We start from the raw sequence: 56,555 nt of genomic DNA on the forward strand, positions 1-56,555 counted from the left end.
CTCCACAGCTACAACAACTACCTGTCGCCAATAGCCATGGAGCAGCAGGCGGCTTGATCACCGTAATCGGTGTCCGGAAAAACTTGACCAGAACAAGCCCACTCCTACAGGGTACGCTCTGTGGGAGCGAGCTTGCCCCGCGATGGAGCCACAATCAGTCACGGCTATAGGCAATTACCTTGGTCCCAGCCTCGCAGGTACCCACCACCTTGTCGGCAGGATCACCCTTGGGGGCGATCGTAAGCTTGTAACCCTTCACCCCCTTGGCATCCAGCTTCGCCGCAATCTCCGCCTTGAGCTCCTCGCACGGCTTGCCCGCCGCCAGCGCACCACCGGCCAACGCCATCAGCCCCACGGCCAGAATCAACTTCTTCATCGATCGCTTTCCTTGTACAGATCCAAGACGAAAAGGGCGCGAAGCTCGCGCCCTGCAACCTTATTACCCGATCAGGCCGGGCAAGCCTAGCCCGGCTTCGTTTCAGCTGTTGGCGATGCGGAAGCCCACCTTCAGCGTCACCTGGAAGTGCGCGGCCTTGTTGTCGCGGATATGCCCGCGGGTATCGACCACCTCGAACCATTCCAGGTGCTTGATGCTCTTGCCGGCCTCGGCCAGGGCATTGTTGATCGCTTCTTCGATGCTGGTGGGGGAGGATCCGACCAGCTCGATCTTCTTGTAGGTGTGATGATCCGACATGAGTGCTCTCCTTGGTTGGGTAGTCCGTTGAGCCTAGCAGCGCAGGCCCGGTTTACCTGCGAGCGATCGGCGCAGGAGAAAGTTCGACTGCACTTTCCCAGCGCCGCGCAGTCGCACTCCTAACAGCCCATACCGCAAAGGAGAGTCAACATGCCACGCAATTCCCTGCGCCAAACCTCCCTGGAAAGCATGGAAGCCGAGATCGAAAGCCTGCTCAAGACACTGGAACACCTCAAGCACGATGCCTCGGAGGAGTCCCACAAGACCATGAAGGCGCTGCGCGGCAATGCCGAGAACGCCCTCAAGCATTCGCGCAGCCTGCTCAGCGATGCCTACGAGGAAGTGAAGACCCGCACCCGCCAGACCGGCGTCGCCACCCGCGACTATGCCCAGGAACATCCCTGGACCACTGCGGGTGTGGCAGTTGGCGCCCTCGGCCTGCTGGCCGCCTACCTGATGTGCCGGCGTAATAACTAGCCGACCTGCTGCTGCAGCTCCCGGCGCAACCATTGCGCCAGCTGCTCGGCGCGCCCGTCCGCGGCGCGCCGGGGCACCCACAGGGCCAACGCGGCGCGGGTCGGTGAGAAGCCCCATGGCGCAGCCAACCGCCCGGCCTTCAGGTCATCCGCCACCAGCGGCTGTGGCGCGATGGCCACGCCAAGGCCGGCCACCGCCGCTTCCAGCAGGTAATACAAATGCTCGAATGCCTGGCCGTGACTCAAAGCGCCAGGCTCGATGCCATGCTGCTGCGCCCAGGTCGGCCAGGCCTGTGGCCGCGAAGTCGTGTGGAGCACGGACTCTCGTTGCAACGCCACGGCTGGCGCGGCTTTCAAACGATCGAATCCTTCGAAGTGCGGACTCATCACCGGACCGATCCACTCTTCGGCGAGCACATGCACCTGCATGTCCGCCGGCCATGGCGGCTCGGCATAGACCAGCAACGCATCCAGCCCCGGGCGGCGCGGATCGAGATCGCCTTCACCGGCGGACAGGTGCAGGCGCAACTCCGGCAGGTCGGCCTTCAGGCGCCCCAGCCGCGGAATGAACCAGCGCGCCAGCAGGCTGCCAGAACAGCCGAGCACGAAGGGTGCTTCGTCGGCATCGCGGGAAAGCTCGGCGCATACACCGCGCAGCCGGTCGAAGGCCTCGAAGCTGGCATCACGCAGGCGCACCCCGGCATCTGTGAGTTTGACGCCACGCCCATCCTTGGCGAACAGAGCCACGCCCAGATGCTCCTCGAGCACCTTGATCTGCCGGCTGACAGCGCCGTGGGTCACATGCAGCGCCTCGGCAGCCTGGCTGACACTGTTCAGCCGCGCGGTTGCCTCGAAAGCCCGCAGGGCGTTGAGGGGGGGAAGGTCCTGGGTCATTTGACTTGTGAGTTTTCCTGACAGGTTTGCGCAATCTTATCGGTTTTCAGCCGGCCGCGTCGTGGTTAGAGTAAAGCCCATCACTCATCCATTACGCCCTGGAGCGCCCCATGACCCAGACCCAATACCGCGCCGGCCCCGATGCCAACGGCCTGTTCGGCTCGTTCGGCGGCCGCTACGTGGCCGAAACCCTGATGCCCTTGGTGCTTGACCTGGCCCGCGAATACGAAGCAGCCAAGGCCGACCCCAAGTTCCTCGAAGAACTGGCCTACTTCCAGCGCGACTACATCGGCCGCCCCAACCCGCTGTACTTCGCCGAGCGCCTGACCGAGCATTGCGGCGGCGCGAAGATCTTCTTCAAGCGTGAAGAGCTCAACCACACCGGCGCGCACAAGGTGAACAACTGCATCGGCCAGGTGCTGCTGGCCAAGCGCATGGGCAAGAAGCGCCTGATCGCCGAGACCGGCGCCGGCATGCACGGCGTGGCCACCGCCACCGTCGCCGCGCGCTTCGGCCTGCCCTGCGTGATCTACATGGGCGCCACCGACATCGAGCGCCAGCAGGCCAACGTGTTCCGCATGAAGCTGCTGGGTGCCGAGATCGTCCCGGTGACCGCCGGCACCGGCACCCTGAAGGACGCCATGAACGAGGCCCTGCGCGACTGGGTCACCAACGTCGAGGACACCTTCTACCTGATCGGCACCGTGGCAGGCCCGCACCCGTACCCGGCGATGGTCCGCGACTTCCAGTCGATCATCGGCAAGGAAACCCGCGCCCAGCTGCAGGAGAAGGAAGGGCGCCTGCCCGACAGCCTGATCGCCTGCGTCGGCGGCGGCTCCAACGCCATGGGCCTGTTCCACGACTTCCTCGATGACGCCAGCGTGCAGATCATCGGCGTCGAAGCCGGCGGCCACGGCGTGCACACCGACAAGCACGCGGCCAGCCTCAACGGCGGCGTGCCGGGTGTGCTGCACGGCAACCGCACCTACCTGCTGCAGGACGACGACGGCCAGATCACCGACGCCCACTCGATCTCCGCAGGCCTGGACTACCCCGGCATCGGCCCGGAGCACGCCTACCTGCACGAAGTGAAGCGCGTGGAGTACGTCAGCATCACCGACGACGAGGCCCTCGACGCCTTCCACGCCACCTGCCGCCTGGAGGGCATCATCCCGGCGCTGGAAAGCTCCCACGCCCTGGCCGAGGCGATCAAGCGCGCGCCGAAGCTGCCCAAGGACCACCTGATGGTGATCTGCCTGTCCGGTCGCGGCGACAAGGACATGCAAACCGTGATGAACCACATGGCCGCCCAGGAGAAACAGGCATGAGCCGTCTCGAACAACGCTTCGCCGAACTGAAGGCCGAAGGCCGTTCCGCCCTGGTCACCTTCGTCACCGCTGGCGACCCGGGCTACGACGCCTCGCTGGAGATCCTCAAGGGCCTGCCGGCCGCTGGCGCCGATGTGATCGAACTGGGCATGCCGTTCACCGACCCGATGGCCGACGGCGTGGCCATCCAGCTCGCCACCCTGCGCGCCCTGGAAGCCGGCCAGACCCTGGCCAAGACCCTGCAGATGGTTCGCGAATTCCGTCTGGATAACCAGACCACGCCCATCGTGCTGATGGGTTACTACAACCCGATCCACCGCTTCGGCGTGGAGCAGTTCGTCGCCGAGGCAAAAGAAGCGGGCGTCGATGGCCTGATCATCGTCGACCTGCCACCGGAACACGACGCCGAACTGGCCACCCCGGCCCAGGCCGCAGGCATCGACTTCATCCGCCTGACCACCCCGACCACCGACGATGCGCGCCTGCCGCGCGTGCTGGAGCGCAGCTCCGGGTTCGTCTACTACGTGTCGGTGGCAGGTGTGACCGGTGCGGGTTCGGCAACCACCGAGCATGTGACCGAGGCCATTGCCCGCCTGCGTCGGCATACCGATCTGCCGATCAGCGTCGGTTTCGGCATCCGCACGCCGGAGCAGGCTGCTGCCATTGCCCGCCTGGCCGATGGCGTGGTGGTCGGTTCGGCGCTGGTCGACAAGATCGCCCAGGCCAAGGATGCCGGTCAGGCAGTGAACGATGTGCTGAGCCTGTGCTCGGCGCTGGCCGAAGGCGTGCGCGCCGCCCGCAATTGATGTTGTGGTAGCGGGCTTGCCCCGCGATGGCGGCAGTGAAGCCATCGCGGGCAAAGCCCGCTCCCACGTTGCATCAAGCACCAAATATCGACAGATCCAACGGCCTGATCGCCCCCATCCAGATCGCATGATCGCGGTGATCCGCCAGTTCATCGCCGGTTTCCGGATGTAAAAACACCACCAGCCCCTTGCGATACAGCGCCAGCCACGGCAACACCACACCCACCACCTCCGGCCCGAAGGCCAGCTGACAGCTCCAGTCAGGGTGCGGCCCGACCGGTTTCTGGTGCATGCGGCCCATGGTCACGGGAAACAGCCGCGTTGCTTCCTCGCACAGCTCACGGGCCTGTTCCATGGTCGATGCGTCGTAGTACACGTGGGCGTGATAGCCCTTGATCCTTTGCACGATGGCTCCTGATTGCAGTAATGCGAACAGCTTGAAGTCTACGCCATCTCATTACAGGCGCTCCTGCTCCAGCCAATCCACAAACCGCTCGATCAACGCCCCACGCCGCTTGCGTGGCGGCAGCACCACGTAATACCCCCGCTTCGAGCGCAAGCTGCCATCCAGCGGCCGGCACAGCAGCCCCTGCCCGACCAGCCCGTCCACCAGATGCGCCCAGCCGATCGCCACGCCCTGGCCAGCAATCGCCGCCTGAATCAGCAGGGTGTAGTTGTCGAACCGCAGTTGACCGGACGGAGGAGGGCTGTCCACACCAAGACCACGGAAAACCCCGGCCCAATCGAACCAGCGACTGGCCTGCTCGCCCTTCAGGTGCAACAACGGCAATCGTTGCAAAGCCTCGGCTGACAAGGGTTTGCCATGAGTCAGCCGTGGGCTGCAGACCGGGAAGACCTCCTCGTCGAACAACCAGCGACTCTCGCCCTGATGGAAACGCCCATCACCAAACAGCACCGCCACATCGATATCCGGGCGCAACATCCCCTGGCTGCGCTCGCCGGTCACCAGGCTCACGTCCACCTGTGGATAAGCGTCGTGGAAACGCTGCAAGCGCGGCATCAGCCAGAACGCCGCAAAGGCGAAGTCCGTAGCCACCTGCAGCACCTCGCGCTGGCCGCGCCCACTGGCTTGGGCAGCGCCATCGTCCATCGCCTGCAAGCCCTGGTGCACCTGTTCGAACAATAGCAACCCCGCCTCGGTCAACTCGATGCCCCGGTAGATCCGGTCGAACAACCGCGTGCCCAACTGCGCCTCCAGGCGCTTCATCTGCTGGCTGACCGCCGGCTGGGTGGTGCCCAGCTCCACGGCCGCAGCCGTGAAGCTACGCAAGCGCGCGGCGGACTCGAACACGCGCAATGCGTCCAGAGACAGGTCGGCAAGATGTTCAAACATAAGCGTGACTAATCCCAGTCATTGCCCGACGTGGGCTTTACCCACCTTATCCACAGCCCCATGCTGGATTGCAAGCGTTCACCATAACTCTCGACGATGGAAGGGCACCATGAAGCAACCCAATATCCTGTTCATCATGGCCGACCAGATGGCCGCGCCGCTGTTGCCGATCTACAGCCCGTCGCCGATCAAGATGCCCAACCTGGCGCGCCTCGCCGAGCAGGCCGTGGTGTTCGACTCCGCCTACTGCAACAGCCCGCTGTGTGCGCCCTCGCGCTTCACCCTGGTCAGCGGCCAGTTGCCCAGCCGCATCGGCGCCTACGACAACGCCGCCGACTTTCCCGCCGACATTCCGACCTACGCCCACTACCTGCGCCGCATCGGCTACCGCACCGCACTGTCGGGCAAGATGCATTTCTGCGGCCCGGACCAGTTGCATGGCTACGAAGAGCGCCTGACCAGCGACATCTACCCGGCCGACTATGGCTGGGCGGTGAACTGGGACGCGCCTGACGAGCGCCCGAGCTGGTACCACAACATGTCCTCGGTGCTGCAGGCCGGACCGTGCGTGCGCACCAACCAGCTGGATTTCGACGAGGAGGTGGTGTTCAAGGCACGCCAGTACCTCTATGACCACGTGCGAGAAGACGATGGCCGGCCCTTCTGCCTGACCGTGTCGATGACCCACCCGCACGATCCGTACACCATCCCCAAACGCTACTGGGATCTCTACGAGGCTGTGGATATCCCGCTACCCCGCGACGTGATCGCCCAGAGCCTGCAAGACCTGCACTCGCAACGCCTGCTCAAGGTCTATGACCTGTGGGACAAGCCGCTGCCCGTGGACAAGATCCGCGATGCCCGCCGCGCCTATTTCGGCGCCTGCAGCTATATCGACGACAATATCGGCCTGCTTGTGCAGACGCTGAAAGACTGCGGCCTGGCCGACGACACCCTGATCGTCTTCTCCGGCGACCACGGCGACATGCTTGGCGAGCGGGGGCTTTGGTACAAGATGCACTGGTTCGAGATGTCGGCGCGAGTACCGCTGCTGATCCACGCGCCCAAGCACTTCAAACCTGCGCGCATCAGCGCCAGCGTTTCCACCTGCGACCTGCTGCCGACGCTTGTCGAACTGGCCGGCGGCGCTGTGGATAAAAGCCTGCACCTGGACGGCCGCTCGCTGCTCGGCCACCTGCAAGGGCAGGGCGGGCATGACGAGGTGATCGGCGAATACATGGCCGAAGGCACGGTCGGCCCGCTGATGATGATCCGCCGCGGCGCGTACAAGTTCGTGTACAGCGAGGACGACCCCTGTTTACTCTACGACCTGAGCCGCGACCCGCACGAGCGGGAGAACCTCACCGGCAGCCCCGACCACCAGGCGCTGCTGCAGGCATTTGTCGATGAAGCGAAGCTGCGCTGGGATATCCCCAGCCTGCGCCAGCAGGTGCTGGCCAGCCAACGCCGCCGCCGTCTGGTGGCCGAGGCGCTGGCCATCGGCACGCTGAAAAGCTGGGACCACCAACCGCTGGTGGACGCCAGCCAACAGTACATGCGCAACCACATCGATCTCGACGACCTCGAGCGCAAGGCACGTTATCCACAGCCCGCACCCCTGGATTGAGAAGAGAGGCCGCCATGCAGAAGTTCTCCACCGCCGTGCTCGCCCTGGCCCTGAGCCTGGGCACGGCCCACGCCGCCGACGGCGACGCGCAATGCAGCACCGTGAAACTGGCAGACCCCGGCTGGAGCGATATCGCCAGCACCAACGCCGTCGCCCGCCTGCTCCTGGAAAGCCTGGGTTACCAGGTGAAGATCGATAGCCTGGCCGTGCCGATCATCTACGGCGGCCTGAAGGATGGCCGGGTGGATGCCTTCCTCGGCAACTGGATGCCGGCGCAGCAAGGTTTCCATGACAAGTTCATCGCCAATGGCGACGTGCAGCAGCTGGCGCGCAACCTGGAGGGCACCGAGTTCACCCTGGCGGTGCCCGATTATGTGTGGGAGGCCGGCGTGAAGGACTTCGCCGACCTGCACAAGTACGCCGACAGGTTCGACAAGAAGCTCTACGGCATCGGCTCCGGCGCACCGGCCAACCTGTCGCTGAAGGCGATCATCGACAAGAACGACTTCGCGCTTGGGCACTGGAAGCTGGTCGAATCCAGCGAACAGGCGATGCTGGCCCAGGTGGATCGGGCGGTGAAGAAGCAGCAGTTCATCACCTTCCTCGGCTGGACACCGCACCCAATGAACGTGAAGTTGAAGATGCATTACCTCACGGGTGGCGAAAAATGGTTTGGCAGCAAAGGCGATGTGTACACGCTGACTCGCAAGGGATATCCACAGGCGTGCCCGAATGCGGCGAAGCTGCTGGGCAACCTGACGTTCACGCTGGACATGGAGAACAGCATCATGGCCGAGGTTGTGGACAAGAAGGTGAGCTTTGATGAAGCTGCCAGGGGGTGGGTGAAGGCTCATCCACAGGTGCTGGATGCCTGGCTTGCAGGGGTGACCACCAAAGCTGGCGGGGATGCAGCAGAAACGGTCAAAGCCAAACTCTGATTTTTGTCTGTTAGGCTGCCGGGGCCGCTTTGCGGCCCTTTCGCGACGCAAGGCCTCTCCCACAGGGATTCGCGCTCTTCTGTGGGGGCGGCCTTGTGTCGCGAAACGAGGGCAAGGCCCTCGCCAGCGATACTGAACAGGAATGACGCATGCCTCGTCTCCACCACCTGCTGCCCTTCCTCACCTGGCTCCCCCGCCAATCGGGCCGCAGCCTGCGCCAGGACCTGCTGGTAGGCCTGAGCGGCGCCATCCTTGCCCTGCCGCAATCCATAGCCTACGCCCTGATCGCCGGCCTGCCCGCCGAATACGGCCTGTACGCCGCCATCGTTCCGGTACTGGTGGCCTGCCTGTGGGGCTCGTCCTGGCACCTGATCTGCGGCCCCACCGCCGCCATCTCCATCGTTCTCTACGCCAGCATCAGCCCACTGGCCGTGGCCGGCAGCGCCGACTACGTGACCCTGGTGCTGCTGCTGACCTTCCTCGGCGGCGTCTTCCAGCTCTTGCTCGGGCTGCTGCGCTTCGGCGCGCTGGTCAACTTCGTCTCCCATTCGGTGGTGCTGGGCTTCACCCTCGGTGCCGCCGTCGTCATCGCGCTGGGGCAACTGCCCAACCTGCTGGGCCTGGACCTGCCAAGCCAGGCCACGGCTCTGAAGACCGTGCAGGAATTGGCCGGTCATATTGGCGAGATGGACATGCCATCGCTGGTTCTGGGGCTGAGCACCCTGGCGATTGGCGTGGTGTTGAAACTGTGGCGGCCACGCTGGCCGAGCCTGTTGATAAGTCTGCTGCTGGTCAGCCTGGCGGCCTGGCTGTTGCCCGGCGTGTTCGGCCATGTGCCGCGTGTGCCCGCCTTCGTCGGCCAGTTGCCACCGCTCAGCCCACTGCCGTTACTCGATGTGGAGCTGATCCTGCGCCTGCTGCCCAGTGCCGTGGCTGTCGGTATGCTCGGCCTGGTCACCAGCCTGTCCATCGCCCGTTCCCTGTCCGCACGTTCCGAGCAACTGATCGACGCCAACCAGGAGATCCGCGCCCAGGGCTTGTCGAACATCATCGGGGCATTGTTCTCCGGCTACCTGTCCTCCGCCTCCTTTACCCGTTCCGGGCTCAGCTACGACGCAGGGGCCCGCTCGCCGTTGGCCGGAGTGTTCTCGGCGCTGTGGGTGGCGCTGTTCGCGGTGGCGGGGGCCGGGCTGATCGCCCATCTGCCGATCCCGGCGATGGCGGGCAGCATCTTGCTGATTTGCTGGGGGCTGGTGGACCATCGCGGCATCCGCGCGCTGTTCCGGGTCAGCCGTTCGGAGTTCCTAGTAATGGCGCTGACCGCCGCCGCGACCCTGCTGCTCGAGCTGCAGACGGCGATCTACGCCGGGGTGCTGGCGTCGCTGTTCTTCTACCTCAAACGCACCTCGCGACCGCGGGTGCAGCAGAGCCGGGAGGGAGAGGCGGATGTGCTGCGGGTAGGGGGATCGATTTTCTTCGGCGCGGCGCATTACCTGCAGGTGCGTTTGCAGCGTTGCCAGGGGCCGCATGTGGTGATCGATGCGCGGCAGGTGAACTTCATCGATTATTCGGGTGTGGATATGTTGCACCGCGAAGCGCGGCGGTTAATGAGAGTTGGCGGAAGCCTGACGCTGCAGCGGGCGCGGCCGCAGGTGATCGAGGAGCTACAGAGGCTGGAGGGAGTGGAGCAGTGTCCGATCCGGTTCGAGGATTGACCTTTTAGATCCTGGGGCTGCTTTGCAGCCCCGGCAATCTCAAGCCCGAGCGAGTTGTCGGCGCAGTTCATCCAAGACCGGCCCAGTCTCCGGCCGAACCCCTCGCCAGATGAAGAACGCCTCGGCCGCCTGCTCGGCCAGCATCCCCAGCCCATCCAGCACCTTGGCCGCCCCCAGCTTGCTGGCCCACTGGCAGAACGGCGTCGGCTCCTTGCCATACATCATGTCGTAGCAAACGGTACGCCCCGCCTCGACCAGGCTGTCGGCAATCGGCGGCAGTTCGCCGGACAGACTCGCCGAAGTGGCGTTGATGATCACGTCCACCGGCTCCTGCAACCAGCTGAACCCACTGGCCACCACAGGCCCCAGCTCATCGAACTCCCGCGCCAGTTGTTCGGCTTTCTCGACGGTACGGTTGGCAATCACCAGCGATTGCGGGTTGTGCGCCAGGATCGGCTCCAGCACACCCCGAACAGCACCGCCAGCGCCAAGGATAAGGATGCGCTTGCCTGCCAGCGTCACCCCGGCATTCACCGTCAGGTCACGTACCAACCCGGCGCCGTCCGTGTTGTCGCCTTGCAAGCTACCGTCGGCCAGCCTGGTCAGGGTATTTACCGCGCCAGCACGTTGCGCACGCGGGGTGAGGCTGTCGCACAGGCGATAGGCCTCTTCCTTGAATGGCACGGTGACGTTGGCGCCGCTGCCTTGCTTGAAGAAGCCTGTGGCGCAGTCGCTGAACTCGTCCAACGGCGCCAGCAGGGTGGCGTACTCCAGGTCCTGGCCGGTCTGGTCAGCGAACAGGCGGTGGATCAGCGGCGACTTGCTGTGGCCGATGGGGTTGCCGAATACGACGTACTGGTCCATGGGAGCTCCTCGGTTATCCACAGGTTTACTGGGCGAGCCAGTCGCGGTCCTGCAGGAAATAGTCGGTCAGGCGCGCTTCCTCGCTGCCAGGCTCCGCTTTCCAATCGTAGCCCCAGCGTACCTGCGGCGGCAGCGACATCAGGATCGACTCGGTGCGACCGCCCGACTGCAAGCCGAACAGCGTGCCACGGTCGTAGACCAGGTTGAACTCGACGTAGCGGCCACGGCGGTATTCCTGGAATTCACGCTGCTTGGCAGTGTACGGCGTGTCTTTGCGGCGCTGGATGATCGGCAGGTAGGCATCGACGTAGGCGTCGCCGATGGCGCGCATGAAGGCGAAGCAGGTGTCGAAGTCCCACTCGTTCAGGTCGTCGAAGAACAGGCCGCCAATGCCGCGTGGCTCGCCGCGGTGCTTGAGGTGGAAGTAGCGGTCGCACCACGCCTTGTAGCGCGGGTAGACGTTGGCGCCGAATGGCGCACAGGCCTGCTCGGCGACGCGGTGCCAGTGCACGCAATCTTCATCAAAGCCGTAGTACGGGGTCAGGTCGAAGCCGCCGCCGAACCACCATACCGCCTCTTCACCTTCCTTCTCGGCGATGAAAAAGCGCACGTTGGCGTGGGAAGTCGGCACATGCGGATTGTGCGGGTGGATCACCAGCGACACGCCCAGGGCCTCGAAACCACGGCCCGCCAGCTCCGGACGGTGGGCACTGGCCGACGGCGGCAGGCCGGCACCGAACACGTGGGAGAAGTTCACCCCGCCTTTCTCGATCACCTTGCCCTCGCCGATCACCCGTGTGCGACCGCCGCCGCCGGCATCGCGCACCCAGGCATCCTCGACGAAGCGGGCGCCGCCGTCTTCGGTTTCGAGGGCAGAGCAGATGCGGTCTTGCAGGTCGAGCAGGTAGGCTTTTACGGCCTCGGTGCGGCTGGTCATCGGGTCACCTGGAAGGAGCGGGAAAATTCGCCGCGTAGCATACCACCGGCCGACGCCGCGTCGCAGTTGACGGCGGTCAAGCAAAGGCGTCCGATAGAAGGCCTTTGCGACCCTCGACGACAGGAGTGTGTGATGGCCAAGCGTATCCAGTTCAGCCAGCATGGCGGCCCGGAAGTCCTGCAACTGGTGGAGTTCGACCCGGCACCGCCCGGCCCGCAGCAGGTGCGGGTGCGCAACCATGCGATCGGCTTGAATTTCATCGACACCTATTTCCGCAGCGGGCTGTATGCACCGCCTGCGCTGCCTTCCGGGCTGGGCACCGAAGCGGCCGGCGTGGTCGAGGCGGTGGGCGAGGGCATCAGCCGGATCAAGGTCGGCGACCGCGTGGCCTATGCCGGTGGGCCGCTGGGGGCCTACAGCGAGGTGCATACGCTGCCGGAGGCCAACCTGGTGAAGCTGCCGGAGGCGATCAGCTTCGAACAGGCGGCGGCGGTGATGCTCAAGGGGCTGACCACGCAGTATTTGCTCAAGCAGACCTATGCCGTGCAGCCGGGGGACTTCGTGCTGTTCCATGCCGCCGCCGGTGGCGTGGGGTCGCTGGCTTGCCAGTGGGCCAAGGCGCTGGGCGCGAAGCTGATCGGCACCGTCAGCTCTGCTGAGAAAGCCGAACGGGCCAAGGCCCTCGGCGCCTGGGCGACCATCGACTACAGCCATGAAGACGTGGCCAAGCGCGTGGCGGAGCTGACAGACGGTCAGAAGTGCGCGGTGGTGTATGACGGTGTGGGGGCGGATACCTGGCTGACCTCGCTGGATTGTCTGCGGCCGCGGGGGTTGATGGTGAGCTTCGGCAATGCCTCCGGTGCGGTAACCGGGGTCAACTTGGGGATCCTGTCGCAGAAGGGATCGTTGTATGTCACCCGGCCGACGCTGGGGAGCTACGCCAACAATGCCGAGAACACCCAGGCCATGGCTGACGACCTGTTCGCGATGATCGCCAGTGGCAAGCTGGTTGTGGATATCCAGCAGCGGTATCCGTTGAGCGAAGCGGCCAAGGCGCAGGCGGAGTTGTCGGCGCGGCGGACTGTCGGCTCGACTGTGCTTCTGCCTTGAGACCCTGGGGCCGCTTTGCGGCCCTTCGCGGGTAAACCCGCGAATGCGTCAGCTCAGCCAGCGGGCCTCTTGATCACAGGTGCTGACTCGATGCCATCGAGCATCGCCTCCACCAACCCCTCCGCCATTTCCAGTGAATGCAGGCTCGACCAGTACATGCCACGCCCCTCGTCGCGCAGGTGGTCGAGGGCCTTGATGCCGGTGTCGTAGGCGCAGCGCAGGTAGAGCGCTACGTGTACAAGGGCGTCGTGGGCTTCGATGTTGGGGTTTACGGTGAAGAGCGGTGGGTGGCCGGCGTCGCAGCGGCCGAAGGGGTGGGTTGTGGTGTTAGGAAGTGGTGGATCGGGGACAATCTTCTTGTTCATGGCAACCTCTACCAGAGTAGGGCTGACACCTCGTCCGTTACCACACGAATGGGTGGCAGCTGTACACGGGGTGGTAAACCGGGGAGGTACCAGACCCGGCAGACTCGAAAGCCTCCCGCGCACAGCCGCCATAGACGACTCTGATACCTTCCTGTTACCGGGTTACCACACCCGATCGCCAAGTTATTCGGCGACGGTTTGGAGCCTAGAGGCAGGCGTTCCCAATGAGAAGGTAATGGCAGTCGACAGACTGCGTAGGATATTTCTCTGAATGCGAGATGGGCAGCCTTGGGAGGAAAAATCAGAAAGTCCTGAGGGTGCAGAGAATCCCTGTGGGAGTGACACGCGAGGGGTAGGGCCTCGCTTGACCATGCCGGCTCTGAGGCGTAGCCTTTCTCCCTGAGGTTGTGCTGGTGCGCCGGTTGAGTTTCAAGTTATCCGGGCGAGCGCATCCTTACCCTTTGGCCGCTTAAGCGGCCATTATTTTTTGGGCTTGTTTCTATCCCCTTTTGGCACGATGGAATAGAGCTCCGCCTTGGGCTTGCGGGCCGTCAGTTCAAAAATCGCCTCATCATAGATTTCATTGCCATAGCCATCATTTCGGCCAATCGTGCTGCGAAGAGTAGTCATGTGCGTGGCACTCTTCCAGACCGATGTCGCTGCCAGCGCTGCCTTGATTTGCAGAACCATGTCATCAATGGTGTATCCGTCGCGTATCACCCGGCTTCTGTAGGCATGACTGCCAATGAAGACGATGCCCGGATCCTCAAGCTGGGGTAAATCCTGCCCAGCTTTCTGCCTGTTGATCGCCTCGAACTGAACTGCGGTAAATCTGCCTATTTCCACCGCCCTGACCCGATGGTTGGACGCTAGCTGCTGCAGATTCGCCCTTATCAGGTACTCGGCATTTTCGAATAGCGGCATTGTTCCAGATGCTCCCGCCGATTTGTGACGCACGGCGAGCAAGCTAGAGGCAGGGGTTCCTGTAGTGAAGGTTGTGGCTTAGGACGGGGGTAGTAGGACGTTTCCCAATTGGATTACTGGGGCCGCTTTGCGGCCCTTTCGCGGCACAAGGCCGCTCCTACAGGCAATCGCGATCCCCTGTAGGAGCGGCCTTGTGCCGCGAAACGAGGGCGCAGCCCTCGCCAGCGGTATCAGCCCGGGCGCACAACCTCGCCGGTCGCCAGGTCGCGAATCAGGCTCGGGTTCTTCCGCCCACCCAACGCCCCACCCAGCACCATGTCCAGCTGCTTGTGGAAATACTGCTCCACCCGCAACCGGCTCTTGGCCGCCGGGCGCCCAGCCGGGTTGCAAGAGGTGGAAATCAGCGGCCCCACCAGCGCGCACAGCTCGCGCACCTGTGGATGATCGCTGACTCGCAACGCCACGGTGTCGTGCTGGCCGGTCACCCACTCGGGCAGCAGGTCCTGGTGTGGCACCAGCCAGGTATTCGGCCCCGGCCAGGTAGCGCCCATGCGGTCGATCCAATCCTGGGGGAAATCCTCGAACAGAAAGTCGAACTGGCGAATGTTGTCGGCGACCAGTATCAGCCCTTTATCCACAGGCCGCGACTTGAGCGCCAGCAGGCGATACACCGCGTCCTCGTTCCACGGGTCGCAGCCCAGGCCCCAGACCGCTTCCGTCGGATAGGCGATCACCGCACCCGCCTTCACCTCACGCGCGGCTTGTTGCACACGCCAACTGCTCACCATTTTCCGTCTCTCCGCATAAACGCCGTGCGCGCAGTGTACTTAGCCCGCACGGGCAAACCAACGCCCCGCTTCATTGCTCACCCGGCCTTCGAGCTCCAGTTCGGTCAGGCTGGCCAGTACCTGGGCCAGTGGCAGGCCGCTGCTGCGGGCCAGGCCCTCGGTGGTCTGGGGTGCCGCGTGGAGCAGGCCGATCAATGGATGGCCAGGTTTATCCACAACCGCAGGCGGCAGGTTCTGCCAACCGCGCAGGCTGTCGAGGATCTGCTCCACGCTTTCCACCAGCAGGGCGCCATCGCGGATCAGCTGGTGGCAGCCCTTGGCGCCGGGGTGATGAATGGACCCAGGAATCGCGTACACCTCCCGCCCCTGTTCGGCGGCAAGCCGTGCGGTGATCAACGAGCCACTGGCCAGGCTGGCCTCGACCACCAGCACACCCAGCGACAAGCCGCTGATGATCCGGTTGCGCCGTGGGAAGTTGCCGGCCAGTGGCCCGGCGTCCAGCGGATACTCGGAAACCAGCGCGCTGCCGCTGTCGAGCATTGCCCGTGCCAGGTCACGGTGGCGCTGTGGATAAAGTTTTTGCAACCCCGTGCCGAGCACCCCGATGGTGTGCCCGCCGGCCTTCAAAGCGGCCCGATGAGCGGCACCGTCGACGCCCAGCGCCAGCCCGCTGGTGATGGTGAAACCGGCCTGGGTAAGGCATCGGGAAAACGCGCCTGCGGTATCCAGCGCCGGAGGTGAAGCACGTCTGCTACCCACGATCGCCAGTTGCGGCTGTTCGAGCAAAGCGGGGTCGCCAGCAACGAACAGCAGCGGCGGCGGATCGTCTATCTCGGCCAGCAGCGCTGGGTAGCCAGGCCCGTCCCACATCAGTAAATGCTGGCCCGGACGCTCTATCCAGCGCATTGCAGCCAATGCGCCATCGCGCACTTGCGGGCTGCGCCGGGCGTCTATACTGGCAACCTTCAGTCCCAACGCCTGCCAGGCACTGGCCGGCGCGCTGAGTGCCGACGAGGCACTGCCGAACGCTTCGATGAGGGTATGGAAACGACGCAAGCCAATCTCCGGAAGGCTATGAAGACGCAGCCGCGCCTCCAGTTCCGCAGGCGGACAAGGCGACGAACGGGATGGATTCATGGTGGATCATCCTTGATCGACAGGGGGCCAGATACGTGGCACAACCTGTGGATAACTTTGTGAGTAACACTTTGAAAAGCTGTCCATGAAATGGCAGCTATCAAGCCCATAGAGACCCTAGCCAAGCTTCACAGGTGCCGAACGCCCCATTTCCCTTTATTATGTGTGCTCAGTTTTCAACCGACCGCACAGTGACTGCCTGACCGCCATGGCTATTTTGAACATTCTCGAATTCCCCGATCCGCGCCTGCGCACCATCGCCAAACCGGTGACGGAGTTCGACGACGCCTTGAGCCAGCTGATCGACGACATGTTCGAGACCATGTACGAGGCGCCCGGCATCGGCCTGGCCGCGACCCAGGTCAACGTGCACAAGCAGGTCGTGGTGATGGACCTGAGCGAAGACCGTAGCGAGCCGCGCGTTTTCATCAACCCCACGGTCGAGGAGCTGACCCACGACATGGGCCAGTACCAGGAAGGCTGCCTGTCGGTGCCCGGCTTCTACGAGAACGTCGATCGCCCGCTGCGCGTGCGGGTAAAGGCCCAGGACCGCGACGGCAAGCCCTACGAACTGGAATGCGAAGGCCTGCTGGCCGTGTGTGTGCAGCACGAGTTCGATCACCTCAACGGCAAGCTGTTCGTCGACTACCTGTCCCAGCTCAAACGCGATCGGATCAAGAAGAAGCTGGAAAAGCAGCACCGCCAGCAAGCCTGATCCCCACCTTCCAGAAGGCTTGCTCCGGCAAGCCTTTTTCTTTTTGAAGAAGCGAGAACTCCATGCGCATCGTCTTCGCAGGCACTCCAGAGTTTGCCGCCGAACACCTCAAGGCCCTGCTCGACAGCCCGTACGAGATCGTGGCTGTCTACACCCAGCCCGACCGCCCGGCCGGCCGTGGCCAGAAGCTCATGCCGAGCGCAGTCAAGGCGCTGGCCGTGGCCCACGACATCCCGGTGTACCAGCCGCAGACCCTGCGCAACGCCGAGGCGCAAGCCGAACTCGCCGCGCTCAAGCCGGACCTGATGGTCGTGGTCGCCTACGGCCTGATCCTGCCGCAGGTGGTGCTGGATATCCCGCGTCTGGGCTGCATCAACAGCCACGCATCGCTGCTGCCACGCTGGCGCGGTGCGGCGCCGATCCAGCGCGCCGTGGAAGCCGGCGACGCCGAGAGCGGTGTGACCGTGATGCGCATGGAAGCGAGCCTGGATACCGGTCCGATGCTGCTCAAGGTGGTTACCCCGATCAGCGCCGAGGACACCGGCGGCACCCTGCACGACCGCCTCGCCATCATGGGCCCGGGCGCCGTGGTTCAGGCAATCGCCGGCCTGGCCGACGGTTCGCTGCAAGGTGAAGTCCAGGACGATGCCCTGGCCACCTATGCCCACAAGCTGAACAAGGATGAGGCCCGCATCGACTGGAGCCGCCCGGCCGTGGAGCTGGAGCGCCTTATCCGCGCCTTCAATCCCTGGCCGGTGTGCCACAGCACCCTCGACGGCGAAAGCGTGAAGGTACTGGCCGCCAACTTGTCCACAGGCAAGGGCGCCCCCGGCGAAATCCTCTCCGCCAGCAAGGACGGCCTGGTCGTCGCCTGCGGTGACGGTGCGCTGAGCCTGACCCGCCTGCAACTGCCCGGCGGCAAGGCCCTGGCCTTCAGCGACCTGTTCAACAGTCGCCGCGAGAAATTCGCCGGTGGCAAGGTGCTCGGCCAATGAATCCACGCCTGGCTGCCGCCCGCGCCCTTGCCGCCGTGCTTAGCGGCAAGGCCTCGCTGAACAGCTCGCTGCCGGCGCAACTGGACAAGGTCGAGGAGCGCGACCGCGGCCTGACCCAAGACCTGGCCTTCGGCACCGCCCGCTGGCAGCCGCGCCTGGACCTGCTGGCCGCGCAACTGCTGCAGAAGCCGTTCAAGGCCGCCGACGCCGATGTGCAGGCACTGCTGCTGGTCGGCCTGTACCAGTTGTTCTACACGCGCATCCCGGCCCACGCCGCCATCGGCGAGACCGTTGGCTGCGCCGACAAGCTCAAGAAGCCGTGGGCCAAGGGCCTGCTCAATGCCGTGCTGCGCCGCGCCCAGCGTGAAGGCGAAGAGCTGCTCGCCGGCATGGAGCGCGACCCGGTAGTGCGCACCGCCCACCCACGCTGGCTGCAGAAGTCGCTGAAAGCCTTCTGGCCGGAGCAGTGGGAAGCCATCTGCGCCGCCAACAACGCCCACCCGCCGATGATCCTGCGGATCAACCGCCGCCATCACAGCCGCGATGCCTACCTGGCACTGCTGGCCGAGGCCGGCATCCAGGCCAGCGCCTGCCAGTACAGCCGCGACGGCATCGTCCTGGCCCAGGCCTGCGACGTGCGCGGCCTGCCGGGCTTCGCCGACGGCTGGGTGAGCGTGCAGGACGAAGCCGCGCAGCTGTCCGCCGACCTGCTCGAGCTGGCCCCCGGCCAACGCGTGCTCGACGCCTGCTGCGCCCCGGGCGGCAAGACCTGCCACCTGCTGGAAGCCGAACCTGGCCTGTCCCACATGGTCGCCATCGACCTGGAAGCCAAGCGCCTGGCCCGCGTGCGCGAGAACCTCGACCGCCTCAAGCTCGACGCCGAGCTGATCGCCTGCGACGCCCGCGATACCGCCAGCTGGTGGGACGGCAAGCCGTTCCAGCGCATCCTGCTCGATGCGCCCTGCTCGGCCACCGGCGTGATCCGCCGCCACCCCGACATCAAGCTGACTCGCCAGGCCGAGGACATCCCAGCCCTGGCCACGCTGCAAGGCGAGCTGCTCGACGCCCTGTGGCCGACCCTGGAAGTGGGCGGCATGCTGCTCTACGCCACCTGCTCGAGCCTGCCGACCGAGAACACCGAAGTGATCGAAGCCTTCCTCGCCCGCACCCCCGGCGCCCGCGAGCTGGACCTGGCCACCGAGGCTGGCCTGCGCCAGCCCCACGGCCGCCAGTTGCTGGCCCAGCAAGGCGGTCACGACGGTTTCTACTATGCCAAGCTGATCAAGATCGCCGCCTCGCGCGGGTAAGAACAAGAACCTAGGGAGTAGTGGATGAAGATCATCATCCTCGGCGCAGGACAGGTCGGCGGCACGCTGGCGGAGCATCTGGCCAGCGAAGCCAACGACATCACCGTGGTCGACACCGATGGCGACCGTCTGCGCGACCTGGGCGACCGCCTGGACATCCGCACCGTGCAGGGCCGCGGCTCGCTGCCGACGGTGCTGCGCCAGGCCGGAGCCGACGACGCCGACATGCTGGTGGCGGTGACCAACAGCGACGAGACCAACATGGTCGCCTGCCAGGTCGCCTATTCGCTGTTCCACACCCCGACCAAGATCGCCCGGGTGCGCGAGTCGGCCTACCTGACCCGCGAAGAGCTGTTCGACAACGACCATATCCCGGTGGACGTGCTGATCAGCCCTGAACAGGTGGTGACCAACTACATCAAGCGCCTGATCGAACACCCCGGCTCGCTGCAGGTGATCGACTTCGCCGAAGGCAAGGCCCAGCTGGTGGCGGTCAAGGCCTACTACGGCGGCCCGCTGGTGGGCCAGCAACTGCGCCAGATCCGTGCCCACATGCCCAACGTCGATACCCGCGTGGCGGCGATCTTCCGCCGCGACCGGCCGATCACGCCTCAGGGCGACACGGTGATCGAGGCCGACGACGAGGTGTTCTTCATTGCCGCAAAAAAGGATATCCGCGCAGTGATGGGCGAGTTGCGGCGCATCGACGAAACCAACAAGCGCGTGGTCATCGCCGGCGGCGGACAGATCGGCGAGCGCCTGGCCGAGGCCATCGAGAGCCGCTACCAGGTAAAGATCATCGAGATGAACCCTGCGCGCTGCCGCTACCTCTCCGATACCCTGGAGAGCACCGTGGTGCTGCAGGGCAGCGCTTCTGATCGCGACCTGATGCTCGAAGAGAACATCGCCGACGCCGACATCTTCCTGGCCCTGACCAACGACGACGAAGCCAACATCATGTCGTCGCTGCTGGCCAAGCGCCTGGGTTCGCGCAAGGTGATGACCATCATCAACAACCCGGCCTACGTCGACCTGGTGCAGGGCGGCGAGATCGACATCGCCATCAGCCCGCAGCTGGCCACCATCGGCACCTTGCTGGCCCACGTGCGCCGCGGCGATATCGTCAGCGTGCACTCGCTGCGCCGGGGCGCGGCCGAGGCCATCGAAGCGGTGGCCCATGGCGATTCGAAATCGAGCAAGGTGGTGGGCAAGGCCATCGAGGACATCTCGTTGCCACCGGGCACCACCATCGGCGCGATCATCCGCGACGAGGAAGTGCTGATCGCCCACGACGACACGGTGATCGAGTCGGGCGACCATGTGATCCTGTTCGTTGTGGATAAAAAGCATATTCGGGACGTGGAGAAGCTGTTCCACGTGGGCCTGAGTTTCTTCTAGGAGGGAAGGACATGCGCGAATCGCTGGAGAAGATGCTGGCCAAGGGTGTGGATAACCCGCTGCTGAGATTCGGGCTGGGCAAGGCCTGGCTGGACGAGGGCAATGGGGCTGAAGCGGCGGTGCATCTGTCGGCTTGTGTGAAGCAGGATCCGAAGTACTCGGCGGCGTGGAAGCTGCTGGGGAAGGCGTATCAGTTGAGCGGGGATCTGGACGGCGCGCGCAAGGCCTGGGAAGAGGGGATCGTTGCGGCGCAGGCCCATGGCGACAAGCAGGCCGAGAAAGAGATGACGGTTTTTCTCAAGAAGCTGAACAAGGCTTGAGATTACCGGGGCTGCTTTGCAGCCCATCGCGACACAAGGCCGCTCCTACAGGCGACCGCAATCCCCTGTAGGAGCGGCCTTGTGTCGCGAAAGGGGCGCAAAGCGCCCTCAGATTCTCAATACCAGCGTGTTTCCCCAGCCGGACGCTTCTTGAAACGCTTCATGCTCCACATGTACTGGCTCGGGTACTCGCGCACATAACGCTCGACCACCTTGCTCATGGCCGCCGCCGACACGGTCACATCCTCGCTGTACATCTCTTCCGGCGCCGCCTCCAGGAACACCTTGAAGCCCGAGCCATCCGGCAGCCGCAGGGCATGCAGGAACACCCCGACCGCCTTGCCGCCGGCCAGCATGTTCGGCACGAACTTGCTGGTCAGCGCCTGGGTGCCCAGGAACGGCACGAACACACCCGCCGACTCGGCCGGCTCCGGATCGGCCGGAATCCCCACCTGCCCACCCCGGCGCACTTCCTTGATCACGCTGAGGATGCCTTCCTTGGTCGAAGGCGCCACGCGGTTGCCCATCTGCACCCGCTGTTCACGCAGCAGGTCATCCACAGCCTTCAGCTTCGGCGGGCGGTAGAAGATGATCGGTTTGCACTGGTTGCAATAGAAGTGGTTGAGCACTTCCCAGTTGCCCAGGTGGCTGGTGATGCCCACCACGCCCTTGCCCGAGGCCAGGGCCTGTTCCAGCACTTCCAGGCCGTGCACTTCCTTGACCAGCTCCAGCGAGCGCTGCGGCGGCCAGATCCAGGCACAGGCGCTCTCGACGAACGACTTGCCGATGTCCTTCAACGCACGGCCAACCAGCTGCTCGCGTTCGACCGGGTCCATCTCCGGGAAACACTTGGCCAGGTTGATCCGCACGACATTGCGCGAGCCATTGGGGATTTTCCACATCAGCCAGCCGATACCGGCGCCTACGCGCTGCACAGCGCCCCAGGGCAGCTTGGCAAACAGGCGCAGCACCCCGACCATCAGGGCGCCCTTGAACTTTTCCACAGGCGAATTCCTTATTTCAGCAAGGCGCGCATTGTACCCCGTCAGCGCACCAGCGCGGCGTAGCGATCGCAGTCGGTGGTGTGGTCCATGACCATGCCGGTGGCCTGCATGAAGGCGTAGCAGATGGTCGGCCCGACAAAGGTGAAACCGGCCTTTTGCAGGGCCTTGCTCATGGCCTTGGCCTCGTCGGTGACCGCCGGCACGTCGCCGCGGCCCTGGAAATGATTGATCTTCGGCGCGCCGCCGACGAACGACCACAGCCACTGCGCCGGGTTATCCACAGCCAGCCAGGCCAGGGCGTTGCGGCGCACGGCCTTGAGCTTGAGACGATTGCGGATGATGCCGGGGTCCAGCATCAGCTCCTCGATGCGCTCATCGCTCAGGCGCGCCAGCTTCACCGGGTCGAAGCCATCCAGCACCTGGCGATAGCGTTCGCGTTTCTTCAATACCGTGATCCACGACAACCCCGCCTGGAACCCTTCGAGCAAAAGCATCTCGAAGAGCAACGCCGGGTCGTGCTGCGGCGTTCCCCACTCGTGGTCGTGATAGGCCTGGTACAACGGATCGTCGGAACACCAAAAGCAGCGTGGCATAAGGCTCCAATAACGTAGAGGGCGAGGCGAATCGGGTATACTCCCGCTCTTTACATCCGCATCCCCAGATACAGGTGAATTTCGTGAGCCAGCCTACGCCAGCCGTGCGTACCTTCCAAGACCTGATCCTCGCCCTGCAGAACTACTGGGCCGAGCAAGGTTGTGTGGTGCTTCAGCCCTACGATATGGAAGTAGGCGCCGGCACTTTCCACACCGCTACCTTCCTGCGCGCCGTCGGCCCGGAGACCTGGAACGCCGCCTACGTGCAGCCCAGCCGTCGCCCTGCCGACGGGCGGTATGGCGAAAACCCCAACCGCCTGCAGCACTACTACCAGTTCCAGGTGGTGCTCAAGCCGAACCCGGCCAACTTCCAGGAGCTGTACCTCGGCTCGCTGAAAGCCATCGGCCTGGATCCGCTGGTTCACGACATCCGCTTCGTCGAAGACAACTGGGAATCGCCGACCCTCGGCGCCTGGGGCCTGGGTTGGGAAATCTGGCTGAACGGCATGGAAGTGACCCAGTTCACCTACTTCCAGCAGGTCGGTGGCATCGAGTGCTACCCGGTTACCGGTGAGATCACCTACGGCCTGGAGCGCCTGGCCATGTACCTGCAGGGCGTGGACTCGGTCTACGACCTGGTATGGGCCGACGGCCCGTTCGGCAAGGTCACCTACGGCGACGTGTTCCACCAGAACGAAGTGGAGCAGTCGACCTACAACTTCGAGCACGCCAACGTCGAGAAGCTGTTCGAGCTGTTCGACTTCTACGAAAGCGAAGCGAACCGCCTGATCAAGCTGGACCTGCCGCTGCCGACCTACGAAATGGTCCTGAAGGCCTCGCACACCTTCAACCTGCTGGACGCCCGCCGCGCCATCTCGGTGACCGAGCGCCAGCGCTACATCCTGCGCGTGCGTACCCTGGCCAGGGACGTGGCGCAAAGCTATCTGCAAGCCCGCGCACGCCTGGGCTTCCCGATGGCCTCTCCCGAACTGCGTGACGAAGTGTTGGCTAAGCTGGAGGCTGCACAATGAGTGCTCAAGATTTCCTGGTTGAACTGGGCACTGAAGAGCTGCCACCGAAGGCCCTCGCCAGCTTGGGCGACGCGTTCCTCGCCGGCATCGAGAAAGGCCTGCAGGCCGCCGGCCTGAACTACACCGGCAAGCAGGTCTACGCCGCGCCGCGCCGTCTGGCCGTGCTGATCCGCCAGCTGGACGTGCAGCAGCCGGACCGCAGCATCAACATCGACGGCCCTCCCGTGCAGGCCGCGTTCAACGCCGAAGGCCAGCCGACCCAGGCCGCCCTGGGCTTTGCCAAGAAGTGCGGCGTGGAGCTGTCGGACATCGACCAGAGCGGCCCCAAGCTGCGCTTCTCCCAGCACATTCCGGGCAAGGCCACCGCCAGCCTGCTGCCGACCATCGTCGAGGATTCGCTCAACGACCTGCCGATCCCCAAGCGCATGCACTGGGGCGCCAGCCGTGAAGAGTTCGTGCGCCCGACCCAGTGGCTGGTGATGCTGCTGGGCGACCAGGTGGTCGACTGCACCCTCCTGGCCCAGAAGGCCGGCCGTGAATCCCGTGGCCACCGCTTCCACCACCCGGAAAACGTACTCATCACCACCCCTGCCAACTACGTCGAGGACCTGCGCAAGGCCCACGTGCTGGCCGACTTCGCCGAGCGTCGCGAGCTGATCAGCAAGCGTACCGCCGAGCTTGCCATGCAGCAGGAAGGCACGGCCATCGTGCCGCCGGCGCTGCTGGACGAAGTGACCGCCCTGGTCGAGTGGCCGGTGCCGCTGGTGTGCTCGTTCGAGGAGCGTTTCCTCGAGGTGCCGCAGGAAGCCCTGATCACCACCATGCAGGACAACCAGAAGTACTTCTGCCTGCTGGACAGCGAAGGCAAGCTGCTGCCGCGCTTCATCACCGTGGCCAATATCGAGAGCCGCGATCCGAAGCAGATCGTGCAGGGTAACGAGAAGGTCGTGCGCCCACGACTGACCGACGCCGAGTTCTTCTTCAAGCAGGACAAGAAGCAGCCGCTGGAAAGCTTCAACGAGCGCCTGAAGAACGTGGTGTTCCAGGCTCAGCTGGGCACCGTGTTCGACAAGGCCGAGCGCGTTTCCAAGCTGGCCGCCTTCATTGCCCCGTACATCGGCGGCAGCGCCGCCAACGCCGGCCGTGCCGGCCTGCTGTCCAAGTGCGACCTGGCCTCGGAAATGGTCGGTGAATTCCCTGAAATGCAGGGCATCGCCGGCTACTACTACGCCCTCAACGACGGCGAGCCGCAAGACGTCGCCCTGGCGCTGAACGAGCAGTACATGCCGCGCGGCGCCGGCGCCGAGCTGCCGCAGACCCTCACCGGTGCCGCCGTGGCCATCGCCGACAAGCTCGACACCCTGGTCGGCATCTTCGGCATCGGCATGCTGCCCACCGGCAGCAAGGACCCGTACGCCCTGCGTCGGGCCGCCCTGGGCGTGCTGCGTATCCTGATCGAAAAGCAGCTGGACCTGGACCTGGCCGTCGCGGTCGAGTTCGCGGTCAAGCAGTTCGGTGCCAAGGTCAAGGCCGCCGGCCTGTCCGAGCAGGTGCTGGAGTTCGTCTTCGACCGCCTGCGCGCGCGCTATGAGGACGAGGGCATCGACGTCTCCACCTACCTGTCGGTGCGTGCCCTGAAGCCGGGCTCGGCGCTGGACTTCGACCAACGCGTGCAGGCCGTGCAGGCCTTCCGCAAGCTGCCGGAAGCCGAAGCCCTGGCCGCGGCGAACAAACGCGTATCGAACCTGCTGGGCAAGGCCGAAGGCGCCATCGCCGACCAGGTCGAGCCGAAGTACTTCGACAACGCCAATGAGTTCTCCCTGTACTCGGCCATCCAGCAGGCCGACCAGGCCGTGCAACCGATGGCGGCCGCGCGTCAGTACAGCGAGGCCCTGGCCCGCCTGGCTGCCCTGCGTGACCCGGTCGACGCCTTCTTCGAGGCGGTGATGGTCAACGCCGAGGATGCCAAGGTGCGCGCCAACCGTTATGCCCTGCTCAGCCGCCTGCGCGGTCTGTTCCTGGGCGTGGCCGATATCTCGCTGCTGGGGTGAGTCGTTGAAACTGCTGATCCTTGATCGAGACGGAGTGATCAACCACGACTCCGACGCCTACATCAAGTCGCTGGAGGAGTGGATCCCCATTCCTGGCTCGATCGAGGCCATCGCGCAGTTGAGCAAGGCAGGCTGGACGGTGGCGGTTGCCACCAACCAGTCCGGCATTGCCCGCGGCTACTACCCGCTGGAAACCCTCGAGGCCATGCATGCGCGCCTGCGCGCGCTGGTGGCCGAGCAGGGCGGCGAGGTCGGCCTGATCGTGCATTGTCCGCACGGCCCGGACGAGGGCTGCGACTGCCGCAAGCCCAAGCCCGGCATGCTGCGGACAATCGCCGAGCACTACCAGGCACCGCTGGCCGGCGTATGGTTCGTCGGTGACAGCAAAGGTGACCTGGAGGCGGCCCTGGCCGTCGATGCACAACCCGTGTTGGTAAAAACCGGCAAGGGCGAAAGGACCCTGGAAAAAGGTGTCCCGCAAACTACACTGATTTTCGACGATCTGGCAGCCATCGCCAGAGAACTTATTTAAATGAGTGCGCCAGGACCGGCGCACTTTTCATTAGGCGGGCACGCCCCGCAACGGTACATGCCACTATGTCGATCCTGCAGGCGATCAGAATCTTTCTTTTTTACCTGCTGTTGGGCACCAGTTCGCTGCTGTGGTGCTCGCTGAGCTTCTTCGTCGCGCCTTTCCTGCCGTTCCCCAAGCGCTACAAGTTCATCAACGTGTACTGGTGCCGCTGCGCGCTGTTCCTGGTGCGGACGATCCTGCGTATCGACTACAAGGTCACCGGCGCCGAGAACGTGCCTGACGTGCCCTGCGTGATCCTGTCGAACCACCAGAGCACCTGGGAGACATTCTTCCTCTCGGCGTACTTCTCGCCGCTGAGCCAGGTGCTCAAGCGCGAGTTGCTGTACGTGCCGTTCTTCGGCTGGGCCATGGCCATGCTGCGACCGATCGCCATCGACCGGAAGAACCCGAAGGAGGCCCTGCGCCAGGTTGCCAGCCAGGGCGACGAACTGCTCAAGCAGGGTACCTGGGTGCTGATCTTCCCCGAAGGCACCCGCGTGCCGCATGGGCAGATGGGCAAGTTTTCCCGCGGCGGCACCGCGCTGGCGGTGAATGCCGGCCTGCCGGTATTGCCGATCGCCCACAATGCCGGCAAGTTCTGGCCGCGCGAAGGCTGGGGCAAGCGCCCGGGCACCATCGAGGTGGTGATTGGCGAGCCGATGTATCCGGAGGGGACAGGCCCGCGTGCCATCGCCGAGCTCAACGACCGTGCCCAGGCATGGAACGAGGCGGCTCAACGCGCCATGGGTTCGCTGCCGCCAGCGGCGGAAAAACCCGAGCAGCAGCCTGCCTGACGTTCTGTGGATAACTTGTTAGCAATTTTTGGATTAAGCGTCTTAAAACATAGCTAAGTGATTGAATTAGCTATTTATTTCCTTGTATGACGTTTTTTCGAAAATCGTGCATAAGTTTTTTCCCGCGATAAAAAAACCGGCTTTTACGCCGGTTTTTTTATAGGTTGATCGCTTTGATCGAGTCGTGGGAGCGGGCTTGCCCCGCGATGGCGTCCTCAGTGCTGGCGACATCGCGGGGCGAGCCCGCTCCCACGTTGTATCCCTCTCAATCCTCACACCTTGTCGATATCCACATCCCGGGTCTCTTTCAGGCAGAAGATCCCCACCACCAGGCTCACCCCGGTGATCAGCACCGGGTACCAAAGCCCATAGAAGATGTCCCCGGTGTACACCACCAACGCGAACGAAACCGTCGGCAGGAAGCCGCCGAACCAACCGTTGCCGATGTGGTAGGGCAGCGACATCGAGGTGTAGCGGATGCGCGTCGGGAACAGCTCCACCATCACCGCCGCCAACGGCCCGTAGGTCATGGTGGCGATCAGGATCATGGCGACGATCAGCACCACCACCATCACCTGGTTCACCTGCGCAGGATCCGCCTTGGCCGGGTAGCCGGCGCTATCGATGGCACTGCGCATGGCCGTTTCGTCGAAGCCATTGATGGTCTTGTCGCCGATGCTGACGATCACCTCGCTGCCGGCGACACTCACCGAGCTGTAGGGCAGGCCCTGCTTGACCAGGAAAGTCTTGACCTTGTCGCATGGGCTGTCGAAGCGTGCCTTGCCCACCGGATCGAACTGGAAGGTGCAGCCCTTGGGATCGGCGGTGACGACGATCGGCGCCTGGCGACTGGCGGCGTCGATCTGCGGATTGGCGTAATGGCTCAGGGCCTTGAACAGCGGGAAGTACAACACCGTCGCCAGCAAAAGGCCAAGCATCAGGATCGGCTTGCGCCCGACCCGGTCCGATAGCCAGCCGAAGAACACGAAGAACGGCGCACCGATCACCACGCTGATGATCAGCAGGGTGTTGGCCTGGGCCGGGTCCATCTTGAGCATCTGGGTCATGAAGAACAACACATAGAACTGCGCGGTGTAGAAGGTCACCGCTTGCCCGGCATTGATGCTGAACAGTGCCGTGAGCACAACCTTCAGGTTCGGCCAGGAGGTGAACGACTCGCGGATCGGCGACTTGCTCACCTTGCCCTGGGCCTTCATTTTCACGAAGGCCGGCGACTCATGCATGCTCATGCGGATCCAGGTGGAAATCGCCAGCAGCACGATCGACAGCAGGAACGGCAGGCGCCATCCCCAGGTTTCGAACTGGTCGCCACTGATGTAGCGGCTGGCCAGGACGACGGTCAGCGACAACAGCAGGCCCAATGTGGCAGTGGATTGGATGAAGCCGGTGTGGAAACCACGTTTGCCATGAGGCGCGTGCTCGGCGACATAGGTGGCCGCGCCGCCGTATTCACCGCCCAACGCCAGGCCCTGGAGCATGCGTAGCACCACCAGGATGATCGGCGCGGCGATACCGATGCTGGCGTAGGTGGGCAACAGGCCCACGGCGAAGGTCGACAAGCCCATCAGCACGATGGTCACCAGGAAGGTGTACTTGCGCCCGATCATGTCGCCCAGCCGGCCGAACACCAGCGCGCCGAACGGGCGCACCAGGAAGCCGGCGGCGAAGGCCATCAGGGCGAAGATGAAGGCGGTGGTGTCGTTGACCCCCGCGAAGAACTGCTTGCTGATGACCGCGGCCAACGCGCCGTAGAGAAAAAAGTCATACCACTCGAACACCGTCCCGAGGGATGACGCGAAAATGATCTTGCGCTCTTCACGACGGCTTGGGCTGCTCGCCGCCGCCCCCTGTTCCTGGATGTAATCCGACATCGTTGCTGTCCTCGGCCCGCGGGCCACAGTGATTATTCTTGTTGTTCCACTGCCGGCGACTTGCGACCACAAGCCACCGCTGTTGCAAACACCCGGGTCAGGGCGTCGGTATCGCGCTGGCGTCACTGAGGTTGGTCTGGGTATTGGCCCCCTTGAGGATCAGTTGTGCCGCCTTCTCGGCAATCATCAACGTGGGTGAACAGGTATTGCCGGAGACGATCTGCGGCATGATCGAGGCGTCGGCCACGCGCAGGCCGGGAATGCCATGCACGCGCAGCTGGTTATCCACAACGTCCAGCGCGCCACTGCCCATGCGGCAGGTGCCCACCGGGTGGAAGATGGTGGTGCCGATCTGGCCGGCGGCCTGGTGCAGGTCGTCCTCGCTCTGCAAGGCGGGGCCTGGCAAATATTCGCGAGGATCGAAGGCCGCCAGGGCAGGGGCCTGGACAATGCGCCGGGTGAGGCGGATGGCCTCGGCGGCGACGCGCAGGTCTTCGGGCTCGCTCAGGTAGTTGGGGTCGATCAGCGGCACGGCATTCATGTCCGCCGAGCGGATGTCGATGCGTCCACGGCTCGCCGGGCGCAGGTTGCACACCGAGGCGGTGAACGCCGGGAAGCGATGCAGCGGCTCGCCGAAGCGGTCCAGCGACAACGGCTGCACGTGGTATTGCAGGTTGGCCGTTGCCTGCTCGGGGCCTGAACGGGCGAAGGCGCCCAGCTGGCTCGGCGCCATGGCCAACGGGCCACTGCGGTCGTAGGCGTAGCGCAGGCCCATGCCCAGCTTGCCCCACAGGCTGTTGGCCATCTGATTGAGGGTGCGGGTGTTGCGGACCTGATAGATCAGGCGCAGTTGCAGGTGATCCTGCAGGTTGCCGCCAACCCCGGGCATCTCATGGCGAACTCCGATACCCAAGCCTTCGAGCAGCTTGCGCGGGCCGATGCCGGAGCGTTGCAGAATGCCGGGGGAGCCCACGGAGCCCGCGCACAGGACGATCTCGCGACGAGCGGCGAACTCATGCCAGGCGCCTTGCCACAAGGCCTTCACCGCCCGGGCGCGGGTGTTGTCGAGCAGCACCTGGTCGACCTGTACGCCCGTCAACACTGTCAGGTTGGGGCGCTTGAGGATGGGCCTGAGAAACGCCTTGGCCGAGTTCCAGCGCACACCGCTGCGCTGATTGACCTGAAAATATCCACAGCCAGCGTTGTCGCCCATGTTGAAGTCGTCGACCTTGGCGATGCCACTCTGCTCGGCGGCGTCGCGGAAGGCATCGAGGATCGGCCAGCTGTAGCGCTGCTGCTCCACCCGCCATTCCCCCTCGGCGCCGTGGCTGTCGCTGGCGCCGGCGAAGTGGTTCTCGCAGGCCTTGAACAAGGGCAGCACATCCTTCCACGCCCAGCCGTCGTTGCCTAGCTCGGCCCAGCGGTCGTAGTCGGCGGCCTGGCCACGCATGTAGATCATGCCGTTGATCGACGAGCAGCCGCCCAGCACCTTGCCCCGTGGATAACCCAGGCTGCGACCGTTCAGGCCGGGCTGGGCCTCGGTCTTGAAGCACCAGTCGGTGCGTGGATTGCCGATGCAGTAGAGGTAACCGACGGGGATGTGAATCCAGGGATAGTTGTCACGGCCGCCCGCCTCGAGCAGCAATACGCGGCACGAAGGGTCGGCGGACAAGCGGTTGGCCAGTAGGCAACCGGCGGGACCGGCTCCCACGACCACATAGTCGTAGACAGGATCGGCTGATGGCATGTGCAACCTCGCGCCTGATTATTATTCTTGTCCCGATCCATCTTATTGATTAATTTCGCCGAGGAAACACGAGATTTCGCGCAGCCGTTGTGCGTTTTAGCACAGCGACTATCTGATTGTGGGAGCGGGCTTGCCCCGCGATGGCTTCAACAGCCAGCACTTCCAAGGACGCCCATGTTCGACTGGAACGATCTGCGGTTTTTCCTCGAGTTGCAGCGCAGCGGCCGCCTGCTTACCGCCGCCAAGCGCCTCAACACCACCCACAGCACCGTGGCCCGGCACATCGAGAGCATCGAAAAGCACCTGGGTACCGCGCTGTTCGTCCAGCACGCCCAGGGCTATGAACTCACACCTTCCGGCCAGGCCCTGCTCAAGCACGCCGAGGCCATGGAGAATGTCGCCCTGCTGGCGCAGGAGGAAATCACCCAGGCCATCACGCCACTGGGCAAGATCCGCCTGGGAGTGACCGAAGGCATCGGCATCATGTTCTTCACCCCGCGCATGAAAGCGTTGTTCCAGCGCTACCCGGGGCTTGAAGTGGAACTGGTGGCAGTGCCACGGTTCGTCAGCATCCTCAACCGCGAAGCCGAGATCAGCATTCACCTGGAACGCCCCAACGCCGACCTGCTGATCACCCGCAAGCTCACCGACTATCGCCTGGCCCTGTATGCCAGCCAAGACTACCTGGACCGCGCACCACCGCTGCACAGCCGCGAAGACCTGGCCCGGCACAGCTGGATCGGCTATGTCGACGACCTGCTGTTCAGCCAGGAGCTGCTGTTCCTCAACAGTTTCTGCCGGGCGCCCACCGTGGTGTTCCGCAGCACCAGCGTGATCGCCCAGCAGCACGCCGCACAGGCCGGGCTGGGCATCGCCGTGCTGCCCAACTACATGGCCCGCCACGATCCGAAGCTGGTGCGCGTGCTGCCCAGCGAGACCATCCAGCGCAGCTACTGGATCTGCACCCGCCGCGAGCTGCACAAGTCGGTACGCCTGCGAGTGGTGTGGGACTACCTGCTGGCGCTCTGCGCCGCCGAGCAGGACGAGTTGCTAGCCGAGTAGCGCCTTGCCGGCCAGCAACACCGCAGCGCCACAACCCACCACCGCGAACAGCTGCTGCAGGCGCGGGCCGGCCAGCTTGCTCGCCAACGGCCGCGCCAGCAGCAAACCCAGCACCGCCCCCACGGCGAACGGCGCCGCGACCCACCAGTGCATCACGCCCGCTACGCTGGCGCTGATCACGCTACCGGTGGACACCAGGGCAATCACCGCCAACGAAGTGGCGACGATGCTTTTCATGTTCAGGTTGGTATAGCGGTTCAGTGCCGGGATGATCACGAAACCACCACCGACACCCAACAGGCCTGACAGCAACCCCGACAGCATCCCGGTGAACGCCAGTGCCCGGGCGCAGGGCAGGGTCCAGCGCAATCTTCCCTGCAGCGGGTTGAGCACGCAGGGCATGATCTCCCGCTCCCCACAGGGCGACTCGCCGCGCAGTTCACGCGCGGCCTTGCGCCAGATCCGCAGGCAGGCGTACACCAGCACCCCGGCGAACACCAAGGCCAACGGCGTGTTGGGCAAACGATGGGCGAGCATCAGGCCGAACGGCGCGCAGGCAATTCCGATCACCGCGATGAACGCGGCCGCCCGATAGCGCACCAGCCCTTGGCGCAGGCCGAGCACCGCCCCAACCGCCGCCGCCAGCCCTACGGCCAGCAGACCGATCGGCGCCGCCTCGACCATGCTCAGTCCCAGGCCGAACACCAGCAGCGGCACCGCCAGGATGCCACCGCCGGCGCCGGTCAGCGCCAGCACCGCGCCAATGATCGCGCCGAGCCCGGCGCCCAGCAGTTGGTGTTCGATCACTGCTGCGCCTCGACCACCAGAGGTTGCGGCCGGGCCAGCCATTCACGGCCCTTGAGCATGGCCTTCCAGTACAGCGGCGGCAGGATCTGCGCCTTGAGCAACCAGGCCAGGCGGGTTGGCTTGCGGCCATCGAGCAGCCATCGCGGGAAGCTCGGCGCCACCTTGCCGCCATAGGTGAACTCGGCCAGGACGATCTTGCCGCGCTGCACCGTCAACGGGCAGGAACCGTAGCCATCGTACTGGGCCAGGGTCGACAGCCGACCGAGTGCCACCAGCACATTGTTGGCCACCACCGGCGCCTGCTTGCGGGCGGCGGCGGCGGTCTTGGCGTTGCTGGTATTGGCCACGTCACCCAACGCGTGGACATTGCCGAACTGGCGATGACGCAAGGTATGCGGGTCGACATCCACCCAGCCCGCCGCATCGGCCAGCGGGCTCTGGCGGATGAAGTCAGGCGCCACCTGGGGCGGCACCACATGCAGCATGTCGAAAGCCTCGACCCGGGTCTCGGTGCTGCCGTCGGCGAGGGTGCGGATAAACGTGGCGCGCTTGTTCGGACCATCCACCGCAGTCAGGCGATGCTGGTAGTTCAGGTCCACGCCGTACTTGTCGATGTAGCTCATCAGCGCCGGCACATAGTCCGGCACGCCAAACAGCACCGCCCCGGCATTGAAGAAGCTGGCCCTGACATTGCCCAGGCGCCCCTTGCGCAACCAGTGATCACAGGACAGGTACAGCGCCTTCTGCGGCGCACCAGCGCATTTGATCGGCATCGGCGGCTGGGTGAAGAGGGCGCGCCCCTGCTTGAGGTTCTGTACCAGTTGCCAAGTGTAGGGCGCCAGGTCATAGCGGTAGTTGGAGGTGACACCGTTGCGCCCGAGGGTCTCGCTCAAACCCTCGATGGCGTTCCAATCGAGTTTCAATCCCGGGCAGACCACCAGTTGCTCATAGCTGACCGCACGCCCGTCCTCGAGCACGACCAGTTGCCCCTGAGGGTCGAAGCCCTCCACCCGCGCCTTGATCCAGCGCACGCCACGGGGCAGGGTGGCCGCCATGGTCTGGGCGGTGCTCGGCGCCTTGAAAACACCTGCACCGACCATGGTCCAGCCAGGCTGGTAGTAGTGCACGTCGGCAGGGTCGATCAGGGCAATGTCCAGCGACGGATCACGGGCGATCAGGCTGGACGCGGTGGCGATACCAGCGGCACCGGCGCCGACAATCACCACCTTGTGGTGGTCGGCACGGGAGGAATCGGCAGGGGACAGCAAGGCAGGCATGGCGGTGTTCCTTGGAAATCTCGTTATGGGTACGGCGTGGCTTACAGCTTGTTCAGCGGGATCTTCAGGTAGCTCACACCGTTGGCTTCAGGTTCGGGGAATTGCCCGCTGCGCATGTTGATCTGCACCGACGGCAGGATCAGCACGGGCATGTCGAGGGTCTTGTCACGGGCTTCGCGCATTTGCACGAAGCTGTCTTCGCTGACCCCTTCATGGATATGGATGTTGTCGGCGCGTTGCTCGGCCACGGTGGTGACGAAGCGCAGCTCACGGCCACCGGGCAGGTAGTCGTGGCACATGAACAGCCGGGTCTGGTCGGGGAAGGCGAGCAGGCGACGGATCGACTGGTACAGGGTTCTCGCGCTGGCGCCCGGAAAGTCGCAACGGGCGGTGCCGTAGTCAGGGGTGAACAAGGTGTCGCCGACGAACACAGCGATCTCGCCCGCATCCTCGACCATGTAGCTCATGCACGCCGGGGTATGCCCAGGGGTGTGCAGGGCACGGGCATGCAGGTTGCCGATGCGAAATCCCTCCTCATCTTCGAACAGGACGTCGAACTGGCTGCCGTCGCGGGCAAAACCCGGCTCGGCGTTGAACAGGGTGCCGAAGACTTTCTGCACCTGGGTGATCTGCGCGCCGATCGCGATGCTGCCGCCAAGCCGCTCCTTGAGGTAGGCCGCCGCAGACAGATGGTCGGCGTGCACATGGGTATCCAGGATCCATTGCACCTTGGCATCCAGCGCCTCGACGCGGGCGATCAGCTTGTCCGCCGAATCGGTGCAGGTGCGCCCGGACTTGGGGTCGTAGTCCAGCACGCTGTCGATCAGCGCGCATTGGCGCGTCTCGCCATCCATGACCAGGTAGCTGATGGTCCAGGTCGCCTTGTCGAAGAATTCTTCGACGTGAAGGTTGTTGCCGATGATCATTGCACTCTCCAGTTATCCACCGGGCCTCCTTGAAGGCATAGGCAGTGGAGGGTGCTTTATCAAGATACATGCCAGCCTTTCAGATAGGACGCCGTCCCTTGCAGGAGCGGCCTCGTGCCGCGATGGCTGCGCAGCAGCCCCATTACAGCCAGCCAAAGGTGACAGTTCCTGGCAGTCGACTGTCAGCCGATGGCAGTGTTTGGCAGTCCTTGCTACCCTCGCCAGGTCCTTCACCTGGTGCTGTCATGCTAGCCGCTTCCCATCCCGCGATCCTCGCGCTGGTGTCCTACCTCGAACACGATGTGCTGCCCAGCATCGTGCTGGATACCGACTACAACATCCTGGCTGCCAACGCGGCGTACCGTCGCCAGTTCGGCAACGAGGAGCACGCGCCGATCGGCGAAAAATGCCACCGTGTCTCGCACCACTATGCCGTGCCCTGCGACCAGGCCGGGGAGCATTGCCCGCTGCGCAAGTCGCTGGACAGCAAAGTGCCCGAGCGCGTGCTACATATCCATCACACCCCGCGAGGGCCGGAACATGTGGATGTAGAGCTGCGCCCGATCCTCGATGACATGGGCAGGGTGGTGGCCTTCGTCGAACGCCTGACCAGCGTCACCCTGGCATCGGCACAACCTCAACAACAGGGGTTGGTTGGCCGGGCGCCAGCCTTCAAGACCGCCGTGGCCAGTTTGCAACGTGCAGCCCCTGCGCAGATTCCGGTATTGCTCCAGGGCGAGTCGGGCACGGGCAAGGAGCTGTTCGCCCGCGCCTTGCACCTGGGCAGCCCCCGAGCCAATGGCCCCCTGGTGGTGGTGGACTGCACCGGGCTGACCGAGTCGTTGTTCGAGAGTGAACTGTTCGGCTATGAGAAGGGCGCCTTCACCGGCGCGACTCAACGCAAGATCGGCCTGGCCGAGGCTGCTCACGGTGGCACCCTGTTCCTCGATGAGATCGGTGAAGTACCGCTGGCGATGCAGGTGAAACTGCTGCGCCTGATCGAATCCGGCAGCTTCCGTCCGGTCGGCAGCACGCGCACGGTCCATTCGGATTTCCGCCTGGTCTCGGCCACGCACAAGCCCTTGAAGGAGATGGCCGCCGAAGGGACGTTTCGCGAAGACCTGTATTACCGCATCAGCGGATTCCCGATTCGCCTGCCATCGCTGCGTGAGCGAGTCGAGGATTTACCGTTGCTCTGTGAGAGTCTGCTGCAACGCATGGCCGGCAAGCACTCGCCCAAGGTAACTGCCGAAGCACTCGCTTGCCTCAACCTGCATACATTCCCAGGCAACATTCGCGAGCTCAGAAACATCTTGGAGCGCGCGCGATTGTTTGCTGATGATGGGCTGATTCGTCCCGAACATCTTCCGGAGGATATCCACCCGACTGTAAGACAGACAGGTGTTCGGGGACGTAAGAACGAAATGGCCGATCTGGCCCATGCCCTGGAAACTTTCAGCGGTTCCCGAAGTGAATTGGCCGATCACCTCGGGATGAGCGAACGCACGTTGTACCGCCGACTTAAAGCATTGGGGATTTCGTAGTTCCACGTGGAACATTCATGAAGGTAAAAAAAAAGCCAATCCCTTGGGATTGGCTTTCTTTTACTACCCGCAGATCAGAAGTCCAGGTTGGACACCGACAGCGCGTTGCTTTCGATGAAGTCGCGACGCGGTTCAACCGCATCCCCCATCAGGGTGTTGAACAGCTGATCGGCGGCGATGGCGTCCTCGATGGTCACCTTGAGCATGCGGCGCACGGTCGGGTCCATGGTGGTTTCCCACAGCTGGTCCGGGTTCATCTCACCCAGCCCTTTGTATCGCTGGATGGTGTGGCGCTTGGTGCTCTCGTTCATCAGCCAGTCGAGGGCTTCCTTGAACTCGGTGACCGCCTTGCGACGTTCGCCACGCTGAACATAGGCTCCGTCACCCAGCAAGGTACCCAGCTTTTCACCCAGGGCAACGACTGTCTTGTAGTCATTGCTACCGAAGAAATCACGGTTGAAGGTGACATAGCTGGCCAAACCGTGGGAGGTCGTTTCAACGACAGGCAGCCAGAGGTTGCGCTCCTTGTCCTCGTGCAAGTCGGCCTTGTAAGCCAGACCAGAACGCTGGTTGTTATCCAGACGCTGCTGGAACGCCTTCAGCCAGACATCCATCTGCGCCTTATCGGCCAGTTGCTCGAGGGAAACCTTTGGCAGGTAGATGAAGTGCTCGGTCAGCTCTTCCGGGTACAAGCGCGACAGACGCTTGAGGGTCTTCATCACGGCGCGGAAATCGTTGACCAGCGCCTCAAGCTGTACGCCGGAAACGGCTGGCGCGGACTCGTCCAGGTGCAGGCTGGCATCTTCCAGGGCCGACTGGGTCATGTACTCTTCCATGGCCTCGTCGTCCTTGATGTACTGCTCCTGCTTGCCTTTCTTCACCTTGTACAGCGGCGGCTGGGCGATATAGATGTAGCCACGCTCGACCAGCTCCGGCAGCTGACGGAAGAAGAAGGTCAGCAGCAGGGTACGGATGTGCGAACCGTCGACGTCAGCATCGGTCATGATGATGATGTTGTGATAACGCAGCTTGTCGATGTTGTACTCTTCACGGCCGATGCCACAACCCAGTGCGGTGATCAGCGTGCCGACCTCCTGGGAAGAGATCATCTTGTCGAAGCGCGCTTTCTCGACGTTGAGGATCTTGCCCTTGAGCGGCAGGATCGCCTGGGTGCGACGGTTGCGGCCTTGCTTGGCCGAACCACCCGCGGAGTCACCCTCCACCAGGTACAGTTCGGAAAGGGCAGGGTCCTTCTCCTGGCAGTCGGCCAGTTTGCCCGGCAGGCCGGCGATGTCCAGCGCGCCTTTGCGGCGAGTCATCTCACGGGCTTTACGCGCCGCTTCACGGGCACGAGCTGCGTCGATCATCTTGCCGACCACCGCCTTGGCTTCGTTGGGGTTCTCCAACAGGAAGTCGGCGAAGTACTTGTTCATCTCCTGTTCCACGGCGGTCTTCACCTCCGAGGAAACCAGCTTGTCCTTGGTCTGCGAGCTGAACTTCGGATCCGGCACCTTGACCGAGATGATCGCGGTCAGACCCTCACGGGCGTCGTCACCGGTAGTGGCGACCTTGTTCTTCTTCGCCAGGCCTTCCTGCTCGATGTAGCTGTTAAGGCTACGGGTCAGCGAGGAACGGAAGCCGACCAGGTGGGTACCACCGTCGCGCTGGGGAATGTTGTTAGTGAAGCACAGCAGGTTTTCGTTGAAGCTGTCGTTCCACTGCAGGGCGACTTCGACACCCACGCCATCGTCACGCTGGACGTTGAAGTGGAAGACCTGGGAGTTGACCGGGGTCTTGTTGGTGTTCAGGTATTCAACGAATGCGCGCAGGCCGCCTTCGTACTTGAAGAACTCTTCCTTGCCGCTGCGCTCGTCCTTCAGCAGGATGCCGACACCCGAGTTGAGGAACGACAGCTCGCGGATACGCTTGGCGAGAATGTCCCAGCTGAAATGGATGTTCTTGAAGGTTTCAGCCGAAGGCTTGAAGTGAATGTGGGTACCGGTGGTTTCGCTTTCACCGACAACCGCCATCGGCGCCTGTGGCACGCCATGGACGTAGGTCTGTTCCCAGATCTTGCCGCTACGACGAACGGTGAGCACCAGTTGCTCGGACAGGGCGTTCACCACCGAGACACCTACGCCGTGCAGACCGCCGGATACCTTGTAGGAGTTGTCGTCGAACTTACCGCCGGCGTGCAGCACGGTCATGATGACCTCGGCCGCGGAAACGCCTTCTTCTTTATGCACGTCGACCGGAATACCACGGCCATTGTCACGGACGCTGATGGATTCGTCCGGGTGAATGATGACGGTGATGTCATCGCAGTGCCCGGCCAGGGCTTCGTCGATCGAGTTGTCGACCACCTCGAATACCATGTGGTGCAGGCCGCTGCCGTCATCGGTGTCGCCAATGTACATGCCGGGACGCTTGCGTACGGCATCCAGCCCTTTCAGCACCTTGATGCTGGAGGAGTCGTACGTTTGATTTTCGCTCATGCCTTCACTCCCGATGGTCGTGGGTCTGGGTGATACGGCCTTGTTCCACGTGGAACAAGGCGACTGGCGTTTCCGTCTGCCAGCCTTCCCTCAGAAATTCGTGGTCTACACAGGTGATGAACACCTGGCAGTTCAATTCTTCAAGCAAGCGGCACAGTGCGAGGCGGTGCTGCTCGTCCAACTCGGACGGCAAGTCATCCACCAGATAAATACACTGACCGCGACGAACCTGGCTGACCAGATGTCCCTGGGCGATGCGCAGGGCACAGACCACCAGCTTCTGCTGCCCCCGCGAGAGGATGTCGGCCGCGTTGTTCGCGCCCAATCGCAGGCGCAGATCGGCACGTTGTGGCCCGGCCTGGGTATGGCCCATCTGCTGATCGCGAAGGAGAGAGGTTGCGAGGACTTCGTTGAGTTCCCGGTCCTTGTCCCAACCTCGGTAGTAGCTCAGGGTCAGCCCGTCCAGTTCGACCAGCTCGCTCAGGGTACGCTCGAAGACAGGCTTCAAGGCCTTGATGTAGTTGCGACGGTATTCATCTATTTCCGCACTGGCGAGACATAACTCCCGATCCCAGGCGGCTTGCGAAACGGCATCAAGTGTACCATGCCGCAGCCATGAGTTCCGCTGCCGCAGGGCCTTCTGCAGGCGCTGCCAGGTCGCCATGAAGCGAGGTTCCACGTGGAACACGCCCCAATCGAGGAACTGCCGGCGCACCTTGGGCGCACCTTCGAGCAGGCGGAAACTGTCCGGGTTGATCAGTTGCAGGGGCAGCATCTCGGCCAGTTGCGCGGCGCTGCGCGCATTCTGTCCGTCGATACGAATGGTGAAATCACCCTGCCGCTCCCGTGAAACACCCAGGTTGCTGGTACCGCCTTCGGCCAGTTCGACCTGACCGAACACGGTGCAGGTCGGCTGCTCGTACTGAATCACCGGGTTCAACCGGGTGCTGCGGAACGAGCGGGCGAGCCCCAGCAGGTGCACGGCTTCGAGCACGCTGGTCTTGCCGCTGCCGTTGGCGCCGTAAAGGATGTTGATGCGGGGGGAGGGTGAGAGGGTCACCGGGTGCAGGTTGCGCACCGCGGTGACCGAGAGACGTCGAAGGGACATGTCGCCTGCTATGGGTTACAGACGCATCGGCATGACAACGTAGGACGAATCGTCATTGCCGGCTTCCTGCAACAGGGCGCTGCTATTGGAGTCGGACAGAATCAGGCGAACCTGTTCGGTGGTCATGACGCCCAGCACATCCAGCAGGTAGCTGACGTTGAAACCGATCTCCAGCGAGCTGCCGTTGTAGTCGACGCTGATCTCTTCTTCCGCTTCTTCCTGCTCCGGGTTGTTGGCCTGGATCTTCAGCTGGCCGGCGGCCAGTTGCAGACGGATACCGCGGTACTTCTCGTTGGACAGGATCGCGGTACGGCTGAACGCCTCGCGCAGCGCCTGGCGATCACCGATCACCAGCTTGTCGCCGCCCTTGGGCAGGACACGCTCGTAGTCCGGGAACTTGCCGTCTACCAGCTTGGAGGTGAAGGTGAACTCACCGGTGGTGGCGCGAATGTGATGCTGGCCCAGGACGATGCTGACCATGCCTTCCGGATCGGTGAGCAGGCGCGCCAGCTCGAGGATACCCTTGCGTGGCACGATGACCTGGTGACGGTCAGCCTGACCGATCGGTGCCTGCATGGCGCACAGCGCCAGACGGTGACCGTCGGTGGCGACGGCGCGCAGGGTGTCGGTGGAGACTTCCAGCAGCATGCCGTTGAGGTAGTAGCGCACATCCTGCTGGGCCATGGCGAAGCTGGTGCGCTCGATCAGGCGGCGCAGCTTGCTCTGTTCGAGGTTGCAGGTCAGCGAGCCCGGGCCTTCTTCCACGGTCGGGAAGTCGTTGGCCGGCAGGGTGGACAGGGTGAAACGGCTGCGGCCGGCCTTGACCAGCAGCTTCTGCTCGTCGACCTTGATGTCGACCAGCACATCGCTGGGCAGGCTCTTGCAGATGTCCATCAGCTTGCGCGCCGGAACGGTGATCTCGCCCGGCTCCGCAGGCTCTTCCAGCTGGACGCGGCCAACCAGTTCGACTTCCAGGTCGGTACCGGTCAACGACAGTTGCTGGCCTTGCACGACCAGCAGGACGTTGGACAGGACCGGCAAGGTCTGGCGGCGCTCGACGACGCCTGCGACCAGTTGCAGGGGTTTCAACAGGGCTTCGCGTTGAATGGTGAAATGCATGGTCTAGTCCCTTGCCTTCAATTAGCTGCGCTGACGGCCATCAGGTCGTCAGCGTGCGCAGCAGGTTCTTGTAGTCCTCGCGGATGTCCGCGTCGGATTCCTTCAATTCGTTGATCTTGCGGCAGGCGTGCAGCACGGTGGTGTGGTCGCGGCCGCCGAACATGTCGCCGATCTCCGGCAGGCTGTGGTTGGTCAGCTCTTTCGACAACGCCATGGCTACCTGGCGTGGACGCGCCACGGAGCGCGACCGTCGCTTGGACAGCAGATCGGAGATCTTGATCTTGTAGTACTCGGCCACGGTGCGCTGGATGTTATCCACACTGACCAGCTTGTCCTGCAGCGCCAGCAGATCCTTGAGCGATTCTCGGATCAGCTCGATGGTGATGTCGCGGCCCATGAAGTGCGAGTGGGCGATCACCCGCTTCAGGGCGCCTTCGAGCTCACGCACGTTGGAGCGGATCCGCTGGGCGATGAAGAACGCGGCATCGTGCGGCAGCTCGACCTTGGCCTGGTCGGCCTTCTTCATCAGGATCGCCACGCGGGTTTCCAGCTCCGGCGGCTCGACGGCCACCGTCAGGCCCCAGCCGAAGCGGGACTTCAGGCGCTCTTCCAGGCCTTCGATTTCCTTCGGGTAGCGGTCGCTGGTGAGGATCACCTGCTGGCCGCCCTCGAGCAGGGCGTTGAAGGTATGGAAAAACTCTTCCTGGGAACGCTCCTTGCGGGCAAAGAACTGGATGTCATCGATCAGCAACGCATCGACCGAACGGTAGAAACGTTTGAATTCGTTGATCGCGTTCAGCTGCAGCGCCTTGACCATGTCGGCGACGAAGCGCTCCGAATGCAGGTAGACCACCTTGGCATTCGGGTTCTTCTTCAGCAGGTGGTTACCCACAGCGTGCATCAAGTGTGTCTTACCCAGGCCGACGCCACCATAAAGGAACAGTGGGTTGTAGCCGTGCTTGGGGTTGTCGGCCACCTGCCAGGCCGCGGCGCGAGCCAGTTGGTTCGACTTGCCTTCGACGAAGGTTTCGAAGGTGAAGGTGCGGTTCAGGTAGCTGGTGTGCTTCAGGGCACCCTCGACCTGCACCGTGCGCTGCTCGGTGCGACCGCTGGCAACCGGAGCGCTCGCGATCTCGGCCATGCTGTCGAAGCTGTCACGCGAAGAGGGCTCCTCGACTTCGGCCACCTGCGCCGGCTCCACCACAGGTGCGCTGACAGGCTCGAGTGCAGGCGCCGCCTGCTGTACCTGCGCCTGTTGCGCGAGGGTTGCCGCGACGGCGGCACTGACAGGGGCGTTGGGTGCGGCACGGGCTGCGGAACTGCGCCGGCTGCCTATTAATAAGGAAAGGGCAGGTGCGATACCGCTGCCCTGTTCACCCAGCAGTTCGAGCAGGCGGCCAAGGTACTTTTCATTGACCCAGTCGAGCACGAAGCGGTTGGGCGCATAGACGCGCAACTCGTCGCCTTCGGCTTCGACCTGTAGCGGACGGATCCAGGTGTTGAATTGCTGGGCAGGCAGCTCATCGCGCAGAAGCTCCACGCACTGCTGCCAAAGTTCCACTGACACGGATATCCCCTGAGTTGAAAGCCGGATGAGGCAAAAACAAACCGCCATTGTACCGGGCGGGCGATCAGTTATCCACACGTGACGCCACCCACTATCAAGGTAAATCCGCCAAAAAACGACTTGAATACCCTTCACCCACTGTTGATAAGCCCTGTGGATAACGGCACATGAGGGCTATGCACAACCCTGGGTTCTGGTCTGTGGATAAATCACCTGTGGATAAAACACCTGTTCCCGCACAGGTTTTCCTCATGCGGGACACAGACAGAACACTCCTTACCGACAAGGTTGTGATTTTCTGTACAGTACGTCAATCGTGGCCTTGAGCAGGTTATCCACAGAAGGTTATCCACCTAAGATCTATAAGTTCTTCAGAAAAGCTTTTTATATGCCTCTTCTGTTTTTTTGATTTGCCCGCTTTCAGGTTAGCCAGGTCGACAGGATGCCCATCGACCTGGCTCGACCTTCCATAAGGAAAGGCTGGTTGGAAATTGACCTATCGGCTTGCTTTCTCTAGAATCGCCGATCTCTTAAAAAGGGGGCCCTTCCGGCCCGTTGTCGACCAACCCAGGTAACACGCCATGAAACGTACTTTCCAACCAAGCACCATCAAGCGCGCCCGCACCCACGGTTTCCGTGCCCGTATGGCTACCAAGAACGGCCGTGCCGTTCTGTCGCGTCGCCGTGCCAAAGGCCGTAAGCGTCTGGCCATTTGATTTTTCGGTACAGGTGGTGAGTCAGGACTTCAGTCGGGACAAGCGACTGCTTACACCCCGGCATTTCAAAGCGGTCTTCGACTCCCCAACCGGCAAGGTTCCAGGGAAAAACCTGCTTATCCTTGCCCGCGAGAACGGCCTCGATCATCCACGCCTCGGCCTGGTGATCGGCAAGAAGAGCGTCAAGCTCGCCGTTCAACGCAATCGCCTGAAACGCCTGATGCGCGATTCGTTCCGCCTGAACCAGCAGATGTTGGCCGGGTTGGATATCGTGATCGTTGCACGCAAGGGGTTGGGCGAAGTGGAAAACCCAGAATTGCACCAACACTTTGGCAAGCTCTGGAAGCGACTGGTCCGCAGTCGGCCCTCTCCAGCGGTCGCCGATTCCGCAGGGGTAGACAGTCACAATGCGTAAACTGGCCCTCGTTCCGATCCAGTTCTACCGTTACGCCATCAGTCCACTGATGGCCAGTCACTGTCGTTTCTATCCCAGCTGTTCCTGTTACGCCTATGAAGCCATCGAAAACCATGGCCTCTTGCGTGGTGGGTGGCTGGCCGTTCGTCGCCTGGGGCGTTGTCATCCGTGGAACGACGGCGGTTTCGATCCCGTTCCACCTGCTCCTTCCTCCCGAACTTCTTCGATAGCCGAGTAATCATGGATATTAAACGCACGATCCTGATCGTCGCCCTGGCAATCGTGTCCTATGTCATGGTCCTCAAGTGGAACCAGGACTATGGCCAGGCTGCCCTGCCGACTCAGAATGCTGCTGCCAGCAATGCTGCCCCGGCCCTGCCGGACACCGTGCCGGCCGGCAACGCCGGTGCCAGCGCCGATGTGCCGAGCGCCAATGCTGAATCCAGCCCTGCTGAACTGGCGCCGGTCGCGGCCAGCAAGGACCTGATCCGGATCAAGACCGATGTCCTGGACCTGGCTATCGACCCGGTCGGTGGTGACATCGTCCAGCTGAACCTGCCGAAGTACCCACGTCGCCAGGACCATCCGGACATTCCGTTCCAGCTGTTCGACAACGGCGGCGAGCGCGTGTACCTGGCCCAGAGCGGCCTGACCGGTACCAACGGCCCGGACGCCCGCGCCACGGGTCGCCCGCTGTACGCCGCGCAGCAGAAGAGCTTCCAGCTTGCCGACGGCCAGGACCAGATGGTCGTGGACCTGAAGTTCAGCGAGAACGGGGTCAACTACATCAAGCGCTTCAGCTTCAAGCGCGGTGAGTACGACCTGACCGTCAGCTACCTGATCGACAACCAGAGCGGCCAGGCCTGGAGCGGCAACATGTTTGCCCAGCTCAAGCGCGACGCCAGCTCCGACCCGTCCTCGAGCACCGCGACCGGTACGGCCACCTACCTGGGCGCCGCCCTGTGGACAGCTTCCGAGCCGTACAAGAAAGTGTCGATGAAAGACATCGACAAAGGCAGTTTGAAAGAAAATGTGACCGGCGGCTGGGTCGCCTGGCTGCAGCACTACTTCGTTACCGCCTGGATTCCGAGCAAATCGGACAACAACGCCGTCCAGACCCGCAAGGACAGCCAGGGCAACTACATCATCGGCTACACCGGCCCTGCGCTTAACGTCCCTGCCGGCGGCAAGGTCGAAACCAGCGCCATGCTGTATGCAGGTCCGAAGATCCAGTCCAAGCTCAAGGAACTGTCCCCGGGCCTGGAACTGACCGTCGACTACGGTTTCCTGTGGTTCATCGCCCAGCCGATCTTCTGGCTGCTGCAACATATCCACAGCCTGCTCGGCAACTGGGGCTGGTCGATCATCGTCCTGACCATGCTGATCAAGGGCCTGTTCTTCCCGCTGTCGGCCGCCAGCTACCGCTCGATGGCGCGCATGCGTGCCGTGGCGCCGAAACTGGCTCAGCTCAAGGAACGCTTCGGTGACGATCGCCAGAAGATGTCCCAGGCGATGATGGAGCTGTACAAGAAAGAGAAGATCAACCCGCTGGGCGGCTGCCTGCCGATCCTGGTGCAGATGCCGGTGTTCCTGGCCCTGTACTGGGTACTGCTGGAAAGCGTAGAGATGCGCCAGGCCCCGTGGATGCTGTGGATCACCGACCTGTCGATCAAGGATCCGTTCTTCATCCTGCCGATCATCATGGGCGCTACCATGTTCATCCAGCAGCGTCTGAACCCGACCCCGCCGGATCCGATGCAGGCCAAGGTGATGAAAATGATGCCGATCATCTTCACCTTCTTCTTCCTGTGGTTCCCGGCCGGTCTGGTGCTGTACTGGGTTGTGAACAACTGCCTGTCGATCGCACAGCAGTGGTACATCACCCGCAGTATCGAGGCAGCGACCAAGAAAGCTGCCGCTTGACGGGCAAGCCTGTTTGCCTGTGAATAAAAACGCCCCCTAGTGGGGCGTTTTTGCTATCTGACGAATTCGTTGTAGAGGCTTTCGAGCATGAACACTGTGCGTGAAACCATCGCCGCCATCGCCACCGCCCAGGGCCGCGGCGGGGTCGGCATCGTCCGTTTGTCCGGGCCGCTGGCCAGCCAGGCCGGGCAGGCCATTACCGGCCGCACGCTGACCCCGCGACACGCCCACTACGGCCCGTTCCGTGATGCCGATGGCCTGGTCCTGGACGAAGGCATCGCGCTGTTCTTCCCCGGGCCGAACTCGTTCACCGGCGAAGACGTGCTGGAGCTGCAGGGCCACGGGGGGCCGGTGGTCATGGACATGCTGCTGCAGCGCTGCCTGCAGTTGGGCTGCCGGTTGGCACGCCCGGGCGAGTTCAGCGAGCGTGCGTTCCTCAACGACAAGCTCGACCTGGCCCAGGCCGAAGCCATCGCTGACCTGATCGAAGCCAGCTCCACGCAAGCTGCCCGTAATGCCCTGCGCTCTTTGCAGGGGGCTTTCTCCAAGCGCGTGCATGGGCTGACCGAGGCGCTGATTGCCTTGCGCATCTACGTCGAGGCGGCTATCGACTTCCCTGAGGAAGAAATCGACTTTCTCGCCGACGGCCATGTGCTGCGCATGCTCGATGATGTGCGCAACGAGTTGTCCACAGTGCAGCGTGAAGCCGGGCAGGGTGCCCTGTTGCGCGACGGCATGACGGTGGTCATCGCTGGCCGGCCGAACGCCGGCAAATCTAGCCTGCTCAACCAGCTGGCCGGACGCGAGGCGGCGATCGTCACCGATATCGCCGGCACCACCCGGGATATTCTGCGCGAACATATCCACATCGATGGCATGCCGCTGCATGTGGTCGACACCGCCGGTCTTCGCGATACCGATGACCATGTGGAAAAGATTGGGGTGGAAAGGGCGCTCAAGGCCATCGGCGAGGCTGACCGGGTGCTGCTGGTCGTCGACTCGACCGCGCCGGAAGCCAGTGACCCCTTTGCGCTGTGGCCGGAGTTCCTGGACCAACGGCCAGATGTGGCAAAAGTCACGCTCATCCGTAACAAGGCCGACTTGAGCGGTGAGCATGTCGGCATGGAGCAGAGTGACGATGGGCACGTAACCATTACCTTGAGTGCCCGCGAAGACGACATGGGGCTGGATCTGCTGCGTGACCACCTCAAGGCCTGCATGGGGTATGAACAAACCGCAGAAAGCAGCTTCAGCGCCCGTCGTCGGCACCTGGAAGCGCTGCGCCAGGCCAGCGAGCACCTGGAGCATGGTCGGGCACAACTGACCCTGGCTGGCGCCGGAGAGCTGCTGGCAGAGGATCTGCGCCAGGCACAGCAAGCGTTGGGTGAAATCACCGGGGCGTTCAGTTCGGACGACCTGCTTGGCAGGATTTTCTCGAGCTTCTGCATCGGCAAATAGTCCACAGCGCTTCGATAACACGGCCGCTCCTGCCTGGAGCGGCTTTTTTTTGCCTGTGATTAAGGCAGCCCGAGTGCCGGCTTGACCTGGCGGATCTGTAAGCGCGCTGCCGCGACATCCACAGATGATATTTCAGGCCTAGGAGCTCTGTGGAAAACTCGCCATCAGCTCCGTTGATAACTGGCCTTTTTTCCTGAGGACAAACCCGTCTGTGGGTAAACGACACTTTAATCCACAGGTTACACGCCGTTATCCAGAACCCCCAGGCCTACTACGCCACAGGGTTATGATTCCCGCAAAGCCATACAGTGAAAGGGCTAAGATCACTTATCCACATGTGGATAGGTGCCTAAACATAAACATAAAAACAAAGCTTTTTTAAATTTTTCCTCTTTGTTTTCTTTTACCTGCCACTCATCCACAGCCTGCTCATTTTTTGCTCAGACGGTTTCTTTGAAGGGCGGTAAGTCCCTATACTTGTCCGCTTACCTTCTCTATTCGCAAAACAGGCACGAGGTGCGTGGTGGATTTCCCTTCCCGTTTTGAAGTGATCGTCATCGGCGGCGGCCATGCCGGTACCGAGGCTGCGCTTGCGTCCGCACGCATGGGTGTGAAAACCCTGCTGCTGACCCACAACGTGGAAACCCTCGGTCACATGAGTTGCAACCCGGCCATCGGTGGCATCGGCAAGAGCCACCTGGTCAAGGAAATCGATGCGCTCGGCGGGGCCATGGCATTGGCCACCGACAAGAGCGGCATCCAGTTCCGCATCCTGAACAACCGCAAGGGGCCGGCCGTGCGCGCCACCCGTGCGCAGGCCGACCGCGCCATCTACAAGGCGGTGGTGCGCGAAATCCTGGAAAACCAGCCGAACCTGTGGATATTCCAGCAGTCGTGCGATGACCTGATCGTCGAGCAGGACCAGGTCAAGGGCGTGGTCACCCAAATGGGTCTGCGCTTCTTCGCCGACTCCGTAGTCCTGACCAGCGGTACCTTCCTCGGTGGACTTATCCACATCGGTCTGCAGAACTACTCCGGTGGCCGCGCCGGCGATCCACCCGCCAACGCCCTGGCCCAGCGCATGCGTGAACTGCCGCTGCGCGTAGGCCGCCTGAAGACCGGCACACCGCCGCGCATCGATGGCCGTTCGGTGGACTTCTCGGTGATGACCGAGCAGCCGGGCGACACACCGATCCCGGTAATGTCCTTCATGGGCAATGCCGACATGCATCCGCGCCAGGTCAGTTGCTGGATTACTCACACCAATGCCCGTACCCACGAGATCATCGCCTCGAACCTCGACCGTTCGCCGATGTACTCCGGCGTGATCGAAGGCGTCGGCCCGCGCTACTGCCCGTCGATCGAGGACAAGATCCATCGCTTCGCCGACAAGGAAAGCCACCAGGTGTTCATCGAGCCGGAAGGCCTGACCACCCACGAGCTGTATCCCAACGGTATTTCCACCTCGCTGCCGTTCGACGTGCAGCTGGACATCGTTCGCTCGATCCGCGGCATGGAAAACGCCCACATCGTCCGCCCGGGCTATGCCATCGAGTACGACTACTTCGACCCGCGCGACCTGAAGTACAGCCTCGAGACCAAGGTCATCGGCGGCCTGTTCTTCGCGGGCCAGATCAATGGCACCACCGGTTACGAAGAGGCCGGCGCCCAGGGCCTGCTGGCCGGGACCAACGCCGCGCTGCGTGCCCAGGGCCGTGAAAGCTGGTGCCCGCGCCGCGACGAGGCCTACATCGGTGTGCTGGTCGACGACCTGATCACCCTGGGGACCCAGGAGCCGTACCGCATGTTCACCTCGCGCGCCGAATACCGGCTGATCCTGCGCGAAGACAACGCTGACCTGCGCCTGACCGAGAAAGGCCGCGAACTTGGCCTGGTCGATGACCAGCGCTGGGCCGCGTTCTGCGCCAAGCGCGAAGGCATCGAGCGTGAAGAGCAGCGCCTGAAGAGCACCTGGGTTCGCCCGGGCACGCTGCAGGGTCAGGCCATTGTGGATAAGTTCGGCACGCCGCTGGCCCACGAATACAGCCTGCTCAACCTGCTCGCCCGTCCGGAAGTCGACTACGCTGGCTTGATCGAGGCGACCGGCGGTGAGGTGATCGATCCACAGGTTGCCGAACAGGTCGAGATCAAGACCAAGTACGCCGGCTACATCGACCGCCAACAGGAAGAGATCGCCCGTCTGCGCGCCAGCGAAGACACGCGCCTGCCTGTGGATATCGACTACACCACGATTTCCGGCCTGTCCAAGGAGATCCAGGGCAAGCTCGGGCAGACCCGCCCGCAGACCCTGGGCCAGGCGTCGCGCATTCCGGGTGTCACCCCGGCGGCGATTTCCCTGTTGCTGATTCACTTGAAAAAACGCGGCGCAGGCCGCGAATTGGAGCAAAGCGCTTGAGTTCCCTGGTCACCCCGCAACATGCCGAAGAGTTGTCCACAGGTGCGCGCCTGCTCGGTGTCGAGCTGAGCGCGCAGCAGCACGAGTCGCTGCTGGGCTACCTGGCCCTGTTGATCAAATGGAACAAGGCCTACAACCTGACCGCGGTGCGCAACCCGGACGAGATGGTCTCGCGCCACCTGCTCGACAGCCTGAGTGTCATGCCGTTTATCCACAATGACACCCAGCGCTGGCTGGATGTCGGCAGTGGCGGCGGCATGCCGGGCATTCCGCTGGCCATCCTGCATCCGCACAAGCAGGTGACGGTGCTGGACAGCAACGGCAAGAAGACCCGCTTCCTGACCCAGGTGAAGATGGAACTGAAACTGGACAACCTCACGGTTATCCACAGCCGGGTGGAAGAGGTCCAGCCCGAGCAGCCGTTCTGCGGGATCATTTCCCGGGCCTTCAGCAGCATGGAGAATTTCACCAACTGGACCCGCCACCTGGGTGACGCCCGCACGCAATGGCTTGCAATGAAGGGGCTGCATCCTGCCGACGAACTGGTAGCATTGCCCGCAGACTTCACAGTGGAAAGCGAGCAGGCCCTGACCGTTCCAGGTTGCCAGGGCCAGCGCCATCTGCTGATACTGCGCCGCAAGGCATGACTGGGAACACACGCAACAATGGCTAAGGTATTCGCAATCGCGAACCAGAAGGGTGGTGTGGGCAAGACCACCACCTGCATCAATCTCGCCGCATCGCTGGCCGCGACCAAGCGTCGCGTGCTGCTGATCGACCTCGATCCACAGGGCAACGCCACCATGGGCAGCGGTGTGGATAAACACGAGCTCGAGCACTCGGTATACGACCTGCTGATCGGGGAATGCGACCTGGCCCAGGCCATGCACTATTCCGAGCACGGCAACTTCCAGTTGCTGCCGGCCAACCGCGACCTCACCGCCGCGGAAGTCGTGCTGCTCGAGATGCAGATGAAGGAGAGCCGCCTGCGCAACGCGCTGGCGCCGATCCGCGAGAACTACGACTACATCCTCATCGACTGCCCGCCGTCGCTGTCGATGCTGACGCTCAACGCGCTGGTCGCCTCCGATGGCGTGATCATCCCCATGCAGTGCGAGTACTACGCGCTGGAAGGTCTCAGCGACCTTGTGGATAACATCAAGCGCATCGCCGCCCGGCTGAACCCGGAGCTGAAGATCGAAGGCCTGCTGCGGACCATGTACGATCCGCGCCTGAGCCTGAACAACGACGTTTCGGCGCAGCTCAAGGAGCACTTCGGCGATCAGCTGTACGACACGGTGATTCCACGCAACATCCGCCTGGCCGAGGCGCCGAGCTTCGGCATGCCGGCCCTGGCCTACGACAAGCAATCCCGCGGCGCGCTCGCCTATCTGGCGCTGGCCGGGGAACTGGTCCGCCGTCAGCGCCGTCCATCACGCACTGCACAAACAACTTAAGGAATCCGCATGGCCATCAAGAAACGCGGTCTCGGACGTGGGTTGGATGCACTGCTCAGTGGTCCTTCCGTCAGCGCGCTCGAAGCGCAGGCAGTGAAGATCGACCAGAATGAACTGCAACAGCTGCCGGTCGAGCTGATCCAACGCGGCAAGTACCAGCCGCGCCGCGACATGGATCCCGAGGCGCTGGAGGAACTGGCGCACTCGATCCGCACTCACGGCGTCATGCAACCGATCGTGGTGCGCCCGATCGGCGACAACCGCTATGAGATCATCGCCGGTGAGCGCCGCTGGCGCGCCACCCAGCAGGCCGGCCTGGACACCGTGCCGGCCATGGTCCGCGAAGTGCCCGACGAAGCCGCCATCGCCATGGCGCTGATCGAGAACATCCAGCGCGAGGACCTCAACCCGCTGGAGGAAGCCCTGGCCCTGCAGCGCCTGCAGCAGGAGTTCGAGCTGACCCAGCAGCAGGTGGCCGATGCCGTCGGCAAGTCGCGGGTGACCGTGGCCAACCTGCTGCGCCTGATCTCGCTGCCCGAGGCCATCAAGACCATGCTCGCCCACGGCGACCTGGAGATGGGCCACGCCCGCGCCTTGCTCGGCCTCGAGGAGGATCGTCAGGAAGAAGGGGCGCGTCATGTTGTCGCACGCGGGCTCACCGTGCGCCAGACCGAGGCACTGGTGCGCCAGTGGCTCAATGGCAAACCTGAGCCGGTCGAGGCCAGCAAACCTGATCCGGATATCGCCCGTCTTGAACAGCGTCTGGCAGAGCGCCTGGGCTCGGCGGTACAAATTCGCCACGGCAACAAGGGCAAAGGCCAGTTGGTTATTCGCTACAACTCCCTTGACGAGTTGCAAGGCGTGCTTGCTCACATCCGCTGAAACAATTCCTGTTGTAGCGCGCAGTCGGAAATCACTACCGAAGAGTTGAATAGGGGTTAATCCACCCCTATACTCTGCGCGCATTTTGTCGGCACAAATTATGCCAAGTCATTGCTGACTAGGCGGTCGACTTTCGAGGAGCAGTTGTGATGGAAATACGCACGCCAAACCGCCTGCCTTTCCATCGCTGGGCGGTTTTTCCGGTACTGCTGGCTCAATTTGTCGTCCTGCTGCTGGCAACCTTGGTGTTGTGGCAGTGGAAAGGGGCGGTCAGTGGATATTCAGGCCTCTGCGGAGGATTGATTGCCTGGCTGCCCAATGTGTATTTCGCCTGGAAGGCTTTTCGCTTCAGCGGAGCCCGGGCGGCGCAGGCCATCGTCAAGTCGTTCTACGCAGGCGAGGCAGGCAAGATGATTTTGACGGCAGTGCTGTTTGCACTGACCTTCGCAGGAGTGAAGCCATTGGCGCCGTTGGCAGTATTCGGCGTCTTCGTGCTGACCCTTTTGGTCAGCTGGTTCGCGCCCCTGCTGATGAATAAAAGACTTTCGAGACCTTAGGGCGTTTGAGGCAACCATGGCAGCAGAAACCGCTTCGGGCTATATCCAGCACCACTTGCAGAACCTGACCTACGGTCAACTACCAGACGGCAGCTGGGGCTTCGCCCATTCGGCTGCAGAAGCCAAGGCAATGGGCTTCTGGGCGTTCCACGTGGACACCCTCGGCTGGTCCGTTGCGCTGGGTCTGATCTTCCTGTTCATCTTCCGCATGGCGGCCAAGAAGGCGACTTCCGGCCAGCCGAGCGGTCTGCAGAACTTCGTGGAAGTGCTGGTGGACTTCGTCAACGGCAGCGTGAAGGACTCCTTCCACGGCCGTAGCCCGGTGATTGCTCCGCTGGCGCTGACCATCTTCGTCTGGGTCTTCCTGATGAACGCCATCGACCTGGTTCCGGTCGACTGGATTCCTCAGCTGGCCATCCTGATCTCCGGTGATCCGCACATTCCGTTCCGCGCGGTGTCGACCACCGACCCGAACGCGACCCTGGCCATGGCCTTCTGCGTGTTCGCCCTGATCATCTTCTACAGCATCAAGGTCAAGGGCCTGGGCGGCTTCCTCGGCGAGCTCACCCTGCACCCGTTCGGCAGCAAGAATATCTTCGTGCAGATCCTGCTGATCCCGGTGAACTTCCTGCTTGAATTCGTCACCCTGATCGCCAAGCCGATCTCGCTGGCCCTGCGTCTGTTCGGCAACATGTACGCCGGCGAACTGGTGTTCATCCTGATCGCGGTGATGTTCGGCGCCGGCATCCTCTGGCTCAGCGGCCTGGGTGTGGTGCTGCAGTGGGCGTGGGCCGTGTTCCACATCCTGATCATCACCCTGCAAGCTTTCATCTTCATGATGCTGACCATCGTCTACCTGTCGATGGCTCACGAAGATAACCATTAAGACCGCCTGGCGTGTCTGATAGCCTTCCCCGCCCGTTTGGGGGGAGGGCTTAAAAAGTCCGCAAGGGCATGCTGTACCAAACGATTTGTTTTACCGCTTCAAACTAAAAACCTAACCAATACGACGTAAAAGTCGGGAGGAAAGATGGAAACTGTAGTTGGTCTGACCGCTATCGCTGTTGCTCTGCTGATCGGCCTGGGTGCTCTGGGTACCGCCATTGGTTTCGGCCTGCTGGGCGGCAAGTTCCTGGAAGGCGCTGCTCGCCAGCCAGAAATGGTTCCGATGCTGCAGGTCAAAATGTTCATCGTTGCCGGTCTGCTCGACGCCGTAACCATGATCGGTGTTGGTATCGCTCTGTTCTTCACCTTCGCGAACCCCTTCGTTGGTCAGATCGCCGGCTAATCACTCGTTCCTACGAGTTGATTGGTGTGATGGACAAAGACCGAGCGAGGTGTTGGCGTGAACATTAATGCAACCCTGATTGGCCAATCCGTTGCTTTTCTGATTTTTGTACTCTTCTGCATGAAGTACGTATGGCCTCCGGTCATCACTGCCCTGCAAGAGCGCCAAAAGAAGATTGCCGACGGCTTGGACGCTGCCAACCGCGCAGCTCGCGACCTGGAGCTGGCCCAAGAGAAAGCGGGTCAGCAACTGCGTGAAGCGAAGGCACAGGCAGCCGAAATCATTGAGCAAAGCAAGAAACGCGCTGCTCAGCTTGTCGAGGAAGCCCGTGAACAGGCTCGCGTCGAAGCTGACCGTGTGAAGGCTCAGGCTCAAGCCGAGATCGAACAGGAACTGAACAGCGTCAAAGACGCCCTGCGTGCCCAAGTGGGTGCCCTGGCCGTTGGCGGTGCTGAAAAGATCCTTGGCGCCACAATCGATCAAAACGCGCATGCGGAGCTGGTTAACAAACTGGCCGCTGAAATTTAAGCGAGGGCGATCATGGCAGAACTGACCACGTTGGCCCGACCTTACGCTAAGGCTGCCTTCGAGCATGCCCAGGCCCATCAGCAACTGGCCAATTGGTCAGCCATGCTCGGCCTGGCTGCTGCGGTGTCGCAAGACGACACCATGCAGCGCCTGCTCAAGGCCCCGCAACTGACTAGCGCAGAAAAGGCCGCCGCATTCATTGAAGTGTGCGGTGACAAGTTTGACGCCAAGGCACAGAATTTCATTCATGTTGCCGCGGAAAACGAACGTCTCCTGCTTCTGCCGGAGATTTCGACTCTGTTCGACCTGTACAAGGCCGAGCAAGAGAAATCCGTGGACGTGGAAGTCACCAGTGCTTTTGCGTTGAACCAAGAACAGCAAGACAAACTCGCCAAGGTTCTCAGTGCACGGTTAGGCCAGGAAGTGCGCCTGCACGCGTCGGAGGATGCCAGCCTGATCGGCGGCGTCGTCATCCGCGCTGGCGACCTGGTAATCGACGGTTCGGTTCGCGGCAAGATCGCGAAACTGGCCGAAGCCTTGAAATCTTGAGTTTGAAGGGGCAGCAGAGCAATGCAGCAACTCAATCCTTCCGAAATTAGTGAAATCATCAAGGGCCGCATCGACAACCTCGATGTTGGCTCCCAAGCCCGTAACGAAGGTACCGTCGTTTCGGTTTCCGACGGCATCGTGCGGATCCACGGTCTGGCCGACGTCATGTACGGCGAAATGATCGAGTTCCCGGGCAGCGTATTCGGCATGGCCCTGAACCTGGAGCAAGACTCCGTAGGTGCAGTGGTCCTGGGTGCCTATGACACCCTCGCCGAAGGCATGAGCGCCAAGTGCACCGGCCGCATCCTGGAAGTTCCGGTTGGTAAGGAACTGCTGGGTCGCGTCGTCGACGCACTGGGTAACCCGATCGACGGCAAAGGTCCTCTGGGCAACACCCAGACCGACGCGGTCGAGAAAGTAGCTCCAGGCGTGATCTGGCGTAAGTCGGTAGACCAGCCTGTACAGACTGGCTACAAGTCCGTCGACGCCATGATCCCTGTCGGCCGTGGCCAGCGCGAGCTGATCATCGGTGACCGTCAGATCGGCAAGACCGCCATGGCCATCGACGCCATCATCAACCAGAAAGACTCCGGTATTTTCTGTGTTTATGTTGCAGTCGGCCAGAAGCGTTCCACCGTTGCCAACATCGTTCGCAAGCTGGAAGAAGCTGGCGCCCTGGCCAACACCATCGTGGTCGTTGCCAGCGCCTCGGAATCCGCCGCACTGCAGTTCCTGGCCCCGTACGCCGGCTGCACCATGGGCGAGTTCTTCCGTGACCGCGGTGAAGACGCGCTGATCGTCTACGATGACCTGTCCAAGCAGGCCGTTGCCTACCGTCAGATCTCCCTGCTGCTGCGCCGTCCACCAGGACGTGAAGCGTACCCAGGCGACGTGTTCTATCTCCACTCCCGTCTGCTGGAGCGTGCATCGCGCGTTTCCGAAGAGTACGTCGAGAAGTTCACCAACGGTGCTGTAACCGGCAAGACTGGCTCGCTGACCGCCCTGCCGATCATCGAAACCCAGGCTGGCGACGTTTCCGCGTTCGTTCCGACCAACGTGATCTCGATCACCGACGGTCAGATCTTCCTGGAATCGGCCATGTTCAACGCAGGCATCCGTCCTGCCGTTAACGCCGGTGTGTCGGTATCCCGTGTTGGTGGTGCCGCCCAGACCAAGATCATCAAGAAGCTGTCCGGTGGTATCCGTACCGCCCTGGCCCAGTACCGTGAACTGGCGGCCTTCGCCCAGTTCGCTTCGGACCTGGACGAGGCTACCCGCAAGCAGCTGGAGCATGGTCAGCGCGTTACCGAGCTGATGAAGCAGAAGCAGTACGCGCCAATGTCGATCGCCGACATGGCCCTGTCGCTGTACGCCGCTGAGCGTGGTTTCCTGACCGACGTAGAAGTCGCCAAGGTCGGTAGCTTCGAGCAAGCTCTGATCGCCTACTTCAACCGTGATCACGCCGAACTGATGGCGAAGATCAACGTGAAGGGTGACTTCAACGACGAAATCGACGCTGGCATGAAAGCAGGCATCGAGAAGTTCAAGGCCACCCAGACCTGGTAAGCCGCAGCGGGGGCTCCGGCCCCCGCTTGCTAACCTGATAGGTGATACATGGCAGGCGCAAAAGAGATTCGCAGTAAGATTGCGAGCATCAAAAGCACGCAAAAAATTACCAGCGCCATGGAGAAAGTGGCGGTCAGCAAGATGCGCAAGGCACAAATGCGCATGGCTGCTAGCCGTCCTTACGCGGAGCGTATCCGCCAGGTGATCGGTCATCTGGCCAACGCCAACCCGGAATACCGCCACCCGTTCATGATCGAGCGCCCTGTAAAGCGCGCCGGTTATATCGTGGTGAGCAGTGACCGTGGTCTGTGCGGTGGCTTGAACACCAACCTGTTCAAGGCCCTGGTCAAGGACATGAACGAAAACCGCGAACAGGGCGTTGAAATCGACCTGTGCGTGATCGGCAGCAAGGGTGCGACTTTCTTCCGCATCTTTGGCGGCAACGTCGTAGCCGCGATCAGCCACCTGGGCGAAGAGCCATCGATCAATGATCTGATCGGCTCCGTCAAGGTGATGC

56 protein-coding genes (1 of these 56 running past the window's edge) are annotated in these 56,555 nt (G+C 62.9%); 34 read left to right on the forward strand and 22 right to left on the reverse strand.

From position 1 onward, the window contains the following. Positions 1–154 precede the first annotated feature (154 nt). Together ACVWZ5_RS14870 and ACVWZ5_RS14875 are read right to left on the reverse strand one after the other, a co-directional pair. Positions 155–376 (reverse strand): DUF1161 domain-containing protein, encoded by a 222-nt coding sequence (locus ACVWZ5_RS14870; RefSeq protein WP_028688715.1) that lies wholly within the window; start codon positions 374–376, stop codon positions 155–157. A gap of 102 nt (positions 377–478) precedes the next feature. Continuing rightward, positions 479–694: a dodecin gene (locus ACVWZ5_RS14875; RefSeq protein WP_011531496.1), complete on the reverse strand. Its 216-nt coding sequence runs from the start codon at positions 692–694 to the stop codon at positions 479–481. A gap of 150 nt (positions 695–844) precedes the next feature. On the opposite strand from ACVWZ5_RS14875, the gene ACVWZ5_RS14880 reads away from it, so the two are divergent. Further along, positions 845–1,171: a DUF883 family protein gene (locus tag ACVWZ5_RS14880; protein WP_028688716.1), complete on the forward strand. Its 327-nt coding sequence runs from the start codon at positions 845–847 to the stop codon at positions 1,169–1,171. Here ACVWZ5_RS14880 and ACVWZ5_RS14885 read toward each other — a convergent pair. Then, on the reverse strand, positions 1,168–2,064 hold the full coding sequence (locus ACVWZ5_RS14885) for a LysR family transcriptional regulator (protein ID WP_062572349.1): 897 nt from the start codon (positions 2,062–2,064) through the stop codon (positions 1,168–1,170). The two genes, ACVWZ5_RS14880 and ACVWZ5_RS14885, sit on opposite strands and share 4 nt — an antisense overlap. 110 nt (positions 2,065–2,174) lie before the next feature. Here ACVWZ5_RS14885 and trpB point away from each other — a divergent pair, with 110 nt between their 5' ends. Both trpB and trpA read left to right on the forward strand, forming a co-directional pair. Further along, complete coding sequence (trpB, locus tag ACVWZ5_RS14890; protein WP_011531493.1) at positions 2,175–3,392, forward strand: tryptophan synthase subunit beta; 1,218 nt, start codon at positions 2,175–2,177, stop codon at positions 3,390–3,392. Further along, complete coding sequence (gene trpA, locus ACVWZ5_RS14895) at positions 3,389–4,198, forward strand: tryptophan synthase subunit alpha (RefSeq protein ID WP_457340706.1); 810 nt, start codon at positions 3,389–3,391, stop codon at positions 4,196–4,198. Before trpB ends, trpA begins: the two co-directional genes overlap by 4 nt. Positions 4,199–4,271: 73 nt before the next feature. Here the strand turns inward: trpA and ACVWZ5_RS14900 are convergent, their stop codons facing one another. After that, on the reverse strand, positions 4,272–4,604 hold the full coding sequence (locus tag ACVWZ5_RS14900) for a DOPA 4,5-dioxygenase family protein (protein WP_028688720.1): 333 nt from the start codon (positions 4,602–4,604) through the stop codon (positions 4,272–4,274). 51 nt (positions 4,605–4,655) lie between these two features. After that, positions 4,656–5,552: a choline sulfate utilization transcriptional regulator gene (locus ACVWZ5_RS14905; protein ID WP_062572348.1), complete on the reverse strand. Its 897-nt coding sequence runs from the start codon at positions 5,550–5,552 to the stop codon at positions 4,656–4,658. Positions 5,553–5,661: 109 nt separating this feature from the next. Here ACVWZ5_RS14905 and betC point away from each other — a divergent pair, with 109 nt between their 5' ends. From betC to ACVWZ5_RS14920, 3 genes are all read left to right on the forward strand, one after another. Next, on the forward strand, positions 5,662–7,179 hold the full coding sequence (gene betC / locus ACVWZ5_RS14910; RefSeq protein ID WP_457340707.1) for a choline-sulfatase: 1,518 nt from the start codon (positions 5,662–5,664) through the stop codon (positions 7,177–7,179). A 14-nt stretch (positions 7,180–7,193) separates the two neighbouring features. Next, the gene (choX, locus tag ACVWZ5_RS14915; RefSeq protein WP_062572346.1) at positions 7,194–8,117 is read left to right on the forward strand and encodes a choline ABC transporter substrate-binding protein; all 924 of its coding nucleotides are present in this window, start codon (positions 7,194–7,196) and stop codon (positions 8,115–8,117) included. Positions 8,118–8,266: 149 nt separating this feature from the next. Beyond that, the gene (locus tag ACVWZ5_RS14920; RefSeq protein ID WP_457340708.1) at positions 8,267–9,832 is read left to right on the forward strand and encodes a SulP family inorganic anion transporter; all 1,566 of its coding nucleotides are present in this window, start codon (positions 8,267–8,269) and stop codon (positions 9,830–9,832) included. A 39-nt stretch (positions 9,833–9,871) separates the two neighbouring features. On the opposite strand, the gene aroE is transcribed toward ACVWZ5_RS14920, so the two are convergent. Continuing rightward, entirely contained in the window at positions 9,872–10,696 is an 825-nt protein-coding gene (gene aroE / locus ACVWZ5_RS14925) for a shikimate dehydrogenase (RefSeq protein ID WP_062572344.1), read from the reverse strand. 25 nt (positions 10,697–10,721) lie between these two features. Next, complete coding sequence (gene hemF / locus ACVWZ5_RS14930; protein ID WP_062572343.1) at positions 10,722–11,633, reverse strand: oxygen-dependent coproporphyrinogen oxidase; 912 nt, start codon at positions 11,631–11,633, stop codon at positions 10,722–10,724. A 132-nt stretch (positions 11,634–11,765) separates the two neighbouring features. Here hemF and ACVWZ5_RS14935 point away from each other — a divergent pair, with 132 nt between their 5' ends. Beyond that, on the forward strand, positions 11,766–12,743 hold the full coding sequence (locus ACVWZ5_RS14935) for an NADPH:quinone reductase (RefSeq protein ID WP_062572342.1): 978 nt from the start codon (positions 11,766–11,768) through the stop codon (positions 12,741–12,743). 53 nt (positions 12,744–12,796) lie between these two features. Here ACVWZ5_RS14935 and ACVWZ5_RS14940 read toward each other — a convergent pair whose 3' ends face one another. From ACVWZ5_RS14940 to dprA, 4 genes are all read right to left on the reverse strand, one after another. Next, positions 12,797–13,108, reverse strand: coding sequence for a hypothetical protein (locus tag ACVWZ5_RS14940; RefSeq protein ID WP_084940940.1), 312 nt, complete (start codon positions 13,106–13,108; stop codon positions 12,797–12,799). Positions 13,109–13,588: 480 nt separating this feature from the next. Then, positions 13,589–14,065 carry a hypothetical protein gene (locus ACVWZ5_RS14945; RefSeq protein ID WP_253249213.1) on the reverse strand — a complete coding sequence of 159 codons (477 nt, stop codon included), beginning with the start codon at positions 14,063–14,065 and terminating at the stop codon, positions 13,589–13,591. A 197-nt stretch (positions 14,066–14,262) separates the two neighbouring features. Beyond that, positions 14,263–14,820: an L-threonylcarbamoyladenylate synthase gene (locus tag ACVWZ5_RS14950; protein WP_062572339.1), complete on the reverse strand. Its 558-nt coding sequence runs from the start codon at positions 14,818–14,820 to the stop codon at positions 14,263–14,265. 39 nt (positions 14,821–14,859) lie between these two features. After that, complete coding sequence (gene dprA, locus ACVWZ5_RS14955) at positions 14,860–15,957, reverse strand: DNA-processing protein DprA (RefSeq protein ID WP_457340709.1); 1,098 nt, start codon at positions 15,955–15,957, stop codon at positions 14,860–14,862. A 208-nt stretch (positions 15,958–16,165) separates the two neighbouring features. On the opposite strand from dprA, the gene def reads away from it, so the two are divergent. The 5 genes from def to ACVWZ5_RS14980 all read left to right on the forward strand — a co-directional run bounded on the left by def (position 16,166) and on the right by ACVWZ5_RS14980 (position 20,692). Further along, positions 16,166–16,672 (forward strand): peptide deformylase, encoded by a 507-nt coding sequence (gene def / locus ACVWZ5_RS14960; protein ID WP_028690050.1) that lies wholly within the window; start codon positions 16,166–16,168, stop codon positions 16,670–16,672. 62 nt (positions 16,673–16,734) lie between these two features. Further along, on the forward strand, positions 16,735–17,667 hold the full coding sequence (gene fmt, locus ACVWZ5_RS14965; RefSeq protein ID WP_457340710.1) for a methionyl-tRNA formyltransferase: 933 nt from the start codon (positions 16,735–16,737) through the stop codon (positions 17,665–17,667). Next, positions 17,664–18,974 (forward strand): 16S rRNA (cytosine(967)-C(5))-methyltransferase RsmB, encoded by a 1,311-nt coding sequence (gene rsmB, locus ACVWZ5_RS14970; protein ID WP_096049044.1) that lies wholly within the window; start codon positions 17,664–17,666, stop codon positions 18,972–18,974. The genes fmt and rsmB overlap by 4 nt, the downstream gene beginning before the upstream one ends. Positions 18,975–18,998: 24 nt before the next feature. Beyond that, positions 18,999–20,372: a Trk system potassium transporter TrkA gene (gene trkA, locus ACVWZ5_RS14975; protein ID WP_028690047.1), complete on the forward strand. Its 1,374-nt coding sequence runs from the start codon at positions 18,999–19,001 to the stop codon at positions 20,370–20,372. An 11-nt stretch (positions 20,373–20,383) separates the two neighbouring features. Next, positions 20,384–20,692, forward strand: coding sequence for a tetratricopeptide repeat protein (locus ACVWZ5_RS14980; protein WP_062572335.1), 309 nt, complete (start codon positions 20,384–20,386; stop codon positions 20,690–20,692). Positions 20,693–20,808: 116 nt separating this feature from the next. Here the strand turns inward: ACVWZ5_RS14980 and ACVWZ5_RS14985 are convergent, their stop codons facing one another. Together ACVWZ5_RS14985 and ACVWZ5_RS14990 are read right to left on the reverse strand one after the other, a co-directional pair. Then, positions 20,809–21,696: a lysophospholipid acyltransferase gene (locus ACVWZ5_RS14985; RefSeq protein ID WP_084940932.1), complete on the reverse strand. Its 888-nt coding sequence runs from the start codon at positions 21,694–21,696 to the stop codon at positions 20,809–20,811. Between the two features lie 41 nt (positions 21,697–21,737). Further along, a complete protein-coding gene (locus tag ACVWZ5_RS14990; protein ID WP_028690044.1) occupies positions 21,738–22,289 on the reverse strand; it encodes a DNA-3-methyladenine glycosylase I in 552 nt (183 codons plus the stop codon). An 83-nt stretch (positions 22,290–22,372) separates the two neighbouring features. Between ACVWZ5_RS14990 and glyQ the strand changes: the two genes are divergently transcribed. From glyQ to ACVWZ5_RS15010, 4 genes are all read left to right on the forward strand, one after another. After that, positions 22,373–23,320: a glycine--tRNA ligase subunit alpha gene (glyQ, locus tag ACVWZ5_RS14995; RefSeq protein ID WP_011531473.1), complete on the forward strand. Its 948-nt coding sequence runs from the start codon at positions 22,373–22,375 to the stop codon at positions 23,318–23,320. Further along, positions 23,317–25,371, forward strand: coding sequence for a glycine--tRNA ligase subunit beta (gene glyS, locus ACVWZ5_RS15000; RefSeq protein WP_301140139.1), 2,055 nt, complete (start codon positions 23,317–23,319; stop codon positions 25,369–25,371). Before glyQ ends, glyS begins: the two co-directional genes overlap by 4 nt. A 4-nt stretch (positions 25,372–25,375) precedes the next feature. Beyond that, the gene (gene gmhB, locus ACVWZ5_RS15005) at positions 25,376–25,903 is read left to right on the forward strand and encodes a D-glycero-beta-D-manno-heptose 1,7-bisphosphate 7-phosphatase (RefSeq protein WP_096049048.1); all 528 of its coding nucleotides are present in this window, start codon (positions 25,376–25,378) and stop codon (positions 25,901–25,903) included. A gap of 65 nt (positions 25,904–25,968) precedes the next feature. Further along, positions 25,969–26,739 (forward strand): lysophospholipid acyltransferase family protein, encoded by a 771-nt coding sequence (locus tag ACVWZ5_RS15010; RefSeq protein WP_028690041.1) that lies wholly within the window; start codon positions 25,969–25,971, stop codon positions 26,737–26,739. 272 nt (positions 26,740–27,011) lie between these two features. Here the strand turns inward: ACVWZ5_RS15010 and ACVWZ5_RS15015 are convergent, their stop codons facing one another. Together ACVWZ5_RS15015 and ACVWZ5_RS15020 are read right to left on the reverse strand one after the other, a co-directional pair. Beyond that, positions 27,012–28,631 carry an MFS transporter gene (locus tag ACVWZ5_RS15015; protein ID WP_028690040.1) on the reverse strand — a complete coding sequence of 540 codons (1,620 nt, stop codon included), beginning with the start codon at positions 28,629–28,631 and terminating at the stop codon, positions 27,012–27,014. 97 nt (positions 28,632–28,728) lie between these two features. After that, complete coding sequence (locus ACVWZ5_RS15020; RefSeq protein WP_258800628.1) at positions 28,729–30,378, reverse strand: GMC family oxidoreductase; 1,650 nt, start codon at positions 30,376–30,378, stop codon at positions 28,729–28,731. 174 nt (positions 30,379–30,552) lie between these two features. Here ACVWZ5_RS15020 and ACVWZ5_RS15025 point away from each other — a divergent pair, with 174 nt between their 5' ends. Continuing rightward, positions 30,553–31,440, forward strand: a complete 888-nt coding sequence (locus tag ACVWZ5_RS15025; protein WP_028690038.1) for a LysR family transcriptional regulator — start codon at positions 30,553–30,555, stop codon at positions 31,438–31,440. On the opposite strand, the gene ACVWZ5_RS15030 is transcribed toward ACVWZ5_RS15025, so the two are convergent. From ACVWZ5_RS15030 to ACVWZ5_RS15040, 3 genes are read right to left on the reverse strand one after another with little or no spacing between them, the layout of a single operon-like run. Then, entirely contained in the window at positions 31,429–32,247 is an 819-nt protein-coding gene (locus tag ACVWZ5_RS15030) for a sulfite exporter TauE/SafE family protein (protein WP_260270666.1), read from the reverse strand. The two genes, ACVWZ5_RS15025 and ACVWZ5_RS15030, sit on opposite strands and share 12 nt — an antisense overlap. Continuing rightward, complete coding sequence (locus ACVWZ5_RS15035) at positions 32,244–33,524, reverse strand: NAD(P)/FAD-dependent oxidoreductase (protein ID WP_457340711.1); 1,281 nt, start codon at positions 33,522–33,524, stop codon at positions 32,244–32,246. Before ACVWZ5_RS15035 ends, ACVWZ5_RS15030 begins: the two co-directional genes overlap by 4 nt. A gap of 41 nt (positions 33,525–33,565) precedes the next feature. Further along, a complete protein-coding gene (locus ACVWZ5_RS15040; protein ID WP_096049051.1) occupies positions 33,566–34,450 on the reverse strand; it encodes an MBL fold metallo-hydrolase in 885 nt (294 codons plus the stop codon). 245 nt (positions 34,451–34,695) lie between these two features. Here ACVWZ5_RS15040 and ACVWZ5_RS15045 point away from each other — a divergent pair, with 245 nt between their 5' ends. Further along, positions 34,696–35,994, forward strand: coding sequence for a sigma-54 interaction domain-containing protein (locus ACVWZ5_RS15045; protein WP_325927202.1), 1,299 nt, complete (start codon positions 34,696–34,698; stop codon positions 35,992–35,994). 74 nt (positions 35,995–36,068) lie between these two features. On the opposite strand, the gene gyrB is transcribed toward ACVWZ5_RS15045, so the two are convergent. From gyrB to dnaA, 4 genes are read right to left on the reverse strand one after another with little or no spacing between them, the layout of a single operon-like run. Next, a complete protein-coding gene (gene gyrB, locus ACVWZ5_RS15050; protein ID WP_084940915.1) occupies positions 36,069–38,489 on the reverse strand; it encodes a DNA topoisomerase (ATP-hydrolyzing) subunit B in 2,421 nt (806 codons plus the stop codon). A gap of 4 nt (positions 38,490–38,493) precedes the next feature. Beyond that, the gene (recF, locus tag ACVWZ5_RS15055; protein ID WP_084940913.1) at positions 38,494–39,597 is read right to left on the reverse strand and encodes a DNA replication/repair protein RecF; all 1,104 of its coding nucleotides are present in this window, start codon (positions 39,595–39,597) and stop codon (positions 38,494–38,496) included. A 15-nt stretch (positions 39,598–39,612) separates the two neighbouring features. Next, positions 39,613–40,716: a DNA polymerase III subunit beta gene (gene dnaN / locus ACVWZ5_RS15060; protein ID WP_028690031.1), complete on the reverse strand. Its 1,104-nt coding sequence runs from the start codon at positions 40,714–40,716 to the stop codon at positions 39,613–39,615. Between the two features lie 40 nt (positions 40,717–40,756). Then, positions 40,757–42,283 carry a chromosomal replication initiator protein DnaA gene (dnaA, locus tag ACVWZ5_RS15065; RefSeq protein ID WP_062360044.1) on the reverse strand — a complete coding sequence of 509 codons (1,527 nt, stop codon included), beginning with the start codon at positions 42,281–42,283 and terminating at the stop codon, positions 40,757–40,759. 581 nt (positions 42,284–42,864) lie between these two features. Between dnaA and rpmH the strand changes: the two genes are divergently transcribed. The 16 genes from rpmH to atpG form a co-directional block, all read left to right on the forward strand. After that, entirely contained in the window at positions 42,865–42,999 is a 135-nt protein-coding gene (gene rpmH / locus ACVWZ5_RS15070; protein WP_003253163.1) for a 50S ribosomal protein L34, read from the forward strand. Between the two features lie 13 nt (positions 43,000–43,012). Then, entirely contained in the window at positions 43,013–43,414 is a 402-nt protein-coding gene (rnpA, locus tag ACVWZ5_RS15075; RefSeq protein WP_011536515.1) for a ribonuclease P protein component, read from the forward strand. After that, positions 43,407–43,652: a membrane protein insertion efficiency factor YidD gene (gene yidD, locus ACVWZ5_RS15080; protein ID WP_011536514.1), complete on the forward strand. Its 246-nt coding sequence runs from the start codon at positions 43,407–43,409 to the stop codon at positions 43,650–43,652. Before rnpA ends, yidD begins: the two co-directional genes overlap by 8 nt. Positions 43,653–43,654: 2 nt before the next feature. Next, entirely contained in the window at positions 43,655–45,337 is a 1,683-nt protein-coding gene (yidC, locus tag ACVWZ5_RS15085; protein WP_457340712.1) for a membrane protein insertase YidC, read from the forward strand. Positions 45,338–45,424: 87 nt separating this feature from the next. Then, positions 45,425–46,795: a tRNA uridine-5-carboxymethylaminomethyl(34) synthesis GTPase MnmE gene (mnmE, locus tag ACVWZ5_RS15090; protein WP_028690027.1), complete on the forward strand. Its 1,371-nt coding sequence runs from the start codon at positions 45,425–45,427 to the stop codon at positions 46,793–46,795. Between the two features lie 523 nt (positions 46,796–47,318). Next, positions 47,319–49,211, forward strand: coding sequence for a tRNA uridine-5-carboxymethylaminomethyl(34) synthesis enzyme MnmG (gene mnmG, locus ACVWZ5_RS15095; protein ID WP_260270663.1), 1,893 nt, complete (start codon positions 47,319–47,321; stop codon positions 49,209–49,211). Then, the gene (gene rsmG / locus ACVWZ5_RS15100; protein WP_096049056.1) at positions 49,208–49,858 is read left to right on the forward strand and encodes a 16S rRNA (guanine(527)-N(7))-methyltransferase RsmG; all 651 of its coding nucleotides are present in this window, start codon (positions 49,208–49,210) and stop codon (positions 49,856–49,858) included. Before mnmG ends, rsmG begins: the two co-directional genes overlap by 4 nt. Before the next feature lie 18 nt (positions 49,859–49,876). Continuing rightward, the gene (locus tag ACVWZ5_RS15105; RefSeq protein ID WP_028690024.1) at positions 49,877–50,668 is read left to right on the forward strand and encodes a ParA family protein; all 792 of its coding nucleotides are present in this window, start codon (positions 49,877–49,879) and stop codon (positions 50,666–50,668) included. 9 nt (positions 50,669–50,677) lie between these two features. Continuing rightward, a complete protein-coding gene (locus ACVWZ5_RS15110) occupies positions 50,678–51,550 on the forward strand; it encodes a ParB/RepB/Spo0J family partition protein (RefSeq protein ID WP_028690023.1) in 873 nt (290 codons plus the stop codon). 149 nt (positions 51,551–51,699) lie between these two features. After that, positions 51,700–52,107 (forward strand): F0F1 ATP synthase subunit I, encoded by a 408-nt coding sequence (locus ACVWZ5_RS15115; protein WP_008092225.1) that lies wholly within the window; start codon positions 51,700–51,702, stop codon positions 52,105–52,107. Positions 52,108–52,123: 16 nt separating this feature from the next. Further along, the gene (gene atpB / locus ACVWZ5_RS15120) at positions 52,124–52,993 is read left to right on the forward strand and encodes a F0F1 ATP synthase subunit A (RefSeq protein ID WP_028690022.1); all 870 of its coding nucleotides are present in this window, start codon (positions 52,124–52,126) and stop codon (positions 52,991–52,993) included. 144 nt (positions 52,994–53,137) lie between these two features. Beyond that, entirely contained in the window at positions 53,138–53,395 is a 258-nt protein-coding gene (gene atpE / locus ACVWZ5_RS15125; RefSeq protein ID WP_003097235.1) for a F0F1 ATP synthase subunit C, read from the forward strand. 57 nt (positions 53,396–53,452) lie between these two features. Then, positions 53,453–53,923, forward strand: coding sequence for a F0F1 ATP synthase subunit B (locus tag ACVWZ5_RS15130; RefSeq protein WP_023383136.1), 471 nt, complete (start codon positions 53,453–53,455; stop codon positions 53,921–53,923). A gap of 12 nt (positions 53,924–53,935) precedes the next feature. Further along, positions 53,936–54,472, forward strand: coding sequence for a F0F1 ATP synthase subunit delta (locus tag ACVWZ5_RS15135; protein WP_023628561.1), 537 nt, complete (start codon positions 53,936–53,938; stop codon positions 54,470–54,472). 21 nt (positions 54,473–54,493) lie between these two features. Continuing rightward, positions 54,494–56,038, forward strand: a complete 1,545-nt coding sequence (gene atpA / locus ACVWZ5_RS15140) for a F0F1 ATP synthase subunit alpha (RefSeq protein WP_028690021.1) — start codon at positions 54,494–54,496, stop codon at positions 56,036–56,038. A gap of 48 nt (positions 56,039–56,086) precedes the next feature. Beyond that, positions 56,087–56,555 carry the 5' portion of a F0F1 ATP synthase subunit gamma gene (gene atpG / locus ACVWZ5_RS15145; RefSeq protein ID WP_028690020.1) on the forward strand. Its footprint extends 392 nt past the window's final position, so only the first 469 of its 861 coding nucleotides appear in the window; it begins with the start codon at positions 56,087–56,089; the stop codon falls past the right edge of the window.

It is taken from the genome of Pseudomonas sp. TE6283 (assembly GCF_054060555.1).

Coding starts and splice junctions, on each gene's coding strand:
- ACVWZ5_RS14870 (WP_028688715.1), bottom strand. CDS start 376: ATGAAGAAGTTGATTCTGGCCGTGGGGCTGATGGCGTTGGCCGGTGGT.
- ACVWZ5_RS14875 (WP_011531496.1), bottom strand. CDS start 694: ATGTCGGATCATCACACCTACAAGAAGATCGAGCTGGTCGGATCCTCC.
- ACVWZ5_RS14880 (WP_028688716.1), top strand. CDS start 845: ATGCCACGCAATTCCCTGCGCCAAACCTCCCTGGAAAGCATGGAAGCC.
- ACVWZ5_RS14885 (WP_062572349.1), bottom strand. CDS start 2,064: ATGACCCAGGACCTTCCCCCCCTCAACGCCCTGCGGGCTTTCGAGGCA.
- trpB (WP_011531493.1), top strand. CDS start 2,175: ATGACCCAGACCCAATACCGCGCCGGCCCCGATGCCAACGGCCTGTTC.
- trpA (WP_457340706.1), top strand. CDS start 3,389: ATGAGCCGTCTCGAACAACGCTTCGCCGAACTGAAGGCCGAAGGCCGT.
- ACVWZ5_RS14905 (WP_062572348.1), bottom strand. CDS start 5,552: ATGTTTGAACATCTTGCCGACCTGTCTCTGGACGCATTGCGCGTGTTC.
- betC (WP_457340707.1), top strand. CDS start 5,662: ATGAAGCAACCCAATATCCTGTTCATCATGGCCGACCAGATGGCCGCG.
- choX (WP_062572346.1), top strand. CDS start 7,194: ATGCAGAAGTTCTCCACCGCCGTGCTCGCCCTGGCCCTGAGCCTGGGC.
- ACVWZ5_RS14920 (WP_457340708.1), top strand. CDS start 8,267: ATGCCTCGTCTCCACCACCTGCTGCCCTTCCTCACCTGGCTCCCCCGC.
- aroE (WP_062572344.1), bottom strand. CDS start 10,696: ATGGACCAGTACGTCGTATTCGGCAACCCCATCGGCCACAGCAAGTCG.
- hemF (WP_062572343.1), bottom strand. CDS start 11,633: ATGACCAGCCGCACCGAGGCCGTAAAAGCCTACCTGCTCGACCTGCAA.
- ACVWZ5_RS14935 (WP_062572342.1), top strand. CDS start 11,766: ATGGCCAAGCGTATCCAGTTCAGCCAGCATGGCGGCCCGGAAGTCCTG.
- ACVWZ5_RS14940 (WP_084940940.1), bottom strand. CDS start 13,108: ATGAACAAGAAGATTGTCCCCGATCCACCACTTCCTAACACCACAACC.
- ACVWZ5_RS14950 (WP_062572339.1), bottom strand. CDS start 14,820: ATGGTGAGCAGTTGGCGTGTGCAACAAGCCGCGCGTGAGGTGAAGGCG.
- dprA (WP_457340709.1), bottom strand. CDS start 15,957: ATGAATCCATCCCGTTCGTCGCCTTGTCCGCCTGCGGAACTGGAGGCG.
- def (WP_028690050.1), top strand. CDS start 16,166: ATGGCTATTTTGAACATTCTCGAATTCCCCGATCCGCGCCTGCGCACC.
- fmt (WP_457340710.1), top strand. CDS start 16,735: ATGCGCATCGTCTTCGCAGGCACTCCAGAGTTTGCCGCCGAACACCTC.
- rsmB (WP_096049044.1), top strand. CDS start 17,664: ATGAATCCACGCCTGGCTGCCGCCCGCGCCCTTGCCGCCGTGCTTAGC.
- trkA (WP_028690047.1), top strand. CDS start 18,999: ATGAAGATCATCATCCTCGGCGCAGGACAGGTCGGCGGCACGCTGGCG.
- ACVWZ5_RS14980 (WP_062572335.1), top strand. CDS start 20,384: ATGCGCGAATCGCTGGAGAAGATGCTGGCCAAGGGTGTGGATAACCCG.
- ACVWZ5_RS14990 (WP_028690044.1), bottom strand. CDS start 22,289: ATGCCACGCTGCTTTTGGTGTTCCGACGATCCGTTGTACCAGGCCTAT.
- glyS (WP_301140139.1), top strand. CDS start 23,317: ATGAGTGCTCAAGATTTCCTGGTTGAACTGGGCACTGAAGAGCTGCCA.
- ACVWZ5_RS15010 (WP_028690041.1), top strand. CDS start 25,969: ATGTCGATCCTGCAGGCGATCAGAATCTTTCTTTTTTACCTGCTGTTG.
- ACVWZ5_RS15015 (WP_028690040.1), bottom strand. CDS start 28,631: ATGTCGGATTACATCCAGGAACAGGGGGCGGCGGCGAGCAGCCCAAGC.
- ACVWZ5_RS15020 (WP_258800628.1), bottom strand. CDS start 30,378: ATGCCATCAGCCGATCCTGTCTACGACTATGTGGTCGTGGGAGCCGGT.
- ACVWZ5_RS15025 (WP_028690038.1), top strand. CDS start 30,553: ATGTTCGACTGGAACGATCTGCGGTTTTTCCTCGAGTTGCAGCGCAGC.
- ACVWZ5_RS15035 (WP_457340711.1), bottom strand. CDS start 33,524: ATGCCTGCCTTGCTGTCCCCTGCCGATTCCTCCCGTGCCGACCACCAC.
- ACVWZ5_RS15040 (WP_096049051.1), bottom strand. CDS start 34,450: ATGATCATCGGCAACAACCTTCACGTCGAAGAATTCTTCGACAAGGCG.
- ACVWZ5_RS15045 (WP_325927202.1), top strand. CDS start 34,696: ATGCTAGCCGCTTCCCATCCCGCGATCCTCGCGCTGGTGTCCTACCTC.
- gyrB (WP_084940915.1), bottom strand. CDS start 38,489: ATGAGCGAAAATCAAACGTACGACTCCTCCAGCATCAAGGTGCTGAAA.
- recF (WP_084940913.1), bottom strand. CDS start 39,597: ATGTCCCTTCGACGTCTCTCGGTCACCGCGGTGCGCAACCTGCACCCG.
- dnaN (WP_028690031.1), bottom strand. CDS start 40,716: ATGCATTTCACCATTCAACGCGAAGCCCTGTTGAAACCCCTGCAACTG.
- rpmH (WP_003253163.1), top strand. CDS start 42,865: ATGAAACGTACTTTCCAACCAAGCACCATCAAGCGCGCCCGCACCCAC.
- yidD (WP_011536514.1), top strand. CDS start 43,407: ATGCGTAAACTGGCCCTCGTTCCGATCCAGTTCTACCGTTACGCCATC.
- yidC (WP_457340712.1), top strand. CDS start 43,655: ATGGATATTAAACGCACGATCCTGATCGTCGCCCTGGCAATCGTGTCC.
- mnmE (WP_028690027.1), top strand. CDS start 45,425: ATGAACACTGTGCGTGAAACCATCGCCGCCATCGCCACCGCCCAGGGC.
- ACVWZ5_RS15105 (WP_028690024.1), top strand. CDS start 49,877: ATGGCTAAGGTATTCGCAATCGCGAACCAGAAGGGTGGTGTGGGCAAG.
- ACVWZ5_RS15110 (WP_028690023.1), top strand. CDS start 50,678: ATGGCCATCAAGAAACGCGGTCTCGGACGTGGGTTGGATGCACTGCTC.
- ACVWZ5_RS15115 (WP_008092225.1), top strand. CDS start 51,700: ATGGAAATACGCACGCCAAACCGCCTGCCTTTCCATCGCTGGGCGGTT.
- atpB (WP_028690022.1), top strand. CDS start 52,124: ATGGCAGCAGAAACCGCTTCGGGCTATATCCAGCACCACTTGCAGAAC.
- atpE (WP_003097235.1), top strand. CDS start 53,138: ATGGAAACTGTAGTTGGTCTGACCGCTATCGCTGTTGCTCTGCTGATC.
- ACVWZ5_RS15135 (WP_023628561.1), top strand. CDS start 53,936: ATGGCAGAACTGACCACGTTGGCCCGACCTTACGCTAAGGCTGCCTTC.
- atpA (WP_028690021.1), top strand. CDS start 54,494: ATGCAGCAACTCAATCCTTCCGAAATTAGTGAAATCATCAAGGGCCGC.